Annotated in this window: 58 protein-coding genes and 1 tRNA gene (2 of these 59 cut by a window edge); 51 read left to right on the top strand and 8 right to left on the bottom strand. The window is 60.6% G+C overall.

Annotated features, from left to right (window positions below; translation table 11 throughout):
• Positions 1-912, bottom strand: the 5' end (the start) of a protein-coding gene (locus tag GZ092_RS08560; protein WP_293635964.1) for a penicillin-binding protein 1A. It extends 1,506 nt beyond the left edge of the window; only the first 912 of its 2,418 coding nucleotides appear in the window; it begins with the start codon at positions 910-912; its stop codon lies off the left edge, out of view.
• Positions 913-1,171: 259 nt separating this feature from the next.
• Between GZ092_RS08560 and GZ092_RS08555 the strand changes: the two genes are divergently transcribed.
• The 18 genes from GZ092_RS08555 (at position 1,172) to GZ092_RS08470 (ending at position 24,410) form a co-directional block, all read left to right on the top strand.
• Positions 1,172-2,251 (top strand): pilus assembly protein PilM, encoded by a 1,080-nt coding sequence (locus tag GZ092_RS08555; RefSeq protein WP_293635963.1) that lies wholly within the window; start codon positions 1,172-1,174, stop codon positions 2,249-2,251.
• On the top strand, positions 2,248-2,859 hold the full coding sequence (locus GZ092_RS08550) for a PilN domain-containing protein (protein ID WP_293635962.1): 612 nt from the start codon (positions 2,248-2,250) through the stop codon (positions 2,857-2,859). Before GZ092_RS08555 ends, GZ092_RS08550 begins: the two co-directional genes overlap by 4 nt.
• Before the next feature lie 2 nt (positions 2,860-2,861).
• Complete coding sequence (locus GZ092_RS08545) at positions 2,862-3,539, top strand: type 4a pilus biogenesis protein PilO (RefSeq protein WP_293635961.1); 678 nt, start codon at positions 2,862-2,864, stop codon at positions 3,537-3,539.
• Positions 3,536-4,087 carry a pilus assembly protein PilP gene (locus GZ092_RS08540; protein ID WP_293635960.1) on the top strand — a complete coding sequence of 184 codons (552 nt, stop codon included), beginning with the start codon at positions 3,536-3,538 and terminating at the stop codon, positions 4,085-4,087. The genes GZ092_RS08545 and GZ092_RS08540 overlap by 4 nt, the downstream gene beginning before the upstream one ends.
• Complete coding sequence (locus GZ092_RS08535) at positions 4,084-6,222, top strand: type IV pilus secretin PilQ (RefSeq protein WP_293635959.1); 2,139 nt, start codon at positions 4,084-4,086, stop codon at positions 6,220-6,222. The genes GZ092_RS08540 and GZ092_RS08535 overlap by 4 nt, the downstream gene beginning before the upstream one ends.
• A 35-nt stretch (positions 6,223-6,257) precedes the next feature.
• Entirely contained in the window at positions 6,258-8,336 is a 2,079-nt protein-coding gene (locus GZ092_RS08530; protein WP_293635958.1) for a hypothetical protein, read from the top strand.
• Positions 8,337-8,349: 13 nt separating this feature from the next.
• Positions 8,350-8,901 (top strand): shikimate kinase, encoded by a 552-nt coding sequence (locus GZ092_RS08525; protein WP_293635957.1) that lies wholly within the window; start codon positions 8,350-8,352, stop codon positions 8,899-8,901.
• Between the two features lie 89 nt (positions 8,902-8,990).
• Positions 8,991-10,112: a 3-dehydroquinate synthase gene (gene aroB / locus GZ092_RS08520; RefSeq protein ID WP_293635990.1), complete on the top strand. Its 1,122-nt coding sequence runs from the start codon at positions 8,991-8,993 to the stop codon at positions 10,110-10,112.
• Between the two features lie 85 nt (positions 10,113-10,197).
• Positions 10,198-11,406, top strand: coding sequence for a deoxyguanosinetriphosphate triphosphohydrolase (locus GZ092_RS08515; RefSeq protein ID WP_293635956.1), 1,209 nt, complete (start codon positions 10,198-10,200; stop codon positions 11,404-11,406).
• Between the two features lie 15 nt (positions 11,407-11,421).
• On the top strand, positions 11,422-12,678 hold the full coding sequence (locus GZ092_RS08510) for an MFS transporter (RefSeq protein ID WP_293635955.1): 1,257 nt from the start codon (positions 11,422-11,424) through the stop codon (positions 12,676-12,678).
• Between the two features lie 213 nt (positions 12,679-12,891).
• Positions 12,892-14,016: an ABC transporter substrate-binding protein gene (locus GZ092_RS08505; RefSeq protein WP_293635954.1), complete on the top strand. Its 1,125-nt coding sequence runs from the start codon at positions 12,892-12,894 to the stop codon at positions 14,014-14,016.
• Between the two features lie 63 nt (positions 14,017-14,079).
• A complete protein-coding gene (locus GZ092_RS08500) occupies positions 14,080-14,778 on the top strand; it encodes a transposase (RefSeq protein WP_293635953.1) in 699 nt (232 codons plus the stop codon).
• 232 nt (positions 14,779-15,010) lie between these two features.
• The gene (locus GZ092_RS08495) at positions 15,011-19,753 is read left to right on the top strand and encodes a glutamate synthase-related protein (protein WP_293635952.1); all 4,743 of its coding nucleotides are present in this window, start codon (positions 15,011-15,013) and stop codon (positions 19,751-19,753) included.
• A gap of 144 nt (positions 19,754-19,897) precedes the next feature.
• Positions 19,898-21,364 carry a glutamate synthase subunit beta gene (locus tag GZ092_RS08490; protein WP_293635951.1) on the top strand — a complete coding sequence of 489 codons (1,467 nt, stop codon included), beginning with the start codon at positions 19,898-19,900 and terminating at the stop codon, positions 21,362-21,364.
• Between the two features lie 54 nt (positions 21,365-21,418).
• Positions 21,419-22,264: an ABC transporter ATP-binding protein gene (locus GZ092_RS08485; protein ID WP_293635950.1), complete on the top strand. Its 846-nt coding sequence runs from the start codon at positions 21,419-21,421 to the stop codon at positions 22,262-22,264.
• Positions 22,261-23,043 (top strand): lipid asymmetry maintenance ABC transporter permease subunit MlaE, encoded by a 783-nt coding sequence (gene mlaE, locus GZ092_RS08480; protein WP_293635949.1) that lies wholly within the window; start codon positions 22,261-22,263, stop codon positions 23,041-23,043. The genes GZ092_RS08485 and mlaE overlap by 4 nt, the downstream gene beginning before the upstream one ends.
• A gap of 84 nt (positions 23,044-23,127) precedes the next feature.
• Positions 23,128-23,637 carry an outer membrane lipid asymmetry maintenance protein MlaD gene (mlaD, locus tag GZ092_RS08475; RefSeq protein WP_293635948.1) on the top strand — a complete coding sequence of 170 codons (510 nt, stop codon included), beginning with the start codon at positions 23,128-23,130 and terminating at the stop codon, positions 23,635-23,637.
• Positions 23,634-24,410, top strand: coding sequence for a VacJ family lipoprotein (locus GZ092_RS08470; RefSeq protein ID WP_293635947.1), 777 nt, complete (start codon positions 23,634-23,636; stop codon positions 24,408-24,410). The genes mlaD and GZ092_RS08470 overlap by 4 nt, the downstream gene beginning before the upstream one ends.
• A 38-nt stretch (positions 24,411-24,448) precedes the next feature.
• Here GZ092_RS08470 and GZ092_RS08465 read toward each other — a convergent pair whose 3' ends face one another.
• Positions 24,449-24,574 carry a hypothetical protein gene (locus GZ092_RS08465; RefSeq protein ID WP_293635946.1) on the bottom strand — a complete coding sequence of 42 codons (126 nt, stop codon included), beginning with the start codon at positions 24,572-24,574 and terminating at the stop codon, positions 24,449-24,451.
• Here GZ092_RS08465 and GZ092_RS08460 point away from each other — a divergent pair.
• The 20 genes from GZ092_RS08460 to tatC all read left to right on the top strand — a co-directional run bounded on the left by GZ092_RS08460 (position 24,573) and on the right by tatC (position 38,794).
• Complete coding sequence (locus tag GZ092_RS08460) at positions 24,573-25,208, top strand: ABC transporter substrate-binding protein (protein WP_293635945.1); 636 nt, start codon at positions 24,573-24,575, stop codon at positions 25,206-25,208. The genes GZ092_RS08465 and GZ092_RS08460 overlap by 2 nt on opposite strands.
• Positions 25,209-25,220: 12 nt before the next feature.
• Complete coding sequence (locus GZ092_RS08455) at positions 25,221-25,520, top strand: STAS domain-containing protein (protein WP_363254366.1); 300 nt, start codon at positions 25,221-25,223, stop codon at positions 25,518-25,520.
• 89 nt (positions 25,521-25,609) lie between these two features.
• A complete protein-coding gene (locus tag GZ092_RS08450) occupies positions 25,610-26,569 on the top strand; it encodes an ABC transporter ATP-binding protein (protein WP_293635943.1) in 960 nt (319 codons plus the stop codon).
• Complete coding sequence (locus GZ092_RS08445) at positions 26,566-27,321, top strand: ABC transporter permease (RefSeq protein ID WP_293635942.1); 756 nt, start codon at positions 26,566-26,568, stop codon at positions 27,319-27,321. Before GZ092_RS08450 ends, GZ092_RS08445 begins: the two co-directional genes overlap by 4 nt.
• A 191-nt stretch (positions 27,322-27,512) precedes the next feature.
• Entirely contained in the window at positions 27,513-27,758 is a 246-nt protein-coding gene (locus GZ092_RS08440; protein ID WP_293635941.1) for a BolA family protein, read from the top strand.
• A gap of 4 nt (positions 27,759-27,762) precedes the next feature.
• A complete protein-coding gene (gene murA / locus GZ092_RS08435; protein WP_293635940.1) occupies positions 27,763-29,037 on the top strand; it encodes a UDP-N-acetylglucosamine 1-carboxyvinyltransferase in 1,275 nt (424 codons plus the stop codon).
• A complete protein-coding gene (hisG, locus tag GZ092_RS08430; protein WP_293635939.1) occupies positions 29,034-29,684 on the top strand; it encodes an ATP phosphoribosyltransferase in 651 nt (216 codons plus the stop codon). The genes murA and hisG overlap by 4 nt, the downstream gene beginning before the upstream one ends.
• Before the next feature lie 5 nt (positions 29,685-29,689).
• On the top strand, positions 29,690-31,036 hold the full coding sequence (gene hisD / locus GZ092_RS08425) for a histidinol dehydrogenase (protein ID WP_293635938.1): 1,347 nt from the start codon (positions 29,690-29,692) through the stop codon (positions 31,034-31,036).
• Positions 31,033-32,130 carry a histidinol-phosphate transaminase gene (gene hisC, locus GZ092_RS08420; protein ID WP_293635937.1) on the top strand — a complete coding sequence of 366 codons (1,098 nt, stop codon included), beginning with the start codon at positions 31,033-31,035 and terminating at the stop codon, positions 32,128-32,130. Before hisD ends, hisC begins: the two co-directional genes overlap by 4 nt.
• Positions 32,127-32,747, top strand: coding sequence for an imidazoleglycerol-phosphate dehydratase HisB (gene hisB / locus GZ092_RS08415; protein WP_293635936.1), 621 nt, complete (start codon positions 32,127-32,129; stop codon positions 32,745-32,747). The genes hisC and hisB overlap by 4 nt, the downstream gene beginning before the upstream one ends.
• 110 nt (positions 32,748-32,857) lie before the next feature.
• The gene (gene hisH / locus GZ092_RS08410) at positions 32,858-33,538 is read left to right on the top strand and encodes an imidazole glycerol phosphate synthase subunit HisH (protein ID WP_293635935.1); all 681 of its coding nucleotides are present in this window, start codon (positions 32,858-32,860) and stop codon (positions 33,536-33,538) included.
• 80 nt (positions 33,539-33,618) lie between these two features.
• Positions 33,619-34,359: a 1-(5-phosphoribosyl)-5-[(5-phosphoribosylamino)methylideneamino]imidazole-4-carboxamide isomerase gene (hisA, locus tag GZ092_RS08405; protein ID WP_293635934.1), complete on the top strand. Its 741-nt coding sequence runs from the start codon at positions 33,619-33,621 to the stop codon at positions 34,357-34,359.
• 167 nt (positions 34,360-34,526) lie between these two features.
• Positions 34,527-35,306 (top strand): imidazole glycerol phosphate synthase subunit HisF, encoded by a 780-nt coding sequence (hisF, locus tag GZ092_RS08400; protein ID WP_293635933.1) that lies wholly within the window; start codon positions 34,527-34,529, stop codon positions 35,304-35,306.
• A gap of 133 nt (positions 35,307-35,439) precedes the next feature.
• Positions 35,440-35,838: a phosphoribosyl-AMP cyclohydrolase gene (gene hisI, locus GZ092_RS08395; protein WP_293635932.1), complete on the top strand. Its 399-nt coding sequence runs from the start codon at positions 35,440-35,442 to the stop codon at positions 35,836-35,838.
• A 6-nt stretch (positions 35,839-35,844) separates the two neighbouring features.
• Positions 35,845-36,234: a phosphoribosyl-ATP diphosphatase gene (locus tag GZ092_RS08390; RefSeq protein ID WP_293635931.1), complete on the top strand. Its 390-nt coding sequence runs from the start codon at positions 35,845-35,847 to the stop codon at positions 36,232-36,234.
• A gap of 15 nt (positions 36,235-36,249) precedes the next feature.
• Positions 36,250-36,630 (top strand): hypothetical protein, encoded by a 381-nt coding sequence (locus GZ092_RS08385; RefSeq protein WP_293635989.1) that lies wholly within the window; start codon positions 36,250-36,252, stop codon positions 36,628-36,630.
• Complete coding sequence (locus tag GZ092_RS08380; RefSeq protein ID WP_293635930.1) at positions 36,627-36,986, top strand: histidine triad nucleotide-binding protein; 360 nt, start codon at positions 36,627-36,629, stop codon at positions 36,984-36,986. Before GZ092_RS08385 ends, GZ092_RS08380 begins: the two co-directional genes overlap by 4 nt.
• A gap of 159 nt (positions 36,987-37,145) precedes the next feature.
• Positions 37,146-37,400, top strand: coding sequence for a Sec-independent protein translocase subunit TatA (gene tatA, locus GZ092_RS08375; RefSeq protein WP_293635929.1), 255 nt, complete (start codon positions 37,146-37,148; stop codon positions 37,398-37,400).
• A 55-nt stretch (positions 37,401-37,455) separates the two neighbouring features.
• Entirely contained in the window at positions 37,456-37,923 is a 468-nt protein-coding gene (gene tatB / locus GZ092_RS08370; RefSeq protein ID WP_293635928.1) for a Sec-independent protein translocase protein TatB, read from the top strand.
• Between the two features lie 64 nt (positions 37,924-37,987).
• Positions 37,988-38,794, top strand: a complete 807-nt coding sequence (gene tatC, locus GZ092_RS08365; RefSeq protein WP_293635927.1) for a twin-arginine translocase subunit TatC — start codon at positions 37,988-37,990, stop codon at positions 38,792-38,794.
• Positions 38,795-38,935: 141 nt separating this feature from the next.
• Here the strand turns inward: tatC and GZ092_RS08360 are convergent, their stop codons facing one another.
• Positions 38,936-40,102 carry a trypsin-like peptidase domain-containing protein gene (locus GZ092_RS08360; RefSeq protein ID WP_293635926.1) on the bottom strand — a complete coding sequence of 389 codons (1,167 nt, stop codon included), beginning with the start codon at positions 40,100-40,102 and terminating at the stop codon, positions 38,936-38,938.
• A gap of 165 nt (positions 40,103-40,267) precedes the next feature.
• Here GZ092_RS08360 and GZ092_RS08355 point away from each other — a divergent pair, with 165 nt between their 5' ends.
• The gene (locus tag GZ092_RS08355; protein WP_293635925.1) at positions 40,268-41,032 is read left to right on the top strand and encodes a Nif3-like dinuclear metal center hexameric protein; all 765 of its coding nucleotides are present in this window, start codon (positions 40,268-40,270) and stop codon (positions 41,030-41,032) included.
• A complete protein-coding gene (gene pdxA / locus GZ092_RS08350) occupies positions 41,029-42,081 on the top strand; it encodes a 4-hydroxythreonine-4-phosphate dehydrogenase PdxA (RefSeq protein WP_293635924.1) in 1,053 nt (350 codons plus the stop codon). The genes GZ092_RS08355 and pdxA overlap by 4 nt, the downstream gene beginning before the upstream one ends.
• Before the next feature lie 72 nt (positions 42,082-42,153).
• On the opposite strand, the gene mscL is transcribed toward pdxA, so the two are convergent.
• Positions 42,154-42,573: a large conductance mechanosensitive channel protein MscL gene (mscL, locus tag GZ092_RS08345; RefSeq protein ID WP_293635988.1), complete on the bottom strand. Its 420-nt coding sequence runs from the start codon at positions 42,571-42,573 to the stop codon at positions 42,154-42,156.
• Positions 42,574-42,834: 261 nt separating this feature from the next.
• Here mscL and petA point away from each other — a divergent pair, with 261 nt between their 5' ends.
• The 6 genes from petA (at position 42,835) to GZ092_RS08315 (ending at position 47,167) form a co-directional block, all read left to right on the top strand.
• Positions 42,835-43,461: a ubiquinol-cytochrome c reductase iron-sulfur subunit gene (gene petA / locus GZ092_RS08340; RefSeq protein ID WP_293635923.1), complete on the top strand. Its 627-nt coding sequence runs from the start codon at positions 42,835-42,837 to the stop codon at positions 43,459-43,461.
• Positions 43,462-43,570: 109 nt separating this feature from the next.
• Positions 43,571-44,980, top strand: a complete 1,410-nt coding sequence (locus tag GZ092_RS08335; protein WP_293635922.1) for a cytochrome bc complex cytochrome b subunit — start codon at positions 43,571-43,573, stop codon at positions 44,978-44,980.
• An 18-nt stretch (positions 44,981-44,998) separates the two neighbouring features.
• Positions 44,999-45,754 carry a cytochrome c1 gene (locus GZ092_RS08330; protein WP_293635921.1) on the top strand — a complete coding sequence of 252 codons (756 nt, stop codon included), beginning with the start codon at positions 44,999-45,001 and terminating at the stop codon, positions 45,752-45,754.
• 119 nt (positions 45,755-45,873) lie between these two features.
• Positions 45,874-46,485, top strand: coding sequence for a glutathione S-transferase N-terminal domain-containing protein (locus GZ092_RS08325; protein ID WP_036806026.1), 612 nt, complete (start codon positions 45,874-45,876; stop codon positions 46,483-46,485).
• A 42-nt stretch (positions 46,486-46,527) separates the two neighbouring features.
• Positions 46,528-47,079 carry a ClpXP protease specificity-enhancing factor gene (locus tag GZ092_RS08320; protein ID WP_293635920.1) on the top strand — a complete coding sequence of 184 codons (552 nt, stop codon included), beginning with the start codon at positions 46,528-46,530 and terminating at the stop codon, positions 47,077-47,079.
• 12 nt (positions 47,080-47,091) lie between these two features.
• Positions 47,092-47,167, top strand: a tRNA-Thr gene (locus tag GZ092_RS08315).
• 117 nt (positions 47,168-47,284) lie between these two features.
• Here GZ092_RS08315 and GZ092_RS08310 read toward each other — a convergent pair.
• Positions 47,285-47,599 carry a hypothetical protein gene (locus GZ092_RS08310; RefSeq protein ID WP_293635919.1) on the bottom strand — a complete coding sequence of 105 codons (315 nt, stop codon included), beginning with the start codon at positions 47,597-47,599 and terminating at the stop codon, positions 47,285-47,287.
• 301 nt (positions 47,600-47,900) lie between these two features.
• Between GZ092_RS08310 and secA the strand changes: the two genes are divergently transcribed.
• The 4 genes from secA (at position 47,901) to GZ092_RS08290 (ending at position 53,338) form a co-directional block, all read left to right on the top strand.
• Entirely contained in the window at positions 47,901-50,663 is a 2,763-nt protein-coding gene (gene secA, locus GZ092_RS08305) for a preprotein translocase subunit SecA (protein ID WP_293635918.1), read from the top strand.
• 69 nt (positions 50,664-50,732) lie between these two features.
• A complete protein-coding gene (gene argJ, locus GZ092_RS08300) occupies positions 50,733-51,974 on the top strand; it encodes a bifunctional glutamate N-acetyltransferase/amino-acid acetyltransferase ArgJ (RefSeq protein WP_293635917.1) in 1,242 nt (413 codons plus the stop codon).
• A gap of 18 nt (positions 51,975-51,992) precedes the next feature.
• A complete protein-coding gene (locus tag GZ092_RS08295) occupies positions 51,993-52,874 on the top strand; it encodes an ATP-binding protein (protein ID WP_293635916.1) in 882 nt (293 codons plus the stop codon).
• Between the two features lie 14 nt (positions 52,875-52,888).
• On the top strand, positions 52,889-53,338 hold the full coding sequence (locus tag GZ092_RS08290; RefSeq protein WP_293635987.1) for an NUDIX domain-containing protein: 450 nt from the start codon (positions 52,889-52,891) through the stop codon (positions 53,336-53,338).
• Between the two features lie 139 nt (positions 53,339-53,477).
• Here GZ092_RS08290 and GZ092_RS08285 read toward each other — a convergent pair whose 3' ends face one another.
• On the bottom strand, positions 53,478-53,648 hold the full coding sequence (locus tag GZ092_RS08285) for a hypothetical protein (RefSeq protein ID WP_293635915.1): 171 nt from the start codon (positions 53,646-53,648) through the stop codon (positions 53,478-53,480).
• Here GZ092_RS08285 and GZ092_RS08280 point away from each other — a divergent pair.
• Entirely contained in the window at positions 53,647-54,990 is a 1,344-nt protein-coding gene (locus tag GZ092_RS08280; RefSeq protein ID WP_293635914.1) for a hemolysin family protein, read from the top strand. The two genes, GZ092_RS08285 and GZ092_RS08280, sit on opposite strands and share 2 nt — an antisense overlap.
• A 21-nt stretch (positions 54,991-55,011) precedes the next feature.
• Here the strand turns inward: GZ092_RS08280 and GZ092_RS08275 are convergent, their stop codons facing one another.
• A complete protein-coding gene (locus GZ092_RS08275; protein ID WP_293635913.1) occupies positions 55,012-55,677 on the bottom strand; it encodes a lytic transglycosylase domain-containing protein in 666 nt (221 codons plus the stop codon).
• Positions 55,678-55,704: 27 nt separating this feature from the next.
• Positions 55,705-56,517, bottom strand: the 3' end of a protein-coding gene (locus tag GZ092_RS08270; protein WP_293635912.1) for a proline--tRNA ligase. It continues 930 nt past the right edge of the window; the window shows 813 of its 1,743 coding nt (coding positions 931-1,743); its start codon lies off the right edge, out of view; its stop codon occupies positions 55,705-55,707.

Below are 56,517 nucleotides of genomic sequence, written 5' to 3'. Positions count from 1 at the left end.
TTCGCCATACTGGTTGAACACGAGCTGGCGAACGGTTTCAGCCACGTATTCGGCGTGCACACGCCCGGCATCGCGTCCGGTCCTGATGTGAAGTTCTTCTTCCCTGGCCGTTTTCGCCTGCTGGGCATTGATGAACCCGTTTTGCTCCATGCGCTCGATGATGTAAAGCTGACGCGTCCTGGCGCGGCTGGGGTTGGCAATCGGGTTGTAGGCTGAAGGCGCCTTCGGCAGGCCGGCCAGCATGGCGGCTTCGGCAATGCTGACATCCTTGAGCGGCTTGCCGAAATAGGTTTCCGCTGCAGCGGCAAAGCCATAAGAGCGATTCCCCAGAAAGATCTGGTTCATGTAGATCTCGAGAATCTGGTTCTTCGACAGTGAATGCTCCAGCTTGAAGGTCAGCAGGATTTCATAAATCTTGCGCGTATAGCTTTTCTCGGCCGTCAGGTAGACATTGCGGGCAACCTGCATCGTGATGGTCGAGGCGCCCTGGCTTTTCGCCCGTCCCAGGTTGGCCAGCGCCGCACGCACCACGCCCAGATAGTCAACCCCGCCATGCGAGAAAAACCGCGCATCCTCGATAGCCAATACCGCATCTTTCATGATCTGCGGAATTTCATCGATCGGCGTGAGCCTGCGCCGCTCTTCACCGAATTCCCCGATGATGACGCCGTCAGCCGTGTACACCCGCAGCGGTTGCTTGGGGCGATAGTCCGACAAGGCGGAAATATCCGGCAGGTTTGGATAGGCGACTGCCAGTGCAACCGCCAGAAAAATCGCCAGGCCGGCAAGACCTGCCAGCACCAGGCCAATGCTGCCGAGAAAGAATTTCGCAAAAGAGCCCAGCCAGGAAGACGGCTGCTTTACTGCACTGGATTTTGATCGGGAATCGGGAGTCCGGGAAGAAGAGGGCATCAAGTTCAATCGTAGAGTCGCAGCCGCATTATAAAAATTTCCTGAAGCACATGCATGCAAGGCATGTACCAGTGAATTGCTCTGTTACACCACGGGGCAACTTATTACATGAGCACTATCCCTGAAATCCGTCCACTTTTGACAACGCAGCCTTTATTTTGAACGGTAAAAGTGGTTACTTGTGCACAGTCTTGCTGCTAACATCCAAGTGATTTTTAAGCAAACAGGTTACATAGTAGCCGTTCATCCGGGGGCGCCCTTGATCTCACTGGGATCGTTATTCAACCGTCAACAACCCCCTTTACTGGGTGTGGACATCAGTTCGTCCAGTGTCACTCTGGTCGAGGTGAGCCGAGACAAGGCTGGCCGGCTGGTTCTTGAGCGCTGCGCTATCGAGCCTCTGGATGCTGGATGGGTCACCGATGGGAACATCGAAAAATTCGATGAGGTGGCAGACGTGCTTCGCCGTGTCGTGAAAAAGAGCGGCACGCGCACGCGAAACGTCGCCATGGCGCTTCCACCTTCCGCCGTCATCAGCAAAAAGATCATTCTGCCTGGCGGGCTCAGCGATGCCGAGCTGGAGATTCAGGTTGAATCCGAAGCCAACAAATATATTCCCTTTTCGCTGGATGAAGTCAGTCTTGATTTTTGCGTCCTGGGTCCCAGTGCAACGTCCAGTGGCGATGTTGAGGTGCTGATTGCCGCTTCCCGCAAGGAAAAGGTCCAGGACCGGCAGGGTCTGGCCGAAGCCGCCGGGCTCAAGCCTGTCGTGGTGGACGTGGAATCCTATGCGTCCCGGCTTGCCACGGCCCGGCTGATCGAGAACATGCCCAACAAGGGCGTGGACACCATGGTGGCGCTGTTCGAGATTGGCTCGGTGACCACCAGCATGCAGGTCATCAGGAACGATGAAGTCTTGTACGAACGCGACCAGGCATTTGGCGGCGCACAGCTGACCCAGCTGATCGTCAGGCAATATGGTTTTTCGCTAGAAGAGGCAGAAACCAAAAAACGCGGCGGAGAACTGCCAGAAGACTATGCACTCGGCGTGTTGAAACCGTTTGTGGAAAGCCTGACCCAGGAAATCAGCCGGGCGCTCCAGTTTTTCTTTACCAGTACGCCCTACAACCGGGTTGATTATGTGCTGCTGGCCGGCGGCTCCTCTTCGTTGGGCGGGCTGACCGAATCGGTGACGAAGCAGACGGCTTTTGCCTGCCAGCTGGTGAACCCTTTTGACGGAATGGAAATCGGCAGCGGCGTCATGGAAAACAGGATGCGGCGTGAAGCCTCCTCTTACCTGACCGCCTGCGGCCTGGCTTTGCGAAGGTTTGCACAGTGATTCTGATCAACCTGCTGCCGCACCGCGAAACCGCCCGCAAACGCCGGCGTGAAGTATTTTTCGTGACCCTTGGCCTGGCGGCGCTGGCCGGCGTGCTGATTTGCACTGTCGCCTATTCCTGGTATTCGACGCAGATTGAAAGCCAGCGCGGAAGAAACACTTTCTTGCAGTCTGAAATCACACGCCTGGATGAGCAGATCAAGGACATTGCCACCTTGCAGGCAGAAATCAATTCGCTCAAGGCGCGCCAGACAGCCGTTGAGGATTTGCAGGGAAACCGCAACCTGCCGGTGTATTTGCTGAGCGAACTGGTAAGGCAATTACCCGATGGCGTATACGTGAACAGCCTCAAGCAGGAAAACCAGACGGTGTTGTTGACAGGCATTGCCCAATCGAACGAACGGGTTTCAGAACTCTTGCGCAATATTTCCAACAACAGCGCATGGCTGTCCAAGCCTGAACTGGTGGAAATCACTGCGGGAACCGTGTCGCTGAGTCCACGCGACCAGCGCCGGGTTTCAAATTTCTCGATGCGGATGGAAATCAAGCGGGCCAGTGATCAAAAAGAGGCCGCCTCGTCAGCACCTGCTGCGGCACAAGTAAACTGATCATGGCAAAAAAACCGACTAATCCCTCCTTTGATTTTGCTGCCTTCCAAAGCCGTGTCCAGAATCAGTTCACCGGCCTGGACCCGAACGATCCGTCGTCCTGGCCGTCTTTTCCGCGCTATCTTCTGTGTGCTGCCCTCACGGTCGCGGTGGTGGTGGCGCTCTGGTTTGTATGGCTCAGTGCAGCGGATGAAGAACTGACAGCGGAAAAGACCAAGGAAGTCCAGCTCCGTCAGGACTACACCGGCAAGCTGACGCAGGCTGTCAATCTGGAAGCACTGAGGAAGCAGCGTGAACAGGTTCAGCAGTATGTGACGCAGCTTGAAAAGCAGTTGCCCAGCAAGGCTGAAATGGACGCCCTGCTGTCCGACATCAACCAGGCCGGCCTGGGTCGCAGCCTTCAGTTCGAACTGTTCCGGCCGGGACAGGTGATTATCAAGGACTACTATGCCGAGTTGCCTATCGAGGTCAAGGTCACGGGCCAGTACCACGACATGGGCGCATTTGCAGCCGATATTGCCAACCTTTCGCGGATTGTGACGCTGAACAATATTGCCATCACACCAGCAAAAGACGGCAACCTGGTGATGGACGCCATGGCAAAGACCTTCCGCTATCTGGACAGTGAAGAAATTGCGCTCCAGCGCAAGAATGCTTTGGCCAATGGAGCCAAAAAATGAGCGCCACTCGACAACTCCTTGCCTTGACCATGGCCTGCAGCCTGCTTGTGCTCGCAGCTTGCGGTTCATCGGATCAGGAAGAACTGCAGCAATGGATGAATGCCCAGCGCGACATCACCCAGCCCAAGATCGCGCCATTGCAGCAACCGACCAAATTCACGCCGCAAACCTATGGTCAAGATGGTTTGATCGAGCCTTTCAGCAACCAGAAACTGGTGCAGGCGCTCAAACGTGATTCCAGCCAGGCAACGTCCAACGCAGCGCTGATCACACCGGAACTAAGCCGGCGCAAGGAGCCGCTGGAGGCAACGCCCCTGGACAGCGTGGCCATGGTCGGCAGCCTGACAAAAGCCGGACGGCCCGTGGCGCTGGTGCGCGTTGACAACCTGATCTACCAGGTGCGCGTCGGCAATTATTTGGGCCAGAACTATGGCCGTATTACTTCCGTGACCGAAGCCAGTGTGGTATTGCGTGAAATCGTGCAGGACGCAGCAGGCGAGTGGACAGAGCGGCCAGCGACTTTACAGCTTCTAGAGGAAAAGAAATGAACAAGCAGACAGCGGAATTGGCAGTGAAGGCGAGAGCGCAAGAAAGTCTGCCGCGTTTGTTTGGGCGTGTCGTGCGTCGCGCATTGCTGGGTGTGATGGTGGTGGCCGGCAGCATGCCCCTGCTGGCAAGGGCAGAAAATTCCATCCAGGCAGTTTCGGGCTCGGTACAGGGTGGCTCGGAAGTCATCCGTATCGAACTGGCAGAACCGCTGGCCAGTGTTCCCACCGGTTTCAGCATTCAGGCGCCGGCGCGTATCGCCCTTGACTTTCAGGGCGTCAGCAATTCCCTGGGCCGCTCTGCCATTGAAATCAACCTGGGCAACATGCGCTCAGCCAACGTGATCCAGGCCGGCGAGCGTACCCGCGTGGTGCTCAACCTGAAAACGCCGACGGCTTACAAGGCCGAACTGCAAGGCAAGTCCTTGTTAATCATTCTGGATTCGCAGGCCGTGGCCGTGCCTTCGGTGGCCGCAGCCCCGGTGTTTGCCGAAAGCCGTAACCGCGACACGCTGCCGCTAAAAGATATTGATTTCCGCCGTGGTCCCAACAACGCGGGCCGCATCGTGGTCGCCCTGCCGAACAACGAAGTTGGTGTGGATATTCGCCAGCAGGGCAAGACCGTGGTGGTGGAGTTCCTGAAAACTGCCCTGCCCGAAGGGCTGCGCCGCCGCCTCGATGTCACTGATTTCGGAACCCCGGTGCAAACCGTGACCACTTCCCAGGTTGGCGACAAGGTTCGTATGGTGGTCGAACCCACCGGCCAGTGGGAGCAAAGCGCCTACCAGAGCGACAACCAGTTTGTGCTCGAAGTCCGGCCGCAAAAGGTGGATCCCGACAAGCTGACGCAGGGCACGGGCTTCAATGGCGAAAAACTGTCACTGAATTTCCAGAACATTGAAATCCGTTCGCTGCTGCAGGTGATTGCCGACTTCACCAACTTCAATGTGGTTACCTCGGACACGGTTACCGGATCGGTCACCTTGCGCCTGAAAGACGTGCCATGGGACCAAGCGCTCGACATCATCCTGCAGGCCAAGGCGCTGGGCATGCGCAAAACCGGCAATGTGCTGCTGATTGCTCCCAAGGATGAACTCGCGGCCAAGGACAAGCAGGAACTGGAATCCCGCGTGGCGATCCAGGGCCTGGAGGCGGTTCGCACCCAGTCGTTCCAGATCAACTATGCCAAGGCCAGTGAAATTGCCGCGCAGATTTCCGCTGGCGGCGCGGGCGCAACCGCCGCACGGATACTGTCCAGCCGCGGCAGCGTGATTGCCGAGCCACGAACCAACCAGTTGTTTGTGACGGACATTCCTTCCCGGCTGGAGCAGGTGCAAAGTTTCATCGGCAAGCTCGACATTGCCGTGCGTCAGGTGCTGATTGAAGCGCGCATCGTCGAGGCGTCTGATACGTTTGGACGGTCTTTGGGCGTGAGGCTGGGTGGCGGCATGATTGGCGCATCCGGCGCCCTGTCAAATGGCAATACCAACGTCACGCTGGGCACCAACTACGGTGCGACTGCTGCCGATACCAGCGGCAATTTCGTCAACTTTCCGGCTTCGACCCTGGGCGTTTCCAACGCCGCTGCTTCGTTTGCGGTGTCGATTTTCAACGCAGCGGCAAACCGTTTCCTGAATCTCGAGTTGTCAGCGCTTGAAGCCGATGGCAAGGGAAAGATCGTTTCCAGCCCGCGCGTGGTCACGGCGGACCAGGTCAAGGCGCTGATCGAGCAGGGCACCGAATTCCCTTACCAGACCGCCACTTCCAGCGGCGCCACGTCACTGGCCTTCCGCAAGGCCAACCTGAAACTTGAAGTCACGCCGCAGATCACGCCTGAAGGCAACATCATTCTGGACCTGGACGTGAACAAGGATAGCCGCGGCGAAACCACCGCCGCCGGCATTGCGATCGACACCAAGCACATTCAGACCCAGGTGCTGGTCGAAAACGGCGGCACGGTGGTGATTGGTGGCATCTTCACGCTGGAAGAAACGAACAATGAAACCAAGGTTCCGTTGCTGGGTGATGTGCCTGTTCTGGGCAACCTGTTCAAGAGCCGCGAACGGACATCCCGGAAACAGGAAATGCTGGTGTTTATTACGCCGAAGATGATTACGGACCGCGCTGCTGCGCGTTGAGTTGAAAACTATTGTTTGAAGAATGAAAGAGTGACATGAAGTTTTTGAAATATCTTCCAACTGCGGCTTTGGTTGTGGCTTTGGGGGCATGCGGTGGTGGGGGCGGAAGTTCGGGAACTACTGCTGGTACAGGCACTGGTACGGGCACTGGTACGGGCACCGGTACCGGTACAACGGTGTCAGCCCCAACCCTAACATTGTCGCTGGTAGATGCTTCTGGTAATGAGGTGACTAATCGCCTGCTCTCGCAGACCCAGCCGCAGTTTCTCAAAATTGTCGTGAAAAAAAGCACAGGTGATGCAGCTGCGTTTACCCGCGTAACAATCACGCTCGGTTCGACACAGGCTGTATTGGTTCCTGATGTCAGTTCGCAGTTGACAGATGCATCGGGCGTGTTGTTGATGCGCATTGCTCCTGCCGCAGTTACCTCATCCGGAGCTGTGCAGGTGACTGCGGCCGCTACGGTAGAGGCAGCAACACTGACGCAAAGTTATGATCTGCAAATTACTCCTGGCACCGTGACCCTGTCCGGCTTGTCCGTGTCTTCTTCGATCGTCCAAAAAGGGCAATCGATCAACGTAGGTGTAGATGTCAAGATCAATGGTGTTGCCGCCGCCTCAAACTCCGTTGCCGTGACTTTTTCCACTGGATGCGGCGCGGTGTCACCTGCCTCCGCACTGGTCGATGATGCAGGCCATGCGACAGCTGTTGTGCAAACCAGTAGTACCGGTGCTTGTGTCATCAGCGCATCTTCTTCTGGCGCATCTTCGAATCCTGTGTTTTATACCGTAACTGCACCGCCCATAGCTGGCCTTCAGTTTGTCAGTGCAACCCCGTCATTGATTTACCAGGCTGCTTCTGTAGGCACTAACACTTCAATTGTAAGTTTCAAGGTAATCGATTCAATCGGCGCGACAGTTACTTCCGGTGTCAAGGTCAATGCCAGCTTGACTAACATCGATGGCGGCATCAACTTCTGTGGATCACCCTCCAGCGTAATATCTGGCCCCGATGGCATTGCCTCCTTTTCTGTATGTGCAGGCACGTTACCCACCACTGTCCAAGTCCGCGCCGCACTTGATGCGCCTAATGCCGGAATTTTTACATTGTCCAACTTGCTGACTGTGCAGACGGGATTGCCTACACAACGGTTTTTCGATATCTCTGCCTCAAAGTTCAACTTTTACGCTGGCGGCTACTTCACGAGCAAGTTCAATGGGAATACAGTGGATATTTCCGTATTCGCCGCTGACCGCCAAGGCAATCCTGTGCCCGATGGCACCAAGATAATTTTTGTAAGTGAGGGGGGGCAAATCAATTCCACAGGACAAAGCAGTTGCCTTATTGCCAGTGGCCGTTGCAGTGTCAGCTTGATCGGGCAGGACTACCGCCCAATGGGCTCAAAAGCACTGGGCGGCGACCCGCGCCCTGGTCGTGTGACCGTAATCGCTTATACAGATGGTGAAGAATCTTTCGTTGACAAGCCTGATCCTGTCACTGGTATTTACAACAATCGCTACGATATTGGCGAACTCTTTGAAGACTTGGGTTCGCCTTATATCGATAAGGATGAAAGTGGTGCATTCGTCAGTGCTTATACCAATCTGGTGACTGGCACCAACGAGGGCGAATCTTTTTATCCTATGCCCGCTGGCGCTACAGGGGACAAGACTTGTCCTGCCAATTCCAATGTCGGGCTTTCCGTCGTAGCTACCTGCAACAACCAGTGGGATGGCTTCACCAAGGTTCGCCGCCAGATCGTGATCGTATTTTCCGGCGGTGAAATTGGCCAGCCAGGGGCTTATGACTCAACAATACCCAGCCGATATCAGACACAAGTGCTATTTAAATCTAAGGCTGCTATCACGGTGCAGTTGGCTGACTATGATGGCAACCCTCTTCCGGCAGATGCAGGCTTAAGCGTTTCGGTGATTCCTAGCACCAGTGACTGCAAGGGAACGCTGGAAGGCTCGCAAATCGGAAGCACGTCAGAGCCGACTATTCATACTGCCACCTTGGAGTCTTGTTCGGGGGGGGAAATTATCAGGTTCAAGGCCAGCGTATCTGGCGGCAGCGGTACAAAAGAAAGTTCGTTTGATGTAACGGTGCCCTGATTGGAATTTTTGAGTGCAAGCAATTTCCACGAGTGCGCATGTCTATGTGAGCCTTGTCGGCCTCCCCGGCTCCGGTAAATCCACCGTCGGGCGTCAACTCGCCCGACGGCTGCATTTGTCCTTTCTTGACTCCGACCATGTCATCGAGGAGCGCCTCGGCTGCTCCATCCGTGACTATTTCGAGCGGGAAGGGGAGGCTAGTTTTCGCGATGTCGAGGAATCCGTCATTGACGAGCTGACTGGTATCACGGGCGGGGTGCTTTCGACCGGCGGCGGGTCGGTGCTGCGTCCGGCCAATCGCCAGCGCCTGCATGACCGGGGCCATGTGGTGTACCTGCGTTCTTCACCCGAAGAACTCTTTCGCCGGCTTCGGCATGATGTCAGCCGCCCCCTGCTGCAGGTGGCCGATCCCCTTGGCCGGTTGCGCGACCTGTATGCCCAGCGCGATCCGCTCTACCGCGAAACTGCGCATTTCGTCATCGAGACCGGCCGCCCCTCGGTGTCCACACTGGTCAACATGATTGCCATGCAGCTCGAACTGGCCGGCATCGTTCCGGGGTCGTGACGCCGCGTCACCCAGCCGTGTTGACTCTCAACACCGCGTAAAAAAGCCACCTGCCCATGCCTGCCGAAAAGTGCCTCTACACTTCGGTGATGCATGCAAATCCTTCTTTTTCTCCCGCAACGGCGCAGGTCCGGATCAACCTGGCCGAACGCAGCTACCCCATCGTGATCGGCACCGGTTTGCTGGGCCTGGCGCACACTTACCAACATCTGCCCAAGGCAGCCACGGCGCTGGTGGTGTCCAACACGACCGTGGCACCTCTGTATGTGGCGCAACTGACCGAAGCCCTGCGCGCGCACTATGCCCGGGTGCTGGTGGTCACGCTGCCCGACGGCGAGGCGCACAAGGACTGGCCGACGCTGCAGCTGATCTTTGACGCGCTGCTCGAATACGGCTGCGACCGCAAGACCGTGCTGTTTGCCTTGGGCGGCGGCGTGGTGGGCGACATGACCGGCTTTGCGGCCGCCAGCTACATGCGCGGCGTGCCCTTCGTGCAGGTGCCGACGACGCTGCTGGCGCAGGTCGATTCGTCGGTCGGCGGCAAGACTGCCATCAACCACCCGCTGGGCAAGAACATGATAGGCGCGTTCTACCAGCCGCAGCTTGTGGTGTGCGACCTGGATGCGCTCCAGACCTTGCCTGACCGTGAACTGAGTGCCGGCCTGGCCGAGGTCATCAAGTACGGGCCGATTGCCGACATGGGCTTCCTCGACTGGCTGGAAGTGAACCTCGATGCGCTGCTGGCCAAGGAGCCCGCCGCGCTGGCGCACGCCATCCAGCGCAGCTGCGAGATCAAGGCCTGGGTCGTCGGCCAGGACGAGCGCGAGTCGGGCCTGCGGGCGATTTTGAATTTCGGCCACACCTTTGGCCATGCGATCGAGTCCGGCTTGGGCTACGGCAAATGGCTGCACGGCGAGGGTGTCGGTTGCGGCATGGTGATGGCGGCGCATCTGTCGCAGCGGCTGGGCAAAGTGGATGCGGCTTTTGTCGGTCGCTTGAGCACGCTGATCAAGCGCGCCGGACTTCCAGTCAAAGGGCCGGTGCTCTCAAGCGCAGACAACGCCGGCCGCTACCTCGACCTGATGCGCGTGGACAAGAAATCCGAAGCGGGCGAGATTCGTTTCGTGGTGATTGACGGCCCCGGCAAAGCGGCTGTGTGCGCCGCACCCGATGCGCTGGTGCGCGAAGTCATCGACCTGTGCTGCGCCTGAGCACCGGGCGAGGCAATCTACTATGAAATTAATAGCTGCTTGTGCCCGTGGATGATGCGCAATTGGCCTTTTTGATGCATAAACCATGACTCTGGCTACCTACGCCTGTGATCCGGCCCGGTCGCGCGGCCGCCGCATTCCCGAGCCGGTGGCGCCGACGCGCTCGGACTTCCAGCGCGACCGCGACCGCATCGTGCATTCGACCGCGTTTCGCCGACTGGTCTACAAGACCCAGGTATTCCTGAACCACGAAGGCGACCTGTTCCGCACCCGGCTGACGCATTCTCTGGAGGTGGCGCAACTGGGCCGCTCCATTGCCCGTACCCTGCAACTCAATGAAGATCTGGTCGAGGCGATTGCCCTGGCGCACGACTTGGGCCACACGCCTTTCGGCCATGCCGGCCAGGATGCGCTCAATGACTGCCTGAAGAACCACAACCCTGGCAGCGCCGGCTTCGAGCACAACCTGCAAAGCCTGCGCGTGGTCGATGTGCTGGAAGAGCGTTATCCGGACCACGACGGCCTGAACCTGACGTTCGAGACGCGTGAAGGCATTTTGAAACACTGCTCGAAGCGCAACGCGCGGCATATCGAAGCCCGGGAGCCGGGCGGCGTGGCCCGCCGGTTTGTTGACCAGCCCGGCATTGAGCCGGCCTGGCGGCAACCCAGCCTGGAAGCGCAGCTGGCGAATCTGGCCGATGAAATCGCCTACAACGCCCACGACATGGACGACGGCGTGCGCTCTGGCCTGCTGAGCCTGGAGCAACTGGAGGACGTGCCGCTGTTCAGTCGCTACCGGCGCGAAACGCTGGCCGTCTACCCCCGGCTGCAGGGCCGGCGCCTGCTGTTTGAAACCATACGGCGCATGCTCAGCGCCCAGGTTTACGATGTCATCGATGCCACCGGGCGGGCGCTTGCGCAGTCTGCGCCGGCCGATGTCCAGGCGGTTCGCCAGCACGCGGGCCTGGTCTGTTTTTCGGATCAAATGGCCTTGCAGTCCAAGTCCCTCAAGCGCTTCCTGCTACAAAATCTATACCGTCATCCGCAGGTGGTGCATACCACGCAGGCCGCCCAGCAGGTTGTGAGAGACCTGTTCGCGGCCTACATGGCCGACCCGGCGCAGATGCCGCAGGCGCATATCGAGCGTTTCGACCGCTTTGACGGCAGCGACAGTCCGCAGGCCGCCAGTGCAAAACCAGAACGCGTGGTGGCCGACTACATCGCCGGCATGACCGACCGCTTTGCCGGCAAAGAGCATGAGCGGCTCATGGGCCATGCGATTTTTCCTGCCTGACCCGTCAGGCTGGCGGTGAGCACCCTGGCCCCTGATACTGCCCACGAGCTGCGCGCTGCCCGTTATGTGATTGCGGCGGGCGTGGTGGCAGCCCTGCATGTCGGCAAGCTGCCGCCGGCCTTGCCGGTGCTTCGCGACGTGCTGGGCATTTCGCTGCTGCAGGCCGGTTTTTTGCTGTCGCTGGTGCAACTGGCCGGCATGACACTCGGGCTGCTCACCGGCCTGGCGGTGCAGCGCATCGGCCTCAAGCGCAGCATGGTCGGCGGGCTGGTGGTGCTTGGATGCGCCAGTGCGCTCGGCGGAATGGCGAATGGCGCCGCCTGGCTGCTGGCAACGCGCGCTCTGGAAGGCCTGGGGTTTTTGTGGGTCGTGCTGCCCGCGCCCGGACTGGTGCGCCGGCTGGTTCCGCCTGAGCGCCTCAACGGCATGCTCGGCGTCTGGGGCGCCTACATGCCCCTCGGTGCGTCGCTGGCCTTGCTGCTCGGGCCGTCGGTGATGCAGCTGGGCGCGCCGGCATGGGGCTGGCGGATCTGGTGGTGGCTGCTGGGCGCGCTGGCGGTCATGCTGGCGCTGCTCGTGCGCTGGCGCCTGCCTGCAGACCCGCCCCGTCAACAGCCCACCGTCCCAGCGCAGCAAGGCGGCGCCATGCATTTTTCGAACCGCAGCCTGCTGGGCCTGACCCTGCGTTCGCGCGCCGTCTGGTTGATGGCGCTGACCTTCGCCATGTATTCAGGTCAATGGCTGGCGGTGATCGGTTTCCTGCCTTCGATCTACGCGCAGGCCGGCTTGCCCGGCAGCAGCGCCGCCTGGCTTACAGCGGGTGCGGCAGCGGTCAATATCGTGGGTAACCTTGCGGCGGGCCGCTGGCTGGGGCGCGGAGCACAGCCGTATAAGCTGCTGGTGGCCGGATTCCTTGCGATGGCGGGCGGCGCGTTGCTGGCGTTCGGCGCCACGGCGCATCCGCTGCTGCAATACACCGGCGTGCTGATGTTCTCGATGGTGGGCGGCCTGATCCCGGCGACCCTGTTCAGCCTGGCGATCAGGCTGGCGCCCAGCGGCAATACCGTCTCGACCACGGTGGGCTGGGTCCAGCAGTTGTCGGCCCTGGGCCAGTTCGCCGGTCCGCCCCTGGTAGCCTGGGTGGCGGTGCAGGCCGGGGGCTGGCAATGGACCGGCTGGGTCACCTCGGTTTGCTGCGCTGTCGGGCTGCTGCTGGCGTGGCAGATTCAGCTTGTCGCTTTGACTCGATCAAACGGTCAACCCTCCAGATAACGGTTTTAGGGCTGATTCGGCAGGGCAGTTTAAAAGCAAGCTGAACCGGCCATGGCCATATGTCCATAGGGCATAAACCCTGCGATACGAAAAACACTTTTTGTGACATGCTTGTGTTTTACTGGCCACAGGCAGTGCGGATTCCAGACCGCCCTTGTGAACAGGGTCACCAAAGGATACGGATACATGATGTTCAACCGCCGTAAATTGATTATGGGAGGCATTTCCTCCATCGCTTTCATTGCCAGCCCAGGGCTCAGGGCGCAATCCACCAAAACAGGCCGAAAACTGACAATCGGACAGTCGGTGCCGCTGACGGGCGCGGCTGACCAGATTGGCCTGGCTTACCTGAATGGCGCAAAAATCTGCTTCGATGCCCTTAATGCCGCCAATGGCGTGGGTGGCTACAGCATTGAAGTCAGGGCGCTTGATGATGGCTACGACCCGTCCAGGGCCGCAGCCAATGCCAAAAAGCTGATCAGCGAAGGTGTTGATGCCTTGTTCGGCTTTGCAGGCACTGCCAGCTGCGACGCTGCCTATGACGTCGCCAAGCCCAGCGGCATGCTGTTCTTCGCGCCTTTCGCCGCTTCCGATACCTTGCACAATCCTGCGCTTTCCAATGTGTTCCATGTCCGTCCAGCGCTGGCGGACGAGGCTTACAAAGTGGCGCGGCATTGCGCAACGCTCAATCAGTCGCGCATCGCGGTGTTTGCCGAAGACGATGCCATGGGCCGTGCCGGTCTGGCGGCTGTCAGCAATGCCCTGGTGGACCTGAAACGGCCACCCCTTGTGGCCAGCGCCCTGTCGCCTGTGAACAGCACCCAGGTGGATGCGGCAGTGGCACAGATCATCAAGTCCCAACCCCAGGCCATCATTTTGGCCAGCCTGTTCAATTCATCCGCAGCCTTCATCCGAAAGACGCGCCAGGCGGGCTTTGGTGGCCAGTTCCTGACCTTTTCGGTCGTCGGCATCGACCCCTTGTTCAGCGCACTGGGCAAGGAAATTGGCGGCATCGTCATTTCACAGGTCGTCCCTTCACCGCGCAGCACGACCCTGCCCGTGGTCAAGGAATACCTGGATGCCCTTAACCAGACCGACCAGTCACCCAGCTATGAAAGCATCGAAGGCTATATTGCCGCCCGCAGCTTTGCCGAGGGCGTGCAGCGCAGCATCGCTGGCGGCGGTAAACCGGACCGGGCCGGCTTGCAAAAAGCGTTCAATTCGATGACCGACTACAACCTGGGCGGCTTTCGGGTCAACCTGCGGCCTAAAAAATACGAATCGGTCCGGGCCATTGACCTGGTCAGCATCACGCCGGACGGAAAAATCATCCGCTGAACGGTGGGCCAGGGCTGCTGGCCGGATCAAATATCATGGCGCACACTTCCGGCATTGCACTTCATGGCCCGTCTTCCCCGATTGACCGTTCCCGGTTATCCGCACCACATCATCCAGCGCGGCAACAACCGGCAGGCGATTTTTTCATCGGTTGCTGACTTCCAGAGACTGATCTCGCTGCTGGAAGAAAACGCACAGAAATTCGGCGTCGCGGTGCATGCCTATGTGCTGATGGACAACCATTTCCATCTGCTGGCCACGCCCACCACCGCCGAAGGCCTGCCGCAGATGATGCAGGCGGTGGGCCGGCGCTATGTGCGTTATTTCAATGACCGCCAGGGGCGAACGGGCACGCTGTGGGAAGGGCGTTACCGCTCGACCGTGATCGATACCGACCGCTACCTGTTGGCGTGCATGGCGTACATCGACCTCAATCCGGTGCGCGCCGGGCTGGCCAGGGAGGCCGCCGCCTACCCGTGGTCGAGCCATGCGCACTATGTGGGCCTGCGTGCAGACCGGCTGGTCACGCCGCACGCACTGTTCTGGACGCTGGGCAACACCCCATTTTCGCGCGAAGCGGCCTATGCGGCGCTCGTCGCCCAGGGTATCGCGCCCGAGCAGCAGCAGGAGATGACCCGCGCGGCGCTGGGCGGCTGGGCGCTGGGCGATGAACGCTTTGTAGCGAATCTGCAAAAGCAGACCAGCCGCCGCGTCATGCAAGCCAAAGCCGGAAGGCCCGCATTGACCCATAAAACTGAATAAAAAAGAGTTTTGCGCATATCTGTTAAGAATACCTTGCTATTAAATTTGATATGTCCCCATATCTCCAGCATTAACCTGAGGCAGGAGTTAAATGGAATCTGACCCTGATTAAAAAATTTGGTACCAAGACTGGCATGCACTATGCTCATCTTTTCTGAAATTTGAAACACCTGGCGGGCAGGGCTGGCGTCTCCATTCACGCTTCCTGCTTTCCCACTGACAAGGAATTGCCATGACCACGGCTGCTGAAATCAAGCATTTTGAACAACACGGTTTGTACGCAGGCTCCAACGAGCACGACGCTTGCGGTGTCGGCTTCGTGGCGCATATCAAGGGCCACAAGAGCCATGCGATTGTCGAACAGGCCCTGAAGATTCTTGAAAACCTGGACCACCGGGGCGCCGTGGGGGCCGACAAGTTGATGGGCGACGGCGCCGGCATCCTGATCCAGTTGCCCGACGCCCTGTACCGCGAAGAAATGGCCGCTCAAGGCATTGCCTTGCCGCCACCGGGCGAATACGGCGTGGGCATGGTGTTCCTGCCGAAGGAACATGCGTCGCGTCTGGCTTGCGAAGAAGCGCTGGAACGCGCCGTCCATGCCGAAGGCCAGGTGTTGCTGGGCTGGCGCGATGTGCCGGTGAACAAGGACATGCCCATGTCGCCGACCGTGCGCGCCAAGGAACCCATCCTGCGCCAGATCTTCATCGGCCGCGGCAACGACGTGATCGTGCAGGACGCGCTGGAGCGCAAGCTCTACGTGATCCGCAAGACCGCCAGCGCCGCGATCCAGCGCCTGCACCTGACGCACAGCAAGGAATACTACGTTCCCAGCATGTCCAGCCGCACCGTGGTCTACAAGGGCCTGCTGCTGGCCGACCAGGTGGGCACCTACTTCATGGACCTGACGGATGCGCGCTGTGTCTCGGCACTCGGTCTGGTGCACCAGCGCTTTTCGACCAACACCTTCCCTGAGTGGCCGCTGGCGCACCCGTACCGCTATGTGGCGCACAACGGCGAGATCAACACCGTCAAGGGCAACTACAACTGGATGAAGGCACGCGAAGGCGTGATGTCTTCGCCAGTGCTGGGCGCCGACCTGCAAAAGCTCTACCCGATCAGCTTTCCCGGCCAGTCCGATACCGCCACCTTCGACAACTGCCTGGAGTTGCTCACCATGGCCGGTTACCCGATCAGCCAGGCCGTGATGATGATGATTCCCGAGCCATGGGAGCAGCACACCACCATGGACGAGCGCCGCAAGGCCTTCTATGAATACCACGCCGCGATGCTCGAACCGTGGGACGGCCCGGCGTCCATCGTCTTCACCGACGGCCGCCAGATCGGTGCCACGCTTGACCGCAACGGCCTGCGCCCGTCGCGCTACTGCGTCACCGACGACGACCTGGTCATCATGGCGTCCGAATCCGGCGTGCTGCCCATCCCCGAGCACAAGATCATTCGCAAATGGCGTCTGCAGCCCGGCAAGATGTTCCTGATCGACCTCGAACAGGGCCGCATGGTGGATGACGAGGAAATCAAGGCCACGCTGTCGCACAGCAAGCCCTACAAGCAGTGGATCGAGAACCTGCGCATCCGGCTCGACGACGTGGCAGGCAAGACCCAGGAAAGTGCCGCAGCGGCGCCTGCAGCGACTGAACTGTCATTGCTCGACCGCCAGCAGGCCTTCGGCTATACCCAGGAAGACATCAAGTTCCTGCTCTCGCCGATGGCAGCCAACGGCGAGGAAGCCACGGGCTCGATGGGCAACGACAGTCCGCTGGCCGTGCTGTCGAACAAGAACAAGTCGCTGTACAACTACTTCAAGCAGCTGTTTGCGCAGGTCACCAACCCGCCGATCGACCCGATCCGCGAAGCCATCGTGATGTCGCTGGTGTCCTTCATCGGTCCCAAGCCGAACCTGCTGGACATCAACCAGGTGAATCCGCCGATGCGGCTCGAAGTGAGCCAGCCGGTGCTGAACAATGCCGACATGCAAAAGCTGCGCGACATCAAGTCGCACACCCAGGGCAAGTTCAGAAGCTACACCCTGGATATCACCTATCCGCTGGCCTGGGGCAGCGAAGGCGTCGAGGCCAAGCTGGCGTCGCTGTGCGCCGAAGCGGTCGATGCGATCAAGACCGGCAAGAACATCCTGATCGTCAGCGATCGCGCCCTGAGCGCCACGCAGGTCGCCATTCCCGCGCTGCTGGCGCTGTCGGCGATTCACCAGCACCTGGTGAAGGAAGGCCTGCGCACCACCGCCGGGCTGGTGGTCGAGACCGGCTCGGCCAAGGAAGTGCACCATTTCGCCGTGCTGGCCGGCTACGGCGCCGAGGCGGTCCACCCGTATCTGGCACTGGAAACCCTGGCCGAGCTGTCCAAGGGACTGCCGGGCGACCTGAGCACCGAAAAGGCGGTCTACAACTACACCAAGGCCATCGGCAAGGGCCTGTCCAAGATCATGTCCAAGATGGGCGTGTCCACCTACATGAGCTACTGCGGCGCGCAGCTGTTCGAGGCCATTGGCCTGAACCGCCAGACGGTTGACAAGTTCTTCACCGGAACGTCCAGCCAGGTCGAGGGCATGGGCGTGTTCGGGATTGCCGAGGAAGCGCTGCGCATGCACAAGGCTGCCTTCAGCGACGATCCGGTGCTGGCCAACATGCTGGATGCCGGCGGCGAATACGCCTGGCGCGTGCGCGGCGAAGACCACATGTGGACGCCCGACGCGATTGCCAAGCTGCAGCATTCGACGCGCTCCAACAACTGGAACACTTACAAGGAATACGCCCAGCTGATCAACGACCAGAACCGCCGCCACATGACCTTGCGCGGCCTGTTCGAGTTCAGGATAGACCCGTCCAAAGCCATTCCGATTGACGAAGTCGAGTCGGCCAAGGAAATCGTCAAGCGTTTTGCCACCGGCGCGATGTCGCTGGGCTCGATCAGCACCGAAGCGCATGCGACGCTGGCCGTCGCCATGAACCGCATCGGCGGCAAGAGCAACACCGGCGAGGGCGGCGAAGACCCCAACCGCTATCGCCAGGAACTCAAAGGCATCCCGATCCGTCGCGGCGACACGCTGAAAAGCGTGATTGGCGAGAAGGTCGTTGAAGTCGATTTGCCGCTGCAGGACGGCGACTCGCTGCGTTCGCGCATCAAGCAGGTGGCGTCGGGCCGGTTTGGCGTGACCGCCGAATACCTGGTATCCGCCGACCAGATCCAGATCAAGATGGCGCAGGGCGCCAAGCCGGGCGAGGGCGGCCAGCTGCCCGGCGGCAAGGTCAGCGACTACATCGGCCAGCTGCGTTTCTCGGTGCCCGGCGTCGGTTTGATCTCGCCGCCGCCGCACCATGACATCTACTCCATCGAGGACCTGGCGCAGCTGATCCACGACCTGAAGAACGTCAACCCGCGCGCCAGCATCAGCGTCAAGCTGGTCAGCGAAACCGGCGTCGGCACGATTGCCGCCGGCGTGGCCAAGGCCAAGGCCGACCACGTGGTGATTGCCGGCCACGACGGCGGCACGGGCGCTTCGCCCTGGTCGTCGATCAAGCATGCCGGCTCGCCGTGGGAAATCGGCCTGGCCGAAACCCAGCAGACGCTGGTGCTGAACCGCCTGCGCGGCCGCATCCGCGTGCAGGCCGACGGCCAGATGAAGACCGGCCGCGACGTGGTGATTGGCGCGCTGCTGGGTGCCGACGAGTTCGGCTTTGCCACCGCGCCGCTGGTGGTCGAAGGCTGCATCATGATGCGCAAATGCCACCTCAACACCTGCCCGGTTGGCGTCGCCACGCAAGACCCGGTGCTGCGCCAGAAGTTCAGCGGCAAGCCCGAGCATGTCGTCAACTATTTCTTCTTTGTGGCCGAGGAAGCGCGCCAGCTGATGGCGCAGCTCGGCATCGCCAAGTTTGACGACCTGATCGGCCGGCCAGATTTGCTGGACATGCAAAAAGGCATCGAACACTGGAAGGCCAGCGGCCTGGATTTCAGCCGCCTGTTCTACCAGCCCCAGGTGCCGGCCGATGTGCCGCGCATGCATGTGATGGACCAGGACCATGGGCTTGAAAAAGCGCTGGATGTGCGCCTGATCGAGAAATCGAAAGCGGCGCTGGAAAAAGGCGAAAAAGTCCAGTTCATCGAAGTGACGCGCAACGTCAACCGCACCGTCGGCGCCATGCTGTCGGGCGAACTGACCCGGCTGCGCCCCGAAGGCCTGCCGGATGACACGCTGCGCATCCAGCTGGAAGGCACCGGCGGCCAGTCGTTTGGCGCTTTCCTGGCCAGGGGCATCACCATGTACCTGATTGGCGACGCCAACGACTACACCGGCAAGGGCCTGTCGGGCGGGCGCATCGTGGTGCGTCCGAGCATCGACTTCCGGGGCGACGCGGTGAAGAACACCATCGTCGGCAACACCGTGCTGTACGGCGCGACCACCGGCGAGGCTTTCTTCAGCGGCGTGGCCGGCGAACGCTTCGCGGTGCGTCTGTCGGGCGCCACGGCGGTCGTTGAAGGCACGGGTGACCACGGCTGCGAATACATGACTGGCGGCACGGTCGCGGTGCTGGGCAAGACCGGCCGCAACTTTGCCGCCGGCATGAGCGGCGGCGTGGCCTATGTGTACGACGAGGACGGCCTGTTTGCGACGCGCTGCAACACCTCAATGGTGTCGATGGACCGCGTGGTCACGACCGCCGAGCAGCACACCCATGACCAGTCCGACTGGCATGCCGGCGCAAGCGACGAAGAGCAGCTCAAGCGCCTGCTGCAGGACCACAACCGCTGGACCGGCAGCAAGCGCGCCCGCGAATTGCTGGACACCTGGAGCGTGTCGCGCCTGAAATTCGTGAAGGTCTTCCCGAACGAGTACAAGCGCGCCCTGATCGAGCGCAAGGAGCGCCGGCTCGAAGCCGCGACCGAAACCACCCGCGCGCAAGTCGCGACCAACCGGGAAGCGGTAGCCGCCAAATAAGCCGGACAGGGCCGGCGCCGGGGCAGCATGGCACTGCCCGGGGCTGGCTTGTTTACTGTTTCGCTATCGTATTAATAGCTGCTTGCGACCGCTGGATGTGCGCAAACGGCATTAAAAGCTTAAAAAATTGCACAGGAATCGATCATGGGAAAAATCACCGGCTTCATGGAATACGAGCGCATCGAAGAGGGCTACAAGCCTGTTGCCGAGCGCCTGAAGAACTACAAGGAATTCGTCATTGGCCTGGACGACCAGCAGGCCAGCACCCAGGCGGCGCGCTGCATGGACTGCGGCACGCCGTTTTGCAACAGCGGCTGCCCGGTCAACAACATCATTCCCGATTTCAACGACATGGTGTTTCGCGATGACTGGAAAAACGCCATTGACACGCTGCACAGCACCAACAATTTTCCGGAATTTACCGGCCGCATCTGCCCGGCGCCGTGCGAAGCCGCCTGCACGCTCAACGTGAACGACGAAGCGGTGGGCATCAAGTCCATCGAGCACGCCATCATCGACCGCGCCTGGGCTGAAGGCTGGGTCAAGCCCCGGCTGGCCCCGCACAAGACCGGCAAGAAGGTTGCCGTTGTCGGTTCCGGCCCGGCCGGCATGGCAGCCGCCCAGCAACTGGCGCGCGTCGGCCATGACGTGACGCTGTTCGAGAAGAACGACCGCGTCGGCGGCCTGCTGCGCTACGGCATTCCCGACTTCAAGATGGAGAAAATCCACATCGACCGCCGCGTCGAGCAGATGCAGGCCGAGGGCGTGACCTTTCGCACCGGCGTCATGATCGGCAGTTTGCCCAAGGGCTCGAAGGTCACCAACTGGGCCAAGGAAACCATTAGCCCTGAGCAACTGCAAAAAGACTTTGATGCCGTGGTCCTAACCGGAGGCGCCGAGCAGTCGCGCGACTTGCCGGTGCCCGGCCGTGATCTGGACGGCGTGTATTTCGCGATGGAGTTTTTGCCGCTGCAGAACAAGGTCAACGCCGGCGACAAGGTCAAGGGCCAGTTGCGTGCCGACGGCAAGCACGTCATCGTGATTGGTGGCGGCGACACCGGCTCGGACTGCGTCGGCACCAGCAACCGCCACGGCGCGGCCAGCGTCACCCAGTTCGAGCTGATGCCCGAGCCGCCGGTCGAGGAAAACCGCCCCATGACGTGGCCCTACTGGCCGATCAAGCTGCGCACCAGTTCCAGCCATGAAGAGGGCTGCGAGCGTGAGTTCGCCATTTCCACCAAGGCGCTGATCGGCGAAAAAGGAAAAGTCACCGGCTTGACCACGGTTCGCGTCGAATGGAAAGACGGCAAGATGGTTGAAGTCGCCGGTTCGGAGCAAACGCTCAAGGCCGATCTGGTGCTGCTGGCCATGGGCTTTGTCTCGCCGGTGGCGTCGGTGCTCGACGCCTTCGGCATTGAAAAGGACAACCGGGGCAATGCGAAGGCCGGCACCGACTTCATCGGCGGTTATGCCACCAACCTTCCCAAGGTGTTTGCAGCGGGCGATATCCGGCGCGGCCAGAGCCTGGTGGTGTGGGCGATTCGGGAAGGCCGGCAGGCTGCGCGGTCGGTCGATGAGTTCCTGATGGGCTATAGCGACCTGCCACGCTGATTGGCGTAATCCCTTATGATCCAGAAGCCGGAATCCCCGGCTTTTGTCTTTTCTATGCCCCCATCTTCCAACGCTTCCCTTGTAGAGCTGCGCCACCTGACTTTCGGGTATGGCGAACGCGTCATTCTGGACGACATTTCGCTGTCAGTGCCGCGTGGCAAGGTCACGGCCCTGCTGGGTGCATCGGGCGGCGGCAAGACCACCATCCTGCGCCTGATCGGCGGGCAAAACCGGGCGCAGTCGGGCCAGTTGCTGTTCGACGGCCAGGACGTCACGTCCATGGACCAGGAACAACTGTACGCGGCACGCCGCCGCATGGGCATGCTGTTCCAGTTCGGCGCGCTGTTTGCCGACCTGAGCGTGTTTGAAAACGTCGCCTTTCCGCTGCGCGAACACACCGGCCTGCCCGAAGTGCTGATCCGCGACATTGTGCTGATGAAGCTCAATGCAGTGGGACTGCGCGGCGCGCGCGACCTGATGCCCAGCGAGGTGTCGGGCGGCATGGCGCGGCGCATTGCGCTGGCCCGCGCCATCGCGCTGGACCCTGAACTGGTGATGTACGACGAGCCGTTTTCCGGACTCGACCCGATTTCGCTGGGAACGTCGGCACGGCTGATTCGCCATCTCAACGACAGCCTCGGGCTGACCAGCCTGTTTGTCTCGCACGAACTGGAGCAGACGTTTGCGATTGCCGACCATGTGATCATCCTGGCCAATGGCAAGGTCGCCGTCGAGGGCACGCCTGATGCGGTGCGCCAGAGCGCCGATCCGCTGGTCTACCAGTATGTGCATGCGCTGCCGGACGGTCCGGTGCATTTTGACTATCCCGGCATCACCGTCGAGCAGGACTTCGGTCCCGGCGTGGCGCCTGCATCCCTGACATCCGGAGCCTCTTCATGAGTTGGTACAAGCCTGCTGACGTTGGATTTGCCACCCGCAGCTGGCTCGCCAACCTGGGCTATGGCGCACGGCTGTTCCTGCGTCTTCTGGCGACATTTGGCTCCAGCTTCAAGCGCTTTGGACTGGTGCGTGACCAGATCCATTTCCTGGGCAATTATTCGCTCGTCATCATTGCCGTTTCCGGCCTGTTCGTCGGTTTTGTGTTCGGCCTGCAGGGCTACTACACGCTGCTGCGCTTTGGCTCGACCGAAGCACTGGGCCAGCTGGTCACGTTCACGCTGGTGCGCGAACTCGGACCGGTGGTGACGGCACTGCTGTTTGCCGGCCGGGCCGGAACCTCGCTGACCGCCGAGATCGGTTTGATGAAGGCCGGCGAGCAGATCAGCGTGATGGAAATGATGGCCGTCGATCCGATCAAGCGCATTTTGGCGCCGCGCTTCTGGGGCGGCGTGATTGCCATGCCGCTGCTGGCCGCCGTGTTCAGCGCCATGGGCGTGATTGGCGGATGGGTGGTCGGCGTGCTGATGATCGGTATCGATGCCGGCTCGTTCTGGAGCCAGATCCAGGGCAGCGTCGATGTCTGGGCCGACGTCGGCAACGGCATCATCAAGAGCATCGTGTTCGGCTTTACCGTGACCTTCGTGGCGCTGCTGCAGGGCTACCAGTCTCAACCGACGCCCGAAGGCGTGGCCAGTGCCACGACGCGCACGGTGGTGGTGGCCTCGCTGGCAGTGCTGGGCCTGGATTTCATCCTGACCGCGATGATGTTCACGAAGTGATCACTTGAAAAAATTCGTGGGACAGGCCTTTTCCGTGCGAATGCCGGACGGGCACTGTCCTCAACCGTTTGGAAGGAAGTTTTGATGCAACGCTCGAAGATTGATGTGTGGGTCGGCCTGTTTGTGCTGGTGGGCGCCGTGGCCATTTTGTTTCTGGCATTGCAGGCGGCCAATTTGCTGAACCTCAATTTCCAGCCCACCTACCGGATCACGGCAGAATTCGACAACGTGGGCGGGCTCAAGCCCAAGGCGTCGGTGCGCAGCGGGGGCGTGGTGGTGGGCCGGATCGAGGACATCAGCTTCAATGACCAGACATTCCAGGCGCGCGTCACGCTCGAAATGCAAAGCCGTTATTCTTTTCCCAAGGACAGTTCGCTGAAAATCCTTACCAGCGGCCTGCTCGGCGAGCAGTACATCGGCATCCAGGCGGGCGGCGATGAAAAAAACCTCGCTGCTGGCGACGTCATCCGACAAACGCAGTCGGCCGTCGTGCTGGAAAATCTCATCGGCCAGTTCCTGTTCAGCAAGACCGCCGACGAATCTTCAGGAACGGCTCCTCCCCTGCCAGCAACTGCAACGACGGACAAAAAATGAAGCAAGCCATTTCTCTGAAAAAAGTCCCGGGCTGGACCGCCGCCGCCCTGGCCATCGTCCTGCTGCAGGGATGCGCCACCGGTCCCCAGGCGAATCCTGCCGATCCGCTGGAGCCGTTCAACCGCGGCGTCTACAGCTTCAACGAAGGGCTTGACCGCGCCGTGCTCAAGCCCGTCGCTACCGCCTACCAGAACATCACGCCGTCGCCGGTGCGCACCGGCGTCACGAATTTCTTTGAAAACATCTCGGACGTCTGGTCCATGGTGAACAATGCGCTGCAGGCCAAGCCGGCTGAAGCAATGGATTCGCTGTTTCGCGTCACCACCAACACGTTCTGGGGCGTGGGCGGCATTTTTGATGTCGCCACCGAGCTGAAAATTCCGAAGCACAAGGAAGATTTCGGCCAGACCCTGGGAACCTGGGGGCTGGCCTCCGGTCCGTATGTGGTGCTTCCGCTGTTTGGACCCTCCAGCGTGCGCGACACGGCAGGCCGGGTGGTGGACATGCAGGGCGACCTGGTGTCGCAGTCAGGCAATGTCCCCGTGCGCAATTCCCTGAAGACCCTGGACCTGGTCGATACGCGGGCCAACCTGCTTCGTGCCGGCGATCTGCTGGACCAAGCGGCGCTGGACAAATACGCCTTTACCCGCGATGCCTATTTGCAACGCCGCAGGAGCCTGATCGGCGGCAACCCGCGCACCGAACCCGAAGAGCGCTTCGACCTGCCTGAAGCGTCGCCTGCGGCTCCGGTGCCGAATCCGAATCCGCAGTGAAGCCGTGGTAACAAGCTTTACCCAAGCGTTTTAAAACTTCATTGGCTGCCCGCCAACCCGCCTGCAAAATAGTTCATCCTACAAGCACAGTCGCCGCAGCGCAGATGGAACAGGCCATGGCGCTGCAGGCCGCCAATTGTTTTGACTTTGAAAGAAAAAATCATGAACCGTAGAACTCTCGGACGTTTGTTGACCGCCACGCTCAGCCTGGCCCTGCTGGCTTCGTCCCCCTTGGTTCGCGCGGCCGACGAGGCCCCGGATGCACTGATCAAGCGCGTATCCACCGAGGTGCTGGACGCCATCAAGTCCGACAAGGCCATTCAGGCGGGCGAAATGAACCGTGTGCTGGCGCTGGTCGATACCAAGGTCATGCCCAACGTCAATTTCACACGCATGACGGCTTCTGCGGTCGGCCGTAACTGGCGCCAGGCCACGCCAGAGCAAAAAAACCGGTTGCAGCAGGAGTTCAAAACCCTTCTGGTCCGTACCTATTCCGGCGCGCTGTCGCAGGTCAACGACCAGAAGCTCAATGTCAAGCCGCTGCGCGCAGCCGCCGGCGACAACGAGGTGACAGTCCGCACCGAAGTGCTGGGACGCGGCGACCCGGTCCAACTGGACTACCGTATGGAAAAAACGCCGACCGGCTGGAAAATCTATGACCTGAACGTGCTGGGCATCTGGCTGGTGGAAACCTACCGCACCCAGTTTGCCCAGGAAGTCAGCGCCAATGGCCTTGACGGCCTGATTGCGTCGATGGCGCAGCGCAACCAGACCAACGCAGGCGGCGCCAAGTCCTGAACACGCCAATCGATTGCCATGCTGAAACTTCCTGCTGTCCTGACCCATGCAGCCGCCTGCGGTTTTTTCGACACCATTCCAAAGGAAGTGCTGTCGATGCCCGCAGACGTTGTTGTGGACGCCAGCGCGCTGAGCCAGTTTGACTCGTCGGCGCTGGCCATCCTGCTCGAATGCCGCCGGCAGGCGCTGGCGGCACGCAAGGGTTTCTCGGTGCAGGGCGCGCCCGAACAATTGCTGCAACTGGCCGACGTCTATGGTGTGGCCACGCTGATTCCCGCTTCGCCGCCAGCATCCGCAGCCGTGGCAGCCTGAGGTCATGCTTCGTCTGCAGGCAAGGGCTGCAAAGGCCTTGGCCGGCTGCTCGGGATAAGAAAGCCATCAGCCCCTAAAATAGCGGGCTCATGCCAGCCATCTCATTCCAGTCCGTCTGCAAAACCTATCCTCCCCCGCGAAACCAGTCCGGCACCGGCCTCAAGGCGCTGGACCATGTCAGCTTTGACATCCAGCAGGGCGAATTTTTCGGCTTGCTTGGCCCCAACGGCGCCGGCAAGACCACCCTTATAAGCATTCTGGCCGGACTGTCGCATGCCAGCAGCGGCCGTGTCCTGGTGCACGGCAGCGACGTGCTGCTCGACTATGCCAACGCCCGGCGCAAGCTCGGCGTGGTGCCGCAGGAACTGGTGTTCGACCCCTTCTTCACCGTGCGCGAAGCACTGCGCATCCAGTCGGGCTATTTCGGCATCAAGCACAACGACGACTGGATTGACGAGTTGCTGGCCAATTTGGGCCTGGCCGACAAGGGCAACGCCAACATGCGCCAGCTTTCCGGCGGCATGAAGCGCCGGGTGCTGGTGGCTCAGGCGCTGGTGCACAAGCCGCAGGTCATCGTGCTGGACGAACCGACAGCGGGCGTCGATGTCGAATTGCGCCAGACCCTGTGGCAGTTCATCGCCAAGCTCAACAAGCAGGGCAGCACCGTGTTGCTGACCACCCATTACCTGGAGGAGGCCGAGGCTTTGTGCAGCCGCATTGCCATGCTCAAGCAGGGCCGGGTGGTTGCGCTGGCACAAACGTCCGACCTGCTCAGCGCAGCTTCCAGCAATGTCCTGCGCTTCAAGATTGATAGCGAACTTCCCCTGCACCTGGCGCGTCAGGCCCGTATTACAGGTCGCATCGTGCAGTTTCCGGCACACAATGCGCGTGAAATCGAGCAGTACCTGGCGGCCGTCCGCGAGGCTGGGCTGGTGGCCGAGGATGTGGAAATCCGCAAGGCCGACCTGGAAGACGTGTTTCTTGAAGTAATGAATGAAAAAGAAGTGAAGGAACCCATGACGATGGACTTGGCAGGAGCCATGAAATGACCGGTTGGCAAACGCTTTTTTATAAAGAAATCCTGCGTTTCTGGAAGGTCGGTTTCCAGACCGTTGGCGCACCGGTGCTGACGGCCGTACTCTACATGCTGATTTTCGGCCATGTGCTGCAGGGCCAGGCGCTGGTGTACGGCAAGGTCAGCTACACCGCCTTTCTGGTGCCCGGCCTGGTGATGATGAGCGTGCTGCAGAACTCGTTTGCCAACAGTTCGTCGTCGCTGATCCAGAGCAAGATCATGGGCAGCCTGGTGTTCGTGCTGCTCACGCCGCTGTCGCACTGGGACTGGTTCTGGGCCTACGTCGGCTCGTCGGTGGTGCGCGGCCTGATGGTCGGCACGGGCGTTTTTGTCGTCACGGCGTTTTTCGGACGGCCCGGTTTCGTGGCGCCGCTGTGGATCGTGCTGTTTGCCGTGCTGGGTTCGGCCATGCTTGGCGCGCTGGGCGTGATTGCCGGCCTGTGGGCCGAGAAGTTCGACCAGATGGCCACCTTCCAGAACTTCATCATCATGCCGATGACGTTTCTGAGTGGCGTGTTTTATTCGATTCACTCGCTGCCGCCGTTCTGGCAAAAGATCAGCCACCTGAACCCGTTCTTCTACATGATCGACGGCTTTCGCTACGGCTTTTTTGGCGTCAGCGATGTGTCGCCGTGGCTCAGTCTGGGGTTGGTGCTGAGCGCATTTCTCGTCATCAGCGCCGTCGCGGTCAACATGCTGCGCACGGGTTATAAGATCAGACATTAATGGCCCCCACGCTTGTCGCTTCGCGTACTGCGCTTCCCCCCGAGGGGGCCGCTGCGCCTGCGGTCTGGCGAAGCCAGTCCCGCGGCCCCTGCTGGGTTGAAGCGGGAGCCGCCATGCTTGTTACTCCCTGTGCTGCGTTGATCCCATTTTTACGCCACCCAAGGCAGTGAGACTTTTTTTAGAAAACCTTTATGACCAGCGAAGAACTCCAAACCATCATTGCCGCCGACCTGCCTTGCGAACACCTTGAAGTGTCGGGTGACGGCAGCCACTGGTACGCCACCATGGTCTCCAGTGCTTTTCAGGGCCTGTCGCGGATTGCGCGCCACCACCGCGCCTATGCGACGGTGGGAAACCGGATTCAAACCGGTGAAGTCCATGCCCTGTCGATGAAGACCTATACGCCTGCCGAATGGGCTTCCCTGAAAGCGCAATAAACACATGGACAAACTACGCATCAAGGGCGGCAAGTCCCTGGCCGGCTCGGTTGACATCTCGGGCGCCAAAAACGCGGCATTGCCCGAACTTTGCGCGGCCTTGCTGACCGCTGACACGGTCACGCTGCACAATGTTCCCGGTCTGCAGGACGTGGCCACCATGCTCAAGCTGATCCGCAACATGGGTGTCGAGGCCGAGCGCAGCGCCAGCGTTTCCGGCACGGTGACGCTCAATGCCGGTCCGCTGAGTTCGCCTGAAGCGCCTTATGAACTGGTCAAGACCATGCGCGCGTCGGTGCTGGCGCTGGGGCCGCTGCTGGCGCGTTTTGGCGAGGCGACGGTGTCGCTGCCCGGCGGCTGTGCCATCGGCTCGCGGCCGGTGGACCAGCACATCAAGGGCCTGCAGGCCATGGGTGCCGAGATCATCGTCGAGCATGGCTACATGCTGGCCAAGCTGCCCAAAGGCCAGACACGACTGAAAGGCGCCAGCCTCACGACCGACATGGTCACCGTGACCGGCACCGAGAATTTCCTGATGGCCGCCACGCTGGCTGAAGGCGAGACCATTCTTGAAAACGCAGCGCAGGAGCCCGAAATCGGCGACCTAGCCGAAATGCTGATCAAGATGGGCGCCAACATCGAAGGCCACGGCAGCCGGCGCATCCGCATTCAGGGCGTCGAGCGCCTGCACGGCTGCACCCATCAGGTCGTGGCCGACCGGATTGAAACCGGCACCTTTTTGTGTGCCGTGGCGGCGGCCGGCGGTGACGTGGTCTTGCGGCATGGCCGCGCCGACCACCTCGAAGTGGTGATTGAAAAGCTGCGCGAAGCCGGTGCCACCATCACGGCTGGCGAAGGGTTCATCCGCATCCAGGCCAGCGGCCGCATGAAGGCCCAGTCCTTCCGCACCACCGAATACCCGGGTTTTCCGACCGACATGCAGGCACAGTTCATGGCGCTCAACGCCATTGCGCAGGGCACCAGCACGGTGACCGAGACGATTTTTGAGAACCGCTTCATGCACGTCAACGAAATGGTGCGCCTGGGCGCAAAAATCCAGATCGAAGGCAAGGTCTGCGTCGTGGAAGGCGTTGAAAAGCTTTCGGGCGCCACCGTGATGGCCACCGACCTGCGCGCCTCGGCCAGTCTGGTGATTGCCGGTCTGGTCGCCAGCGGTGAGACCGTTGTCGAACGCATCTACCACCTCGACCGGGGTTACGACCAGATGGAAGCCAAGCTGCGCGGCATTGGCGCCGATATTGAACGGATGAAAGCATGATCACGCTCGCCCTCTCCAAAGGCCGGATCTTTGACGACATCCTGCCGCTGCTGCACACCGCCGGCATCGAGGTGCTCGACGACCCGGAAAAGTCCCGCAAGCTGATCCTGGACACCAACCAGCCCGACCTGCGCGTGGTGCTGGTGCGCGCCACCGATGTGCCGACCTATGTGCAGTACGGCGGCGCCGATATTGGTGTCGTCGGCAAGGACACGCTGCTCGAATCGGGCAGCCAGGGACTGTACCAGCCGCTGGACCTGCAGATTGCCAAATGCCGCATCAGCGTGGCAGTGCGCCAGGGCTTTGACTACGCCGCGGCCGTCAAACAAGGCTCGCGCCTGAAGGTGGCGACCAAGTATGTGGAAATTTCGCGTGACTTTTTTGCCTCCAAGGGCGTGCACGTTGACCTGATCAAGCTCTACGGCAGCATGGAACTGGCGCCGCTGACCGGGCTTGCCGACGCGATTGTCGACTTGGTGTCCACCGGCAACACGCTCAAGGCCAACCATCTGGTTGAGGTCGAGCGCATCATGGACATCAGTTCGCACCTGGTGGTGAACCAGACCGCGCTCAAGCTCAAGCAGGCGCCCATCCGCAAGCTGATTGATGCGTTTGCCTTGGCGCTTGCCAAGCCCCTAACCCCCTGATTGCCATGAAATTGATAGCTACTCCCGCCCGACTGTCGTGCGCTGACAGCACTTTCGAGTCTCAATTCAAGGCCCGGCTGCACTGGTCGGCCGATACCGATGCCGAAATCGAGCAGCGCGTGGCCGACATCCTGGCCGATGTCCAGCAGCGCGGCGATGCGGCGGTGCTGGAGTACACCGCGCGCTTTGACGGCCTGAGCGTTGGCGCGATGGCCGAGCTCGAACTCACGCAGGCCGAACTCAAGGCTGCGTTCGAATCGATTCCCGCTGCCCAGCGGGGCGCGCTGCAGGCCGCCGCCAGGCGCGTGCGCACGTACCACGAGGCGCAGAAAAAGGCCTGCGGCGAAAGCTGGAGCTACCGCGACGAAGACGGCACGCTGCTGGGCCAGAAGGTCACGCCGCTGGACCGCGTTGGCATTTACGTGCCCGGCGGCAAGGCAGCGTACCCGTCATCGGTGCTGATGAACGCGATTCCCGCCCACGTGGCTGGTGTCGGCGAGATCATCATGGTCGTGCCCACGCCCAGGGGCGAGAAAAATGCGCTGGTGCTGGCCGCCGCCTACGTCGCCGGCGTGACGCGCGCCTTCACCATTGGCGGTGCGCAGGCCGTGGCTGCGCTGGCCTATGGCACGGCGACCGTGCCCAAGGTGGACAAGATCACCGGCCCCGGCAATGCCTATGTCGCCAGCGCCAAGAAGCGCGTGTTCGGCACGGTCGGCATCGACATGATTGCCGGGCCGTCCGAGATTCTGGTGCTGGCCGACGGCACGACGCCGGCCGACTGGGTGGCGATGGACCTGTTCAGCCAGGCCGAGCATGACGAGCTGGCGCAAAGCATTTTGCTGTGCCCCGACGCGGCCTACATCGACGCCGTGCAGGAAGCCATCCACCGCCTGCTGCCCGCGATGCCGCGTGCCGAAATTATCGCCAGGTCGCTCAGCGACCGGGGCGCGCTAATCCACACGCGCAGCATGGAAGAAGCCTGCGAGATCAGCAACCGCATCGCGCCCGAGCATCTGGAAGTCTCCAGCCGCGACCCGCACCGCTGGGAGCCGCTGCTACGCCACGCCGGCGCAATTTTTCTCGGCGCCTACACCAGCGAAAGCCTGGGCGACTACTGCGCCGGCCCTAACCACGTGCTGCCGACCAGCGGCACGGCGCGCTTTTCCAGCCCGCTGGGCGTGTATGACTTCCAGAAACGCTCCAGCCTGATCGAGGTCAGCGAAGCCGGCGCGCAAGTCCTCGGCCCGATTGCCGCCGAACTGGCCTATGGCGAAGGCCTGCAGGCGCATGCCCGCGCCGCCGAACTGCGCTTGACCACCGTACCCGACATGAGAAAACCCAATCAATGACCGCGCCTGATTCCACACTTGACCCGAAACTCAAGCAACTGATCCGCCAGGACGTGCAGTCGATGCACGCCTACGCCATTCAGGACTCGGCCGGCATGGTCAAGCTCGACGCGATGGAAAATCCGCACCGGCTGCCCGCCGCCCTGCAGGCGCATCTGGGGCAGCGACTGGGCGCGCTGGCGCTGAACCGCTACCCGGACGGCCGCGTCAACGACCTGCGCCGCGAGCTGGCCGACTATGCGCAGATGCCTGAAGGCTTCGACATCATGCTGGGCAACGGCTCGGACGAGCTGATCGCGCTGCTGGCGCTGGCCTGCGACGTGCCCGGCGGCTCGGTGCTGGCGCCGCTGCCCGGTTTCGTGATGTACGCCATGAGCGCGCAGTTGCAGGGCCTGAAGTTCATCGGCGTCGATCTGACGCCCGACTTTGAACTCGACGAAGCGGCGATGCTGGCTGCCATTGCCGAGCACAAGCCATCGATTACCTACCTGGCCTATCCGAACAACCCGACGGCCAACCTGTGGGATGACGCGGTGATCGAAAAAATCATCAACGCCGTCGGCGCGCAGGGCGGCCTGGTCGTGATGGACGAGGCCTACCAGCCGTTTGCCAGCAAGAGCTATGCAGGCCGCATGGCAAGACACGGCCATGTGCTCTTGATGCGCACCCTGAGCAAGTTCGGCCTGGCCGGCGTTCGCCTGGGCTACATGATGGGGCCGAAAGCCTTGATTGCCGAAATCGACAAGGTGCGTCCGCCTTACAACATCAGCGTGCTGAATTACGAATGCGCGCTGTTCGCCCTCGAACACCGGGAGGTTTTTGAGGCCCAGGCACAGGAACTGATCGCCCAGCGCGCCTTTCTGTTCGACGCGCTTGCCGCCTTGCCGGGCGTCAAGGCCTGGCACAGCGACGCCAACATGATTTTGATCCGCGTTCCCGACGCGGCGCGCACCTTCGATGGCTTGCGAAATCGTAAGGTGCTGGTCAAAAATATTTCTAAAATGCATCCTTTGCTGGCCAACTGCCTGCGCCTGACCGTCGGCACTGCCGAAGAAAACGCGCAATTGCTGGCCGCGCTTGAACTCTCCCTATGACCACTTCCATCACCGACTCCCTGTCTGTACCGCGCATTGCCGAGGTTTCGCGCAACACCGCCGAAACCAAGATCACCGTCAAGGTCAACCTGGACGGCACCGGTCAGGCGGCACTGTCCACCGGCATCGGCTTTTTTGACCACATGCTCGACCAGATCGCCCGCCATGGGCTGATCGACCTCGACATCCACGCCGTGGGCGACCTGCACATCGACGGCCACCACACGGTCGAAGACGTCGGCATCACGCTCGGGCAGGCCGTGGCGCAGGCCGTGGGCGACAAAAAAGGCCTGCGCCGTTATGGCCATGCCTATGTGCCGCTGGACGAAGCGCTGTCGCGCGTGGTCATCGACTTTTCGGGCCGTCCCGGCTTGGTCATGAACGTGCCGTTCAAGAGCGGCATGATCGGCACCTTCGACAGCCAGCTGGCCTACGAATTCTTTCAGGGCTTTGTCAACCACGCCTTCGTCACGCTGCACATCGACAACCTCAAGGGCGAAAACGCCCACCATCAGGCCGAGACGGTGTTCAAGGCCTTTGCCCGCGCCCTGCGCATGGCGCTGGAAATCGATCCGCGTTCGGTGGGCGTGATTCCTTCGACCAAGGGCTCGCTGTAAGTCGCACCTTGTCGCTGTTCATGCATGTTTCAGCCCTTCTTCGCAGGCGGGGCGTGCGCTTATAGCTATTAAAACCGTAGCAAATTACTTTTTTTCTTTTTTTCTTCTGAATGTCCAATTTGAAAACGGTGGCAGTGGTCGATTACGGTTCCGGCAACCTGCGTTCGGTCTCGCAGGCGGTCCGGCATGTGGTGCAGGGCACGGGCTACGAGGTGCGGGTCACGTCCAACCCGCAGGACGTGCTCGATGCAGAGCGCGTCGTGCTGCCCGGACAGGGGGCGATGCATGACTGCATGCTGGCGCTCGAACACTCGGGCATGCTCGGCGCCGTGCTGCATGCCGCCGGCCACAAGCCGCTGTTTGGCGTGTGCGTCGGCATGCAGATGCTGCTCGACAACAGCCACGAGGGCCTGGATGGCGCGCCTACGCCCGGCCTGGGGCTCATCCATGGCGAGGTCGTCAAGTTCGACCTGGCCGGCAAGCTCCAGCCCGACGGCAGCCGCTACAAGGTGCCACAAATGGGCTGGAACCAGGTTTATCAGGCGCATGCTGACGGCGCCAAGCCCCATCCGGTCTGGGACGGCGTGCCTGATGGCGCGTATTTTTATTTTGTTCACAGCTTTTACGCCTGTCCGTCTGATAAGCGCCACATTGCCGGCGAGGCAGACTACGGTGGGCGCTTTGCAGCGGCGATAGCGCGCGATAATATTTTTGCCACCCAGTTCCACCCCGAAAAGAGTGCCGACCAGGGGCTGGCGCTGTACCGCAATTTCCTCCACTGGAATCCCTGAACCGCCTTTTGCTTCCTCCGATGCGCCCATGCCAGGGCGAATCTTTTTTAATTTCACCAACTGCTTTTCCTTAGCCCAACATGCTCCTTATCCCCGCGATTGACCTCAAGGACGGCCACTGCGTCCGTCTGAAACAAGGCGACATGGACCAGTCCACCATTTTCAGCGACGACCCGGCGGCCATGGCGCGCAACTGGGTTGACAAGGGTGCGCGCCGCCTGCACCTGGTGGACCTGAACGGCGCCTTCGCGGGCAAGCCGAAGAATGAGGCGGCGATCAAGCGCATCCTGGCCGAGGTGGGCAGTGAAATCGACGTGCAGCTGGGAGGCGGCATCCGCGACCTGGACACCATCGAGCGCTATCTCGATGCCGGCCTGCGCTACGTCATCATCGGCACCGCCGCCGTGAAGAACCCAGGCTTTTTGCAGGATGCCTGCACGGCGTTTGGCGGCCACATCATCGTCGGTCTCGACGCGAAAGACGGCAAGGTTGCCACCGATGGCTGGAGCAAGCTGACCGGCCACGAGGTGGTTGACCTGGCCAAGAAATTCCAGGATTACGGCGTCGAGTCCATCATCTACACCGACATCGGCCGCGACGGCATGCTCAGCGGCATCAACATGGAAGCCACCGTCAGGCTCGCGCAGGCGCTGACGATTCCGGTGATTGCCTCGGGCGGCCTGTCGAACATGGCCGACATCGAAGCGCTGTGCGCCGTCGAGGACGAAGGCGTGCAGGGCGTGATCTGCGGCCGTTCGATCTACAGCGGTGACCTGGACTTTGAAGCGGCGCAAGCGCGGGCTGACGAGTTGAACGGCTGATATGACCCCCACGCTTGCCACTTCGTGTGCTGCGCTGCCCCCCGAGGGGGCTGCTGCGCCTACGGCCCGGCAAAGCCGGTTCCGTGGCCCTGGCTTGCTGCAGAGTTGCCCCTTGCAGTCCTCTCGCCCTGGCAAGACCAATCAATGCTTGTTACGCACATCAGACCATGCTCGCTAAACGCATCATTCCCTGTTTAGACGTCACCGGCGGCCGCGTCGTGAAGGGCGTCAATTTCGTCGAGTTGCGCGATGCCGGCGATCCGGTGGAAATTGCCGCGCGCTACAACGACCAGGGCGCTGACGAACTGACGTTTCTCGACATCACCGCCACCAGCGACGGGCGCGATTTGATTCTCCACATCATTGAGGCCGTGGCCTCGCAGGTGTTCATCCCGCTGACGGTCGGCGGCGGAGTGCGTACGGTCGAAGACGTGCGCCGGCTGCTCAATGCCGGTGCCGACAAGACCAGTTTCAATTCGGCCGCGCTGGCCAATCCGCAGGTCATCACCGATGCCTCGGCCAAGTACGGCGCGCAGTGCATCGTCGTGGCCATCGACGCCAAGCGCCGCAGCGATGAAGACGCGCTGCTGCGCGGTGCCGGCTGGGACGTGTACAGCCACGGCGGGCGCAAGAACACCGGGCTGGACGCCGTGGCCTGGGCCGTTGAAATGGCCCAGCGCGGCGCGGGCGAAATCCTGCTGACCAGCATGAACCGCGACGGCACCAAGTCGGGGTTCGACCTCGAACTGACGCGCGCGGTGAGCGATGCCGTCAGCGTGCCGGTGATCGCCTCGGGCGGCGTCGGCAACCTCGACCACCTGGCCGACGGCGTACAGATCGGCGGCGCCGATGCGGTGCTGGCAGCCAGCATCTTTCACTACGGCGAATTCACCGTTGGCCAGGCCAAACGGCATATGGCCAGTCGCGGGATTCCGGTTCGGCTCTGAATTTCAAGCGTTTAAGGCTGTTTGCGCTTGATGGACGGGCGCTTGCAGCTATTGAATTCATAGTGCTTGCATGCGCCGCAAGGACACGCTGGCCACATCAGAACAGCCTTCCACAATCGCGGACAATACCCTCATGAATTGGTTAGACACGGTCCGTTGGGACGACAAGGGCCTGGTGCCCGTCATTGCGCAGGAAGCCGGCAGCGGCGACGTGCTGATGTTCGCCTGGATGAACCGCGAGGCGCTCGAAAAAACCGCCGAACTGGGCCAGGCGGTGTATTTCAGCCGCTCGCGCAATCGCCTGTGGCACAAGGGCGAGGAGTCCGGTCACTTTCAGGTCGTGCATGAAATCCGGCTGGATTGCGACAGCGACGTGGTGCTGCTCAAGATTACCCAACTTGGCCACGAACCCGGTCAGCCGGGAATAGCCTGCCACACCGGCCGCCACAGCTGCTTTTTCAGCCTTTACCAACATGGCCAGTGGGTCGCGACCGAACCGGTCTTGAAAGACCCCGCCAGCATCTACAAATAGCCTGCAATGCACACCCTGAACACCAACGACACCCTTGAGCGCCTGGCGTCCATCATCGAGAGCCGCAAGCCAGCGCAAGGCGGCGACCCGTCCACCAGCTATGTGGCGCGCCTGCTGCACAAGGGCCCCGATGCTTTCCTGAAGAAAATTGGCGAGGAAGCCACCGAAACCGTGATGGCCGCCAAGGACATCGATTACGGCGGCGCCACGCCCGAACTGCAAGGCAAACTGGTCGGCGAAGTGGCAGACCTGTGGTTCCATTCGCTGATCGCGCTGGCGCACTACAACCTGCGTCCTGCCGATGTGCTGGCCGAACTGGAGCGCCGCGAAGGCACCAGCGGCATCGAGGAAAAGGCGCTGCGCAAGGCACAGCTCCGCGAAGCCACCAACGATTGAGGAAGAGAGCTAACCCTGCGCGACGATATCGTGACGATTGAGCCTGACGAAGGGCTGAAAACCTGGGGCTGGGTCAGCTACCTGCTGCACCTGGTGGTGGCGGTGGCGGCCGTGCTTCCGGGCGCCCAGGTGTCCATTGCGCTGCTGCTGATTGCGCTGGTGATTGACCTCGTCAAGCGTGGCGACGCCGCCAACACCTGGCAGGCCTCGCACTTCAGCTGGCGCATCCGCTCGGTGCTTTGGGCAGGCATCCTGTATTTGCTGACGTCCTGGCTCTGGCTGCTGTTCATCGTGCCCGGCTGGATTGCCTGGGGTCTGATCTCGGTCTGGTTTTTGTACCGCATCGTCAAGGGCATGGTGCGCATGAACGCCGGCCGTTCCGTGGAGGCTGCATGAGCCATTTTGACAACTGTATTTTCTGCAAGATCGCCGCTGGCGCCATTCCCAGCCGCAAGGTGTACGAGGACGATGAGCTGTTCGCCTTTCACGACATCCATCCTTGGGCGCCGGTGCATTTTCTGATGATTCCCAAGGCGCATATTGCGTCAATGTCGCAGGTTGGCCCGGAGCACGCGGGCTTGCTGGGTCGCATGATGGTGCTGGCCCCACGGCTGGCGATGGAGCAGGGCTGCAATGCTTATCCGGCAGGTGGTTTTCGCACCGTGATCAATACCGGCGAAGAGGGCGGCCAGGAAGTGCATCACCTGCATATGCATGTCATTGGCGGTGCGCGGCCGTGGCTCAAGGGCTGAGACCGCATCGCGGCCATAGGCAGGTAGGCTGAAAAGGTTGGTTTTTAAACTACCCAGCAGGCTTGCAGGGTCATAGGTGCTGTCACATGGGGCCTTTAGAATCAGGCTTTGTCACAAACATGGCAGTCAATCGACTGTTTTCAGATTAAGGAGATGACTATGGGTGGATTTTCCATATGGCACTGGTTGATCGTGCTGTTGATCGTGGTGATGGTGTTTGGCACCAAAAAACTCAGAAACATGGGCAGCGACCTGGGCGGCGCCGTCAAGGGTTTCAAGGACGGCATGAAGGATGGCAGCCAGCTGCCCGAAGATGAAAAGCCGGTGGTTCCCGCCAGCCAGGTGACCAATGCCCAGGCAAAGGCCACGTCTGAGCGCAACACGGTTGACGTCGAAGCCCGGCAAAAGCCCTGATGCACGCCGGAACTTTCCTTTTGGCGTGTTCGATGCCTTGCGGGGCTGACCTGCCGTGATTGACCTGGGTATCTCAAAAATCGCCCTGATCGGCGCAGTTGCGCTGATCGTCATCGGGCCTGAAAAGCTGCCGCGCCTGGCGCGAACCGTGGGCACGCTGCTGGGCAAGGCGCAGCGCTATGTCAACGACGTCAAGCAGGAAGTCAACCGTTCCATGGAGCTGGACGAGTTCCGGAAAATGAAGGAAACCGTCCAGGATGCGGCTCGCGACGTTGAAAGTTCGATCCGTACCGGCGCCACTGATTTTGAAAAATCGTGGTCAGACACGGCGACCTCCACCACGTCCGACAGCTTGTCCGGCTTCGAGGTGTTTCCCGAGTACCGGCATCCGAAAAAGAAGTGGCGGCTCAAGCGCGGCGCCACGCCGCAATGGTTCAAGGCCCGCTCGGGCGTTCGCACCAAGGCCCAGTCCGGCGCGGCCCGGGTGGCACGATTTCGTCCGCAGCCCAGCCGCAAGGCCTGAAGCATTCCCCTGAATTTTCCTTTGCGTGCAGACCGGCGCAATTCACACAGCGCAAACTTCCTCCATGAGCGATCCCAATTCCACCGGCGGCGACGACAAGCCCGACGAGCTCGCAGGCACCGAGCAACCCTTCGTGCAGCATCTCATGGAGTTGCGCGACCGGATGATCAAGGCCGTGATTGCCATCGGCATTGCGGCGGCCATCCTGGCGGTGTTCCCCGGACCGGGTGCCCTGTATGACCTGATGGCTGCGCCGCTGGTGGCCAGTTTGCCCAAGGGTGCGACCCTGATCGCCACCAACGTCGTGTCGCCGTTTGTCGTGCCGATCAAGATTCTCTTCATGGCGGCCTTCATGATCGCGCTGCCCGTGGTGCTTTACCAGGTGTGGGCTTTCGTGGCGCCCGGCCTGTATTCGCATGAAAAAAAGCTGGTCATGCCGCTGGTGGTTTCCAGCACGGTGCTGTTTTTCATCGGCGTGGCGTTTTCCTACTATGTGGTGTTCGGCCAGGTGTTCAGGTTCATCCAGAGCTTTGCGCCCAAGTCGATCACCGCAGCGCCTGACATCGAGGAATACCTGAACTTCGTGCTCGGCATGTTCCTGGCGTTCGGACTGGCCTTCGAGGTGCCGATCGCGGTCATTTTGCTGGTGCGCATGGGCGTGCTGACGGTTGCCCAACTGCGCGAATACCGGGGTTATTTCTGGGTGGCCGCCGCCATTGGCACCGCGCTGGTCACGCCGCCCGATGCCGGCTCGATGATCATGCTGCTGGCGGTGGTGGGCGGTTTGTACGAGGTCGGTATTCTGGCCGCCCAGATGTTCCTCAAGAGCACCAAGGCGCCGGACACCGACTCGGAAGTCGCCAAATCCTGAAACCGCACCGATTTTAAGGAAATATGGCTGCTTGCGCAGCAGCCATAATGACTTATTGCTATTGATTCAGTAGCGAATGATGCGGTGATCAGGGCAAGTGCCTCACGCCGTAACCGTTGATTACGAATCACCCGCGCGCCTTTAGCGCTGCACCTTGGGCCGCTGGCGCTGGGCCGGTGTCACTGAAATATCCACGGGGCCGTCGCCGCGCAGCACCTTGAGCGGTGCAGGTGTGCCGGGCTTGAGTGCGGCGACCGCCGTCAGCAACTGGCTGACATTGCGGACTGGATGGCCATCAACGGCCATGATCACGTCGCCCGGCCGGATTCCACCCAGGGCGGCGGGTCCGTTCTGCAGCACGCCCGTGATGATCACGCCGCCGGCCTTGGCCGCTTCCGGCTTGAGCTTGAAGGCCTCGATCAGCTCGGCATTGAGTTCCTGTGGCTCGACGCCGATCCAGCCGCGCGTGACCTGCCCTTCGGCCACGATGCCCTCGAGCACCTGCTTGGCGGTGGACACGGGAATGGCAAAACCAATGCCCATGGAGCCGCCCGAGCGTGAATAGATGGCGGTGTTGATGCCCAGCAGGTTGCCATTCACATCGACCAGCGCGCCGCCGGAATTGCCCGGGTTGATCGCCGCATCGGTCTGGATGAAATTTTCGAAGGTGTTGATGCCCAGCTGGTTGCGGCCCAGGGCGCTGACGATGCCGCCGGTCACGGTCTGGCCCACGCCAAACGGATTGCCGATGGCCAGCACCGGGTCGCCCACCTGCAACTCGTCCGAGTTGCCCAGGACAATCACGGGCAGCTTGTCCAGATCGATCTTGAGAATGGCCAGATCAGTGTCGGGGTCGGTGCCGATCACCTTCGCCCGGGTCTTGCGGGTGTCGTTGAGAACGACCTCGATTTCATCGGCGCCTTCGACCACATGGTTGTTGGTCAGGATGTAGCCGCTGCTGCTCACGATCACGCCGCTGCCCAGGCCTGCCTGTGCTTCGCCCGGGTTCTGGTCGCCGAAGAAAAACCGGAACCAGGGGTCGTTCATTTGCGGGTTTTTGGCGGCCGCCTTGCTGGTGTTGATGCTGACCACGGCTGCCGACGCTATTTTTGCAGCCGCAGCAAAGCTGCCGATGGGGCTGGCCGGACCGGCGGCACGCGGCAGGCTGCTGGCGGGTGCTTCGATGACGGAAACACCGCCAATCGTGGCGCGCCTGTTCAGCCACTGCGGCTGGAGCGTGGCAACGACGAAATAAGCTGCCACCAAAATGGTGACGGTCTGGGAAAACAGGAGCCAGGTGCGCTTCATGGATCAAAAAGGAGTTGGCTGGCGTAAAAGAAAAGCGGGTGCAGGCGGTGCAGTCGATCTACAGGCCGCCAAACACGTATTGTGCTGCAAGCCACTGGAAAGCCGTGAATACGGGAAAAAATCCGGAAGACCCGGCAGGACGACCATGCCTGAGACAATCCCGGCATGAACACCACAACGAGACAGGAGTTGCTGGCGGCGTTTGACGCGCTGCTGCAGCCGGAGCGCTTCAAGGACTACGGCCCCAACGGCTTGCAGGTGGAAGGAAAAACGCAGGTGCGCCGGATGGTTTCCGGGGTCACGGCCAGCCGGGCGCTGATCGAAGCGGCCATTGACGCCCAGGCCGACGCCATCTTTGTGCACCATGGCCTGTTCTGGCGCGGCCAGGACGGCCGCGTGACCGGCTGGATGAAGCAGCGGCTGGCGCTGCTGCTGGCCCACGACATCAGCCTGTTTGCCTATCACCTGCCGCTCGATGCGCATCCCGAGCTGGGCAACAATGCGCAGCTGGGGCGGCAACTGGGCTTGACGACCATTAGCTGCTTTGGCGAGCAGAGCCTGGGATTTTTGGGTGGGCGAAGCGATGGCGGCAGTTTTGCCACCCCCGGCGATCTGGCCCGGCACATTGAAAATACGTTGAAAAGGCCTGTTACGCAGGTGGGACCGGCACAAGCAGCTATCAAAAAAATAGCTTGGTGCAGCGGCGGAGCGCAAGGCTATTTCGAGTCTGCCATTGCCGCCAGCGCCGATGCCTTCATCACCGGCGAGATTTCAGAGCCGCAGGCGCACCTTGCACGCGAGATGGGCGTGACCTTCATTGCCTGCGGCCACCATGCCTCGGAGCGTTACGGCGCGCCGGCGCTTGCCTCGCATGTCGCGGCGCAATTCGGCCTTTATCACCAGTTCATTGACATCGACAACCCTGCATGACCATCCCAACCCGACCTTTCCTCATCACCATGGGCGACGCCGCCGGTATCGGCCCTGAAATCATCGCCAAGGCCTTCGCCCGGTCACCACAGGACCTGACGGACTGCGTGGTGGTCGGTGACGTGCCGACGCTGCGCCGCGCTTGCGCGCTGGTGGCCTTCCAATCCGGAAATCCGGCAATGCCGGTAGCCGAACTGGATTCGCTGGCCGACCTGCCGGCGGTGCCGCCGAACTGCATCGGCGTGCTGCAAAAATGCGTACTGCCTGCCCTGGTTCCCTATGGACAGATCAGTGGACTGGCCGGCAGGGCTGCGGCAGACTGCATCGTCTGGGCCGCCCGCGCCGTGCTGGCGGGCGAGGCTGCCGCCATGGTCACGGCGCCGATTCACAAGGAAGCCCTGTCAGCCGCCGGTGGCTGGGCGGCCCGTTTCCCGGGCCATACCGAAATGCTGCAGGCCGAGGCCGCCGCGTTCCTGGGCAAACCGGTGAGCCAAGTCCCGGTGCGCATGATGCTGGCCAATGAGGAACTCAGGACGGTGCTGGTGAGCATTCACATGTCTCTCAGAAATTCGATTGACGCTGTGACCTTCGACAACGTGCTGCAGACCCTGCGCATCGCGCACCATGCGCTTAGGGCCGGTCTGGGGCGACCGCCGCGCATTGCCGTGGCGGGCCTGAATCCGCATGCCGGCGAGGGCGGGCTGTTTGGCACGGAGGAGCAATTGATCATTGCCCCCGCCATGGCGGCCGCCTTGCGTGAAGGCCTGGATGTGCGGGGCCCCTTTGCCCCGGACACGGTGTTCATGCGTGCGCGCAACACCGTCTCCAAGCCCGGCGAGTTTGACGTGGTGGTGGCCATGTACCACGACCAGGGCCTGATTCCAGTCAAATACCTGGGGGTGGAGCAGGGCGTCAACGTCACGCTCGGATTGCCACTGGTGCGCACCAGCCCGGACCATGGCACGGCATTCGACATTGCCGGCACCGGCCACGCAGACCCATCCAGCCTGCTGGCCGCGATCCGAATGGCGCGCCAGCAGGCTGCATAGCCCATATTTGAAGGATCTTTTGCTGCGCCCTGAATCAACACGGCGCTGATCGATGCGCATGGAGGGCGGGCGTCAAACCTGGCGTTTCAGGCTGTCGCGGATTTCACGCAACAGCACGATGTCTTCTGCCGTGGCCGGCGGAGCGGCGAGCGGGCGGGGCTTACGAAGGCGGTTCATCTGCTTGATCATCATGAAGATGATGAAAGCCAGGATGATGAAATTCAGCGCCACCGTGATGAAGTTGCCATAGGCGAAGACGGCGCCCGCCTTTTTTGCTTCGACCAGCGGGAGTCCTGCGGCCTGCCCGGCCATCGCAACATAGTAATTCGAGAAGTCGAGCCCGCCAAAGAGCTTGCTGACCACCGGCATGATCAGGTCGCCGACGATGGAATCGACAATTTTGCCGAAAGCCCCTCCAATGATCACACCGACGGCCAGGTCCATCACATTGCCCTTGACGGCAAATTCCTTGAATTCCTGCATCATTCCCATGGTTTGACTCCAGTTCCTTGTGATTGTTATACCGGCACCGCACTGCGGCAGCCGCGAAATAATTATGCAGCTTTTGCACGTATTCACAAGCTGCCTGGAAGCATTGTTTGCAACAAAGCAGGCGTGCCTTTCAATTGTAAAAGGCCGGACAAGGATGACCTCAAACCATGGCAAAGCCTTCAAATATCACTTCCTGCTCCGCTACAATCGCGGGTTGACCCCCCACTATTCCTTTTTCAAGCCAGTTCTTGAAGGACTTCCATGACCCAAGCAAGCGTAATGGGCGCGCCACACGGCGCGCCTGTCGATAAAGATAAAAGAAACTGGATCGTCGCCACCTGTGCCGTAGGCGGAGCAGGCGTTGCCGCCGTGGCCGTGCCGTTTGTGAGCACTTTCCAGCCGTCCGAGCGCGCCAAAGCCACGGGCGCTGCGATCGAGGTCGATATTTCTGCCCTGAAGCCGGGTGAAAAGATGACCGTGGAATGGCGTGGAAAACCGGTCTGGATCGTCAAGCGCACGCCCGAGCAGCTGGCGTCCCTCCCCCAGGTCGACAACCTGCTGGCAGACCCCAAGTCTGAACGAAAGCTGCCTGAGTGGACCCCTGAATACGCGCGCAATGAAACCCGTTCCATCAAGGCCGACACCTTGGTGGTGGTAGGCATTTGCCCGCACCTTGGCTGCTCGCCTTCCGACAAGTTCCAGACCGGCGCGCAGCCATCGCTGCCTGATGACTGGCACGGCGGCTTCCTGTGTCCTTGCCATGGATCGACGTTCGACCTGGCGGGGCGCGTGTATAAAAACAAGCCTTCGCCTGACAACCTTGAAGTCCCGCCCCATATGTACCTGTCGGATGCAAAGCTGCTGATTGGTGAAGACAAGAAGGCTTGAAGGCCTGCTACCTCTTTTCAAAAAAGACCCTGCCGCCCGCCCTTGAAACCCTGCCGTAGCGCACTGTATCAATCCAAGGCCAAAGAACCTCACCGAACCAGGATCAGTTATGGCTGTATTCAAAGAAATTTCCCCCGATGCCCCGCTTGCCGACAAGGCAATGACATGGGTTGACAACCGTTTCCCCGCCAGCAAGCTCTTCAAAGAGCACATGAGCGAGTACTACGCGCCGAAAAACTTCAATTTTTGGTACATCTTCGGTTCGCTGGCCCTGCTGGTGCTGGTCATTCAGATCGTCACCGGGATTTTCCTGACGATGAACTACAAGCCTGAAGCATCGCTGGCTTTCGGCTCGGTCGAATACATCATGCGCGATGTGCCCTGGGGCTGGCTGATCCGCTACATGCACTCCACCGGCGCTTCGGCCTTTTTCGTCGTGGTTTATCTGCACATGTTCCGTGGACTGATCTATGGCAGTTACCGCAAGCCGCGCGAGTTGATCTGGGTGTTCGGCTGCGCGATTTTCCTGGCACTGATGGCCGAAGCCTTCATGGGCTATCTTCTGCCCTGGGGCCAGATGAGCTACTGGGGCGCCCAGGTCATCGTGAACCTGTTTGCCGCCATCCCGTTCATCGGTCCTGACCTGGCCCTGCTGATTCGCGGCGACTATGTGGTGGGCGATGCAACGCTGAACCGCTTCTTTGCCTTCCACGTGATTGCCGTGCCGCTGGTGCTGCTGGGTCTGGTCGTGGCGCACATCATTGCATTGCATGAAGTCGGCTCCAACAATCCCGATGGCGTCGAAGTCAAGGGCCCGAACGCGCCGCGTGATGCCAACGGCCATCCGCTGGACGCCATCCCATTCCACCCGTACTACACGGTGCACGACATTTTTGCTGTCAGCCTGTTCCTGATGATTTTCAGCGCCATCATCTTCTTTGCACCGGAATTTGGCGGTTATTTCCTGGAGTACAACAACTTCATCCCGGCCGATCCGCTGAAAACGCCGCTGCACATTGCCCCGGTCTGGTACTTCACGCCTTATTACTCAATGCTGCGCGCCATCACCAGCGAAATGATGTATGCATTGATCGCCTGCGTGCTCCTGGGTGCCGTGCTGGGGGTGCTGAAAGCCCGCATCGCTGGCTTGTTCAAGGCCATCATCGTCGGCGCAGCCGTGGTGCTGGTTGGCGCCATGCTGTTGATCGATGCCAAATTCTGGGGCGTCGTGGTCATGGGCGGTGCCGTCATCATCCTGTTTTTCCTGCCATGGCTGGACAACAGTGAAGTCAAATCCATCCGCTACCGTCCAAGCTGGAACAAATACCTTTACGGCATCTTCGTGATCAACTTCTTCATCCTGGGTTATCTGGGTGTGCAGCCGCCTTCGGCGATCGGCGAGCGCGTTTCCCAGGTTGGCACTTTGTTCTACTTCGGTTTCTTCCTGCTAATGCCGTGGTGGAGTCGGCTGGGCACTTTCAAACGTGTTCCCGACCGCGTTATTTTTGCGGCCCATTGAGAGCAGGAAGCTACAACCATGAAAAAAATAATTTTTGCCCTCATCACTTCCCTGGGTCTGCTGGCGGGTGCGCAGGCCTCTGAAGGCGGTATGGTTTGGGACAAGGCGCCCAACAAGACGAATGACATGGCTGCCTTGCAAAATGGCGCCAAGCTTTTCGTCAACTACTGCCTGAACTGCCACTCGGCAGCCTTCATGCGCTTCAACCGACTGAAGGACATTGGTCTGACCGATCAGCAGATCAAGGACAACTTGTTGTTCACGACTGAAAAAGTTGGTGAAACCATGAAGGCGGCGATCGATCCGAAACAGGCCAAGGACTGGTTTGGCGGAACGCCACCCGACTTGACCGTGATCGCCCGCTCACGTGCCGGCGCGGGCGGCTCGGGCGCAGATTACCTGTACACGTACATGCGCACTTTCTACCGTGACGAAACCAAGGCAACGGGCTGGAACAACCTGGCTTTCCCCAACGTGGCCATGCCGCACGTGCTGTGGGAGTTGCAGGGCGTGCGCAAGCCGGTGTATGACGAGAAGGAAGAGCATGGCCACAAGGTTGCCGTTTTCAAGGGCTGGGAACAGGTCACACCGGGTTCGATGACCCCGTTGCAATACGACCAGGCCATGGGCGACCTTGTCGGTTATCTTCAGTGGATGGCAGAGCCTGTGCAAAATACCCGTGTTCGCATCGGTGTATGGGTGCTGCTGTTTCTGCTTGGCCTGAGCTTTGTGGCCTGGCGCCTCAACGCGGCGTTCTGGAAAGACGTCAAATAGTTTTTGTGCCGATCAATGCGCCCGGGGGTTTCCCTGGCGCATATTGGTACCTTCGGAGTGGACGGTTCTAAGGTTTGAATCTTAGCCTTCCACTCTTTTGCTTTTAGGAGTTCCGAATCATGATGGTCCTTTATTCAGGTACAACCTGCCCTTTTTCGCACCGCTGCCGTTTCGTATTGTTTGAAAAAGGCATGGATTTTGAAATTCGCGATGTTGACCTGTATAACAAGCCTGAAGACATCAATGTGATGAATCCCTACGGTCAGGTGCCCATTCTGGTCGAGCGCGACTTGATCCTGTACGAGTCGAACATCATCAACGAATACATTGACGAGCGTTTCCCGCACCCGCAGCTCATGCCCGGTGACCCGGTGGACCGCGCTCGGGTTCGGCTGTTTCTGCTGAATTTTGAAAAAGAACTGTTTGTTCACGTCAGCGCCCTTGAGTCCCGTGCTTCCAAGGGGAACGAAAAAGCGCTTGAAAAATCACGCGCCCATATTCGTGACCGCCTGACGCAACTCGCGCCCATTTTCCTGAAGAACAAGTTCATGCTCGGGGACAATTTCTCGATGCTCGACGTGGCGATCGCACCGCTGCTCTGGCGCCTGGATTACTACGGGATCGACCTGTCAAAAAATGCGGCACCGCTGCTCAAGTATGCCGAGCGTATTTTTTCACGTCCCGCTTACATCGAAGCATTGACGCCTTCCGAGAAGGTGATGCGCAAATAATCCCGCATCAAATTTAAAGGAATCAGCAACTTGGCCGACTTCATGAATGCACCAAATGCCACGTCAACCCGTCCCTACCTGATTCGTGCCTTGTACGAATGGTGTACCGACAACGGTTTCACGCCTTATGTGGCCGTATCGGTGGACAACACCGTGCAAGTGCCACGTGAATACGTCAAAGATAACGAGATCGTGCTGAACATTGGGTTCGATGCCACCAGTTCCCTGACCCTGGGGAACGAGTTCATAGAATTCAAGGCTCGTTTTGGCGGCGCTGCGCGTGAAATTCTGGTGCCCATCAGCCATGTGATCGCCATTTATGCGCGCGAAAATGGGCAAGGCATGGCGTTTCCGCTCGAAACAATGCCTGCGGGAAGCGGCGACTCCCGTGCATCACAGCCTGCCGCGCCAGTTCAGGAGGCCTTGCCGGCTGGCCAATCTTCATCGGAAACGCCTGACAGCAAGATCATGCAACTGGTGGAAAACGTGCCGGACACGCATGCTACCGGCAAAGTCAGGCACAAGAAAACGGATGCGCCTGAACCGCCCAGGCCGCCGACCCGCCCACGTCCTTCACTCAAGCGTGTGAAGTAGAATACGATTTGTGCCGCTTTAGCTCAGTTGGTAGAGCAACCGCCTTGTAAGCGGTAGGTCGTCAGTTCGATTCCGACAAGCGGCACCATTCAATGGAATTGCGTAAAAAGCATGGCTTATGCATACCACGAAAGCATTGTTTGCTATTTATTGAATAGCGTCATGCAAAAATCCCCACTCCCGGATTTCGCTTCATCTCAAGCTTTCACGGTTTCCTGGCGATCAAAATTTTCAGCCGGATGGACTTCACTTTCCAGCCCTGACGCAACAGGCTCGACTGGATGAGCGGGATCAGTTGCCGGATTTTTGCTGAAGCTGCATTGCCACTCACCAGAAGACACCAGTTTTCACCATCAATAGGTCCTGCCTTGACGGCCGATTGCAAGGCTGGAGGAATCAGCGTTTCAATGGCTTTCAACCGATGGTTCGATTCACGGACCAAGTCGGTGAGCCGCGCCAGGGACGGCGAATTGCCGGCCGCCTGGTGCAAGCTCACTGCGGATTGCAAACGTCTGTGCATGGTCAGTTTTTGATGGGAGTCGGCATGGCGTTCTGATTATCGTAGATGCCGTTCCCTGGTTTTTCAGCGTCATTGTCTTTAAACGGCTGCCGATACCCAGGCTTTGCTCAATTTCCCCCTGAAGACCTGAAAACTGCATCCATTGGGATCACGTGGAGGGCAGCTTTCCGGGCAGCGCTAAAATCTGCGGTTTGCGCACGGTTGAACTAACCGTTTGTGCCCACAGCTAAGTTCCGTACTCAATAAGGGATTTTGGCCGCATTGCCAGCTCAGGGGAGCGGTGATTCGCGGCTTCGCATTTATGGCTTCCAATATCCTGACAAAAATTTTCGGTAGCCGCAACGACCGGCTGCTCAAGACCTACCGCAAAACCGTTGACCAGATCAATGCATTGGAAACGCAATACGAAAAACTCGACGACGACCAGTTGCGCGCCAAGACGCAGGCGTTCAAGGATCGGGTAGCCGCTGGCGAAACCCTGGATGCCCTGCTTCCGGAGGCTTTTGCCGTCGTGCGCGAAGGCAGCAAACGCGTCATGAAGATGCGCCATTTCGATGTTCAGATGCTGGGCGGCATGTCGCTGCACAATGGCAAGATTTCGGAAATGCGTACCGGCGAAGGCAAGACCCTGACCGCCACGCTGCCGGTGTACCTCAATGCCCTGACCGGCAAGGGCGTGCATGTGGTCACGGTCAATGACTACCTGGCCAGCCGCGACGCGCGCTGGATGGGCAAGCTGTATAACTTTCTCGGCATGAGTGTCGGCATCAACCTGCCCAACATGTCGCGTGAGGAAAAGCAGGCGGCCTACAACGCCGACATCACCTACGGCACCAACAACGAATTCGGCTTTGATTACCTGCGCGACAACATGGTGTATGAGGTCGGCGACCGCGTCCAGCGCGGGCTGAACTTTGCCATCGTCGATGAGGTGGACTCGATCCTGATCGACGAGGCGCGCACCCCGCTCATCATCAGCGGCCAGGCCGAAGACCACACCGAGATGTACCTGGCCATCAACCAGGTCGTTCCCTTGCTGACACGCCAGGAAGGCGAGGCCGATCCGCGAACGGGCGAGGGCGTTACCAAACCCGGCGACTACACGATCGATGAAAAGACGCACCAGGTGTTCCTGACCGAACAAGGCCACGAAAACGCTGAACGCATCCTGTTCGAGATGGGCCTGATTCCCGAAGGCGCCACGCTCTACGATCCGGCCAACATTTCGCTGATGCACCATTTGTATGCCGCCCTGCGCGGCAACCTGCTGTACCACCGCGACCAGCATTACGTGGTGCAAGACGGCGAAGTCGTGATCGTGGACGAGTTCACCGGCCGCCTGATGTCGGGCCGGCGCTGGAGCGATGGCCTGCACCAGGCGGTTGAAGCCAAGGAAGGTGTTCAAATCCAGGCTGAAAACCAGACGCTGGCCTCGATCACCTTCCAGAACTATTTCCGCCTGTACAAGACCTTGGCGGGCATGACCGGAACGGCCGACACCGAAGCCTACGAATTCCAGGAAATCTACGGCCTCGAAACCACGGTCATTCCGCCCAACCGCGTGAGCAAACGCGAAGACCAGCTGGACCGCGTGTACAAAACGACGCGCGAAAAATACGAAGCCGCCATCAAGGACATTCGCGAATGCTACGAGCGCGGGCAGCCGGTACTGGTGGGAACAAGCTCCATTGAAAATTCCGAAATCATCGACCAGCTGCTCGCCAAGGAAAACCTGCCGCACCAGGTGCTCAATGCCAAGCAGCACGCCAGGGAAGCCGACATCGTGGCGCAAGCCGGGCGTCCGAAGATGATCACCATTGCCACCAACATGGCGGGTCGCGGCACCGACATCGTGCTGGGCGGCAACCTTGAAAAAATGATTGAACCGGTTGAAGCGGACGAGTCACTGGATGCTGCCGCGAAAGAAACTGAAATTGCCCGCTTGCGCGCTCAGTGGAAACAGGAGCACGAACAAGTCACCGCGCTGGGCGGCTTGCGCATCATTGCGACCGAGCGGCATGAGTCGCGCCGTATCGACAACCAGCTGCGTGGCCGTTCGGGCCGTCAGGGTGACCCAGGTTCCTCGCGCTTTTACCTGGGCCTGGACGATCCGCTGATGCGCATTTTTGCCGGTGACCGCGTCAAGTCCATCATGGAGCGGCTGAAAATGCCCGATGGCGAGGCTATTGAAGCGGGCATTGTCACGCGCAGCATCGAGTCGGCGCAGCGCAAGGTCGAGGCGCGCAACTTCGACATCCGCAAGCAACTGCTGGAATACGACGACGTCTCCAACGACCAGCGCAAGGTGATCTACCAGCAGCGCAACGACATCATGGACGCCAGCGACCTGCAGCCGCAAATCGCGTCGCTGCGCGAAGGCTGTTTCACCGACCTGGCGCGGCAGTATGTGCCGGCGGAAAGTGTTGAAGAGCAGTGGGACGTGGCCGGGCTTGAAAAAACGCTGCGCGAAGACTGGCACATCGAACTGAACCTGCGCCAGGACATCGAAGCCGCCACGGCCATCACCGACGAGGAAGTGCTGGAGAAGGTCAGCGCCGCCGCTGAAGCCGCCTTTGCCGACAAGCTGGAAAAGATCGGCAAGGAAAACTTCACGCAGTTCGAACGCGTGGTGCTGCTGCAAAGCATCGACAGCCACTGGCGTGAGCACCTGAGCGCGCTGGATTATCTGCGCCAGGGCATTCACCTGCGCGGCTATGCCCAGAAACAGCCCAAGCAGGAATACAAGCGTGAAGCTTTTGAGTTGTTTGGGCAACTGCTGGACAGCGTGAAGAACGAGGTCACCAAGACCTTGATGACGGTACAGGTCCAGTCGAACGAGCAACTCGAGCAGGCGGCCGAAGCGCTCGAAAGCAGGGCGGAAAACATCAGCAATGTGACCTACACCGCACCGACTGAAACAGGTGAAACGGAAACGACGGTCGATGAGGCGACGCGGCGGCGGCAGGCCATCCCTGCATCGGCCCTGCCGCGTGTCGGCCGCAACGATCCGTGCCCGTGCGGCTCCGGCAAAAAATACAAGCTCTGCCACGGCAAACTGACCTGATCCCCTGCGCGTCCCGACCCTTTCACGGGCGCCTGCGGCGTCCCAACCCTGTCTTATTGGAGCCGATCCATGCCTGTCAACCTGATTGCCACGCCCGCCGCCGACCTTCATGCCGTGCCGGGCGTGCGCTGGGGCATTGCCGAAGCCGGTATCCGCAAGGCCAATCGCAAGGACCTCGCCGTGCTGCTGCTCGATGAGGGCGCGTCGGTCGGCGCGGTCTTTACCCAGAACCGGTTTTGCGCCGCGCCGGTGCAAATCTGCCGCGAACATCTGGCCGCCCATGCAGGCCGGAGCCATGGCATCCGGGCCATGCTGATCAATACCGGCAACGCCAATGCCGGCACCGGCCAGGATGGACTGGTTCGCGCCCAGTCCACCTGCATCGAACTGGCCCGTGCGCTGAACCTGTCGCCCGAGCAGATATTGCCGTTTTCAACCGGCGTCATCATGGAGCCGCTGCCGAATGACCGGATTGCCGCCGGGATTCCTGCGGCGCTGGCCGATGCCAAAGCGGAAAACTGGGCCCATGCCGCCGAAGCCATCATGACCACCGACACGGTGCCCAAGGCGTTTTCAACCCGTGTCAAGCTGGGCGGCGCCACGGTCACCATCACCGGCATCAGCAAGGGCGCGGGCATGATCCGTCCGAACATGGCCACCATGCTCGGCTTTCTGGCGACTGATGCCTGCGTGTCGCAGGCCTTGATGGCGCAACTGGCCAGGGAACTGGCCGAAGCCTCCTTCAACCGCATCACGATTGACGGCGACACCTCGACCAACGACTCCTTCGTGGTGATTGCCAGCAACCAGGCCGCGCATGCGCCGGTGACGTCGCTCGACAGCGCGGACGGGCAGGTCTTGCGCGCGGCCATGATGGGCATTGCGCAGCAACTTGCCCAGGCCATTGTTCGCGACGGCGAAGGCGCGACCAAGTTCATCACCATCTGCGTCGAAGGTGGAAAAACCGGCGAGGAATGCCGACAGGTGGGCTATGCCATCGCCCATTCGCCATTGGTCAAGACGGCATTTTTTGCCAGCGACCCCAACCTGGGGCGCATTCTGGCCGCCGTGGGATATGCCGGCATTGCCGACCTGGACCAGACGAAAATCGACCTTTACCTTGACGACGTGCTGGTGGCCAAAAACGGCGGCCGGCATCCCGACTATGTTGAAGCCGACGGCCAGCGGGTGATGAAGCAAAGCGAGATCACCGTGCGTGTCGTGCTGGGTCGGGGTGAGGCTGCCGACACCGTCTGGACTTGCGACCTGTCCTATGACTACGTCAAGATCAACGCGGATTACCGCAGCTAAAACAACAGGTGATTGCGCATGAACGAACAGTTTGAACGCCTGATGGTGCGCGTCGAGTCGCTGATGGCGCGCATCGAGTCCGTCCTGCCGCAACCGCTGGGCGCGCCGGACTGGAGTGCCTCCGTGGCCTACCGTTACCGCAAGCGCAGTTCCGGCCATGCTTCGCTGGAACCGGTCCGGCACCTGGGCACGCTGCAACTGGCTGACCTGAAGGAAATCGAGGACCAGAAGGAAAAAATCCGCCGCAACACCGAGCAGTTCGTCAGCGGCCTGCCGGCCAACAACGTATTGCTGACAGGCTCGCGCGGTACCGGAAAGTCGTCGCTGATCAAGGCCTGCCTGAACGCGTATTCGGCGCGCGGCCTGCGCCTGATCGAAGTGGACAAGGCCGACCTGACCGACCTGCCCGACATTGTCGATGTGGTGTCCGGCCTGCCGGAAAAATTCATCGTCTTTTGCGACGACCTCAGCTTTGAAGAAGGCGAGCCCGGCTACAAGGCGCTCAAGTCCATTCTGGACGGCTCGATTGCCGCTGCCACGCCAAACGTGCTGATCTACGCCACCAGCAACCGCCGTCACCTGCTGCCCGAGTACATGATGGAGAACCTCACCTACACGCACACCGAGGATGGCGAAGTGCATCCCGGCGAGGTGGTGGAGGAAAAGATTTCCCTGTCCGAGCGCTTTGGCCTGTGGGTGAGTTTCTATCCCTTCAGCCAGGATGAATACCTGACCATCGTCGCTCAGTGGCTGTCGTCGTTTGGCGTGAGTGCCGAAGCTATCGCCGCAGCGCGCCCGGCCTCGCTGGTCTGGGCGCTGGAGCGCGGCTCGCGCAGCGGGCGCGTGGCCTACCAGTTTGCGCGCGACTACGCCGGCCAGCATGCGGCCACGCTTCAGTGACTGAGCCGGTGCTGATGGCGGACGTGTCCAGTCCCCGCGAAGGCGGTCCCGAACGCAAGGTCGTCGAGGTGGCGGTGGGTGTCTTGATCCAGCCCGGCGGGCAGTTTTTGCTCACCTCCCGCCCGCCCGGCAAGGTCTATGAAGGCTACTGGGAGTTCCCGGGCGGCAAACTGGAGGCCGGCGAGAGCGTTGAAGAGGCCTTGCGCCGTGAACTGCAGGAAGAAATCGGCATCACCATCGGCGTCGTCCATCCCTGGAAAGTCGAGATGGTCGATTACCCGCATGCCCTCGTTCGCCTGAACTTCTGCAAGGTCTTCGACTGGCAGGGCGAGTTGCAGATGCACGAAGGCCAGATGTATGCATGGCAGTGCCTGCCGGTGCAGGTAGCGCCCGTGCTTCCGGGAACGGTTCCGGTTCTGGCGTGGTTTGCGCAAGAGCGCGACGCGCCAGCGTCCTCGGGTTGAACTGCAAACAAATTTTTAGTGCCAAACAGGCCTTTTCCGCTTAACTGGTCTGCACAAGCAGCTATTGATTCAGTAGCAATAAGCTGTTCAGTACCTTGAAGGCTTGATGCAATAGCGGCGCGATTTTTCTCTAAAGCGTTCAGTAAGGACTGACCCGCGCTTCCCAGGCCTTGCCCCATTGCTGAAACAAGCGCACCGCATTTTTGCCTGCACACTGGCTTGGCTTTAAGCATGCCAATACCTCTTCATGGACCGCTAAACTTAATGCCCGGCGAGCCCATGCCGCCAGTATCTGCTGATTGCCTTTCATGACCCTTTACCAAAGCCTTTTTGTGATTGGCCTGCTGATCGCAGCCAGCGCATTTTTTTCCGTGTCGGAAATTTCCCTGGCGGCTTCGCGCCGCCTGCGCCTGCGCCAGATGGCCGATGATGGCAATGCACACGCCGAACGCGTGCTGCGCATCCAGGAACAGCCGGGCGACTATTTCACCGTCGTTCAGATCGGCCAGAACGCCGTGGCCATTCTGGGCGGCATTGTGGGCGAGGGCGCGTTAAGCCCGCATTTCAATGCATTTTTCGAACTCTGGCTGCCAGCGCCGACCGCCCAGACCGTGGGCTTTCTCAGCTCCTTCCTCATCGTGACCTCGCTGTTCATCCTGTTCGCAGACCTTTTCCCGAAGCGACTGGGGATGGCCACGCCCGAGCTCCTAGCCATCCGCGTGTCGCAGCCGATGAAGGTCTGCATGATGCTGATGCGCCCCCTGGTGTGGTTGTACAGCCGCCTGGCCGACGCCCTGTTTCGCCTGTTCGGCCTGTCCTCGCTGCGCGACGACCGCATCACCTCGGACGATATCTTGGCCATGATGGAAGCCGGTGCCGTGGCCGGTGTGCTGGCAGCACGCGAGCAGCAGGTGATCACGAATGTGTTTGAACTCGACACCCGCACGGTGGGCAGCGCCATGTCGCCGCGTGACCGGATTGCCTTCTTTTTGCGCGATGACCTGGACGCGGTGATCCGGCTGCGCATCGCGGCCGAACCGTTTTCGACTTATCCGGTGTGCGAGGGTGACATCGACCATGTGGTCGGCTATGTCGATGCCAAGGATTTGTTTCAGCGTGTGCTCAACAGCCAGCCGATTTCACTGGCCGACGACAGCCTGGTGCGCAAGGTGCTGGTCGTTCCCGACCGGCTGACGCTGTCCGAAGTGCTGGAACAGTTCCGGCAGGTCCACGAGGACTTCGCCGTCATCGTCAACGAATACAGCATGGTGGTCGGCGTGGTGACGCTCAATGACGTGATGAGCACCGTGATGGGCGACCTGGTGTCGCCCTTCGATGAAGAACTGATCGTGCGGCGCGACGAAAACTCCTGGCTGATTGATGGTGCCACGCCCATCGAGGACGTGCTGCGCGCGCTGGGGCTTGATCATTTACCGCACGAAGAGGACTACGAAACCCTGGCCGGTTTCCTGATGGTGATGCTGCGCCGCGTGCCCCGGCGCACCGACAGCGTGAGCTGGGGCGGCTTCAAGTTCGAGGTGCTCGACGTTGACAGCTACCGCATCGACCAGGTGATGGTGTCGCGGCTGGCCGATAGCACTGCCGGCACGGCCTTGGCTGTGGCGGATTCAGCAGGTCCGGCTTCGTCCTGACGCGCCGGCAGCCTGTCTGCTTCAGCCGACGGCGCGGTCCCCGGGCAGCCAGCTTCGCTGCGCGGCAAACACCGCTTCGGGGTAGGGTGCCCGGCCCCGGCTGCCGTTGTAGCGTCCCAGGCCCAGGAAGGGATCACCGCGCTCGCGGTCCAGGTAATGGCGAAGAATCACGCAGCCGAAGCGGAGGTTGGTCTGCATGTGGAACAGCTTGCCCGGGTCGCCATCGCCAATCACGCGCGTCCAGAAGGGCATGACCTGCATGTAGCCGCGCGCGCCGACGCTGCTGACGGCGAACTTGCGAAAGTTGCTTTCGACCTGAATCAATCCCATGACCAGCGTCACGTCCAGCCCGGCGCGCCTGCTTTCGTACCAGACCGTCTGCAAGAATTCCTGGCGGATCTGCAATTCGGGTATTTTGCGTTTCAGGCGCTCGCTCATGGCGCCCAGCCAGCGCAGATATGCCAGCTTGCTTTCGGTGCTGCCAAATTCTGGAATCGGCGGTGCATGGTTGGCAATGGCCGAGCCCAATGCCGTTCGCACCGAGTCCATCAGCGGCTCCTCAAGCTGACCTCCGGCACTGGCATGCTGCGAAAGTAATAGCGATAACCCCCCGCCGGACAGGCGGGAGAGCCATTTTCTTCTTGAGAAAGTCACTGAGATTTCTGTGAGGGGCAGGGGCACGGTCATGCGCGGATCAAGACGGTCTGCCAGCCTTCACAACGCCAGTTTGTCTTTGAGGAAGCCGAACACGTTCGCCGCATCGACCTGGCTGGCGGCCGTGTCGCGGCGGTGCTGGTATTCGATGTGGCCTTCCTTCAGGCCCCGGTCGCCAATCGTGATGCGGTGCGGCACGCCAATCAGTTCCCAGTCGGCGAACATGGCGCCCGGCCGCTCGTTGCGGTCGTCCAGCATCACATCGACGCCTGCGGCCAGCAATTCGGCATGCAGTTTTTCGGCGGCGGCCTTGACGTCGGGAAAACGGTCCGGGCTGATCGGGCAGATCACCAGCGTGAAGGGGGCAATTGCATCCGGCCAGATGATGCCGCGCTCGTCATGGTTCTGCTCGATCGCAGCCGCCGGCAGGCGCGTGATGCCGATGCCGTAACAGCCCATTTCCAGGAATTGCGGCTTGCCGTTTTCACCGAGGAAGGTGGCGTTCATGGCCTGGCTGTATTTGGTGCCGAGGTAAAACACATGGCCGACCTCGATGCCGCGCTCGATCGCCAACACGCCTTTTCCGTCCGGCGAGGCATCGCCTGCCACCACATTGCGCAGGTCGGCGACCCGTTCGGGTTCGGGCAGGTCGCGGCCCCAGTTGACGCCCGTGATGTGAAAATCGGCTTCGTTGGCGCCGCAGATCCAGTCGGCCAGCACGGCGACTTCCCGGTCCACCACCAGCTTGACCGGCTTTTTCAGGTTCAGTGGCCCGAGGTAGCCCGGCTCGCAGCCAAAGTGATCGTCAATCTCGGCCAGCGTGGCAAACCGAAAGCCCTGAAGTCCAGCAACCTTGCCGACCTTGATTTCGTT

This window comes from Polaromonas sp. (genome assembly GCF_010365105.1).
GTDB lineage: Bacteria > Pseudomonadota > Gammaproteobacteria > Burkholderiales > Burkholderiaceae_C > Polaromonas.
Note: the sequence above shows the minus strand (reverse complement) of the source record. Positions and strands in the feature narration are given on the sequence as shown.

Coding starts and splice junctions, on each gene's coding strand:
- hisC (WP_293635937.1), top strand. CDS start 31,033: ATGACCGCGCCTGATTCCACACTTGACCCGAAACTCAAGCAACTGATC.
- petA (WP_293635923.1), top strand. CDS start 42,835: ATGACCCAAGCAAGCGTAATGGGCGCGCCACACGGCGCGCCTGTCGAT.
- hisI (WP_293635932.1), top strand. CDS start 35,440: ATGAATTGGTTAGACACGGTCCGTTGGGACGACAAGGGCCTGGTGCCC.
- murA (WP_293635940.1), top strand. CDS start 27,763: ATGGACAAACTACGCATCAAGGGCGGCAAGTCCCTGGCCGGCTCGGTT.
- GZ092_RS08540 (WP_293635960.1), top strand. CDS start 3,536: ATGAGCGCCACTCGACAACTCCTTGCCTTGACCATGGCCTGCAGCCTG.
- aroB (WP_293635990.1), top strand. CDS start 8,991: ATGCATGCAAATCCTTCTTTTTCTCCCGCAACGGCGCAGGTCCGGATC.
- GZ092_RS08500 (WP_293635953.1), top strand. CDS start 14,080: ATGGCCCGTCTTCCCCGATTGACCGTTCCCGGTTATCCGCACCACATC.
- GZ092_RS08470 (WP_293635947.1), top strand. CDS start 23,634: ATGAAGCAAGCCATTTCTCTGAAAAAAGTCCCGGGCTGGACCGCCGCC.
- argJ (WP_293635917.1), top strand. CDS start 50,733: ATGCCTGTCAACCTGATTGCCACGCCCGCCGCCGACCTTCATGCCGTG.
- mscL (WP_293635988.1), bottom strand. CDS start 42,573: ATGGGAATGATGCAGGAATTCAAGGAATTTGCCGTCAAGGGCAATGTG.
- GZ092_RS08515 (WP_293635956.1), top strand. CDS start 10,198: ATGACTCTGGCTACCTACGCCTGTGATCCGGCCCGGTCGCGCGGCCGC.
- mlaE (WP_293635949.1), top strand. CDS start 22,261: ATGAGTTGGTACAAGCCTGCTGACGTTGGATTTGCCACCCGCAGCTGG.
- GZ092_RS08275 (WP_293635913.1), bottom strand. CDS start 55,677: ATGACCGTGCCCCTGCCCCTCACAGAAATCTCAGTGACTTTCTCAAGA.
- GZ092_RS08460 (WP_293635945.1), top strand. CDS start 24,573: ATGAACCGTAGAACTCTCGGACGTTTGTTGACCGCCACGCTCAGCCTG.
- GZ092_RS08285 (WP_293635915.1), bottom strand. CDS start 53,648: ATGAAAGGCAATCAGCAGATACTGGCGGCATGGGCTCGCCGGGCATTA.
- GZ092_RS08330 (WP_293635921.1), top strand. CDS start 44,999: ATGAAAAAAATAATTTTTGCCCTCATCACTTCCCTGGGTCTGCTGGCG.
- GZ092_RS08440 (WP_293635941.1), top strand. CDS start 27,513: ATGACCAGCGAAGAACTCCAAACCATCATTGCCGCCGACCTGCCTTGC.
- hisD (WP_293635938.1), top strand. CDS start 29,690: ATGAAATTGATAGCTACTCCCGCCCGACTGTCGTGCGCTGACAGCACT.
- GZ092_RS08325 (WP_036806026.1), top strand. CDS start 45,874: ATGATGGTCCTTTATTCAGGTACAACCTGCCCTTTTTCGCACCGCTGC.
- GZ092_RS08450 (WP_293635943.1), top strand. CDS start 25,610: ATGCCAGCCATCTCATTCCAGTCCGTCTGCAAAACCTATCCTCCCCCG.
- GZ092_RS08290 (WP_293635987.1), top strand. CDS start 52,889: ATGGCGGACGTGTCCAGTCCCCGCGAAGGCGGTCCCGAACGCAAGGTC.
- mlaD (WP_293635948.1), top strand. CDS start 23,128: ATGCAACGCTCGAAGATTGATGTGTGGGTCGGCCTGTTTGTGCTGGTG.
- GZ092_RS08495 (WP_293635952.1), top strand. CDS start 15,011: ATGACCACGGCTGCTGAAATCAAGCATTTTGAACAACACGGTTTGTAC.
- tatA (WP_293635929.1), top strand. CDS start 37,146: ATGGGTGGATTTTCCATATGGCACTGGTTGATCGTGCTGTTGATCGTG.
- GZ092_RS08535 (WP_293635959.1), top strand. CDS start 4,084: ATGAACAAGCAGACAGCGGAATTGGCAGTGAAGGCGAGAGCGCAAGAA.
- GZ092_RS08280 (WP_293635914.1), top strand. CDS start 53,647: ATGACCCTTTACCAAAGCCTTTTTGTGATTGGCCTGCTGATCGCAGCC.
- hisF (WP_293635933.1), top strand. CDS start 34,527: ATGCTCGCTAAACGCATCATTCCCTGTTTAGACGTCACCGGCGGCCGC.
- GZ092_RS08505 (WP_293635954.1), top strand. CDS start 12,892: ATGGGAGGCATTTCCTCCATCGCTTTCATTGCCAGCCCAGGGCTCAGG.
- hisG (WP_293635939.1), top strand. CDS start 29,034: ATGATCACGCTCGCCCTCTCCAAAGGCCGGATCTTTGACGACATCCTG.
- secA (WP_293635918.1), top strand. CDS start 47,901: ATGGCTTCCAATATCCTGACAAAAATTTTCGGTAGCCGCAACGACCGG.
- hisA (WP_293635934.1), top strand. CDS start 33,619: ATGCTCCTTATCCCCGCGATTGACCTCAAGGACGGCCACTGCGTCCGT.
- GZ092_RS08445 (WP_293635942.1), top strand. CDS start 26,566: ATGACCGGTTGGCAAACGCTTTTTTATAAAGAAATCCTGCGTTTCTGG.
- GZ092_RS08465 (WP_293635946.1), bottom strand. CDS start 24,574: ATGATTTTTTCTTTCAAAGTCAAAACAATTGGCGGCCTGCAGCGCCAT.
- GZ092_RS08545 (WP_293635961.1), top strand. CDS start 2,862: ATGGCAAAAAAACCGACTAATCCCTCCTTTGATTTTGCTGCCTTCCAA.
- GZ092_RS08310 (WP_293635919.1), bottom strand. CDS start 47,599: ATGCACAGACGTTTGCAATCCGCAGTGAGCTTGCACCAGGCGGCCGGC.
- tatC (WP_293635927.1), top strand. CDS start 37,988: ATGAGCGATCCCAATTCCACCGGCGGCGACGACAAGCCCGACGAGCTC.
- GZ092_RS08490 (WP_293635951.1), top strand. CDS start 19,898: ATGGGAAAAATCACCGGCTTCATGGAATACGAGCGCATCGAAGAGGGC.
- GZ092_RS08295 (WP_293635916.1), top strand. CDS start 51,993: ATGAACGAACAGTTTGAACGCCTGATGGTGCGCGTCGAGTCGCTGATG.
- GZ092_RS08530 (WP_293635958.1), top strand. CDS start 6,258: ATGAAGTTTTTGAAATATCTTCCAACTGCGGCTTTGGTTGTGGCTTTG.
- GZ092_RS08485 (WP_293635950.1), top strand. CDS start 21,419: ATGCCCCCATCTTCCAACGCTTCCCTTGTAGAGCTGCGCCACCTGACT.
- GZ092_RS08335 (WP_293635922.1), top strand. CDS start 43,571: ATGGCTGTATTCAAAGAAATTTCCCCCGATGCCCCGCTTGCCGACAAG.
- GZ092_RS08320 (WP_293635920.1), top strand. CDS start 46,528: ATGAATGCACCAAATGCCACGTCAACCCGTCCCTACCTGATTCGTGCC.
- hisB (WP_293635936.1), top strand. CDS start 32,127: ATGACCACTTCCATCACCGACTCCCTGTCTGTACCGCGCATTGCCGAG.
- GZ092_RS08360 (WP_293635926.1), bottom strand. CDS start 40,102: ATGAAGCGCACCTGGCTCCTGTTTTCCCAGACCGTCACCATTTTGGTG.
- GZ092_RS08355 (WP_293635925.1), top strand. CDS start 40,268: ATGAACACCACAACGAGACAGGAGTTGCTGGCGGCGTTTGACGCGCTG.
- GZ092_RS08380 (WP_293635930.1), top strand. CDS start 36,627: ATGAGCCATTTTGACAACTGTATTTTCTGCAAGATCGCCGCTGGCGCC.
- GZ092_RS08390 (WP_293635931.1), top strand. CDS start 35,845: ATGCACACCCTGAACACCAACGACACCCTTGAGCGCCTGGCGTCCATC.
- pdxA (WP_293635924.1), top strand. CDS start 41,029: ATGACCATCCCAACCCGACCTTTCCTCATCACCATGGGCGACGCCGCC.
- hisH (WP_293635935.1), top strand. CDS start 32,858: ATGTCCAATTTGAAAACGGTGGCAGTGGTCGATTACGGTTCCGGCAAC.